48 protein-coding genes and 1 pseudogene (1 of these 49 only partly in view) are annotated in these 57,671 nt (G+C 65.3%); 19 read left to right on the forward strand and 30 right to left on the reverse strand.

The genetic code is table 11. The annotated features are described in order from the left end of the window. From N5C91_RS17765 to mreB, 6 genes are all read right to left on the reverse strand, one after another. On the reverse strand, positions 1-245 hold the 5' portion of the coding sequence (locus N5C91_RS17765; RefSeq protein WP_279830908.1) for a YhdP family protein. The gene continues 3,574 nt to the left of window position 1, outside the view; 245 of the gene's 3,819 nt are visible here — the first part of the coding sequence; it begins with the start codon at positions 243-245; the stop codon falls past the left edge of the window. Positions 246-403: 158 nt separating this feature from the next. Continuing rightward, positions 404-1,861, reverse strand: a complete 1,458-nt coding sequence (rng, locus tag N5C91_RS17770; RefSeq protein ID WP_236174399.1) for a ribonuclease G — start codon at positions 1,859-1,861, stop codon at positions 404-406. 47 nt (positions 1,862-1,908) lie between these two features. Further along, complete coding sequence (locus N5C91_RS17775; RefSeq protein ID WP_279830911.1) at positions 1,909-2,493, reverse strand: Maf family protein; 585 nt, start codon at positions 2,491-2,493, stop codon at positions 1,909-1,911. A gap of 60 nt (positions 2,494-2,553) precedes the next feature. After that, on the reverse strand, positions 2,554-3,042 hold the full coding sequence (gene mreD, locus N5C91_RS17780; RefSeq protein WP_024766558.1) for a rod shape-determining protein MreD: 489 nt from the start codon (positions 3,040-3,042) through the stop codon (positions 2,554-2,556). Further along, positions 3,042-4,103: a rod shape-determining protein MreC gene (mreC, locus tag N5C91_RS17785; RefSeq protein ID WP_279831045.1), complete on the reverse strand. Its 1,062-nt coding sequence runs from the start codon at positions 4,101-4,103 to the stop codon at positions 3,042-3,044. Before mreC ends, mreD begins: the two co-directional genes overlap by 1 nt. Positions 4,104-4,196: 93 nt before the next feature. Continuing rightward, positions 4,197-5,234, reverse strand: a complete 1,038-nt coding sequence (gene mreB, locus N5C91_RS17790) for a rod shape-determining protein MreB (RefSeq protein ID WP_017518164.1) — start codon at positions 5,232-5,234, stop codon at positions 4,197-4,199. Positions 5,235-5,472: 238 nt separating this feature from the next. Here mreB and gatC point away from each other — a divergent pair, with 238 nt between their 5' ends. From gatC to N5C91_RS17815, 5 genes are read left to right on the forward strand one after another with little or no spacing between them, the layout of a single operon-like run. Continuing rightward, a complete protein-coding gene (gatC, locus tag N5C91_RS17795) occupies positions 5,473-5,760 on the forward strand; it encodes an Asp-tRNA(Asn)/Glu-tRNA(Gln) amidotransferase subunit GatC (protein ID WP_015475813.1) in 288 nt (95 codons plus the stop codon). Positions 5,761-5,779: 19 nt separating this feature from the next. After that, the gene (gatA, locus tag N5C91_RS17800; protein ID WP_279830914.1) at positions 5,780-7,234 is read left to right on the forward strand and encodes an Asp-tRNA(Asn)/Glu-tRNA(Gln) amidotransferase subunit GatA; all 1,455 of its coding nucleotides are present in this window, start codon (positions 5,780-5,782) and stop codon (positions 7,232-7,234) included. Between the two features lie 11 nt (positions 7,235-7,245). Further along, positions 7,246-8,691 (forward strand): Asp-tRNA(Asn)/Glu-tRNA(Gln) amidotransferase subunit GatB, encoded by a 1,446-nt coding sequence (gatB, locus tag N5C91_RS17805; RefSeq protein ID WP_236200831.1) that lies wholly within the window; start codon positions 7,246-7,248, stop codon positions 8,689-8,691. Between the two features lie 54 nt (positions 8,692-8,745). Beyond that, entirely contained in the window at positions 8,746-9,129 is a 384-nt protein-coding gene (locus tag N5C91_RS17810; protein WP_279830917.1) for a septal ring lytic transglycosylase RlpA family protein, read from the forward strand. A gap of 59 nt (positions 9,130-9,188) precedes the next feature. After that, complete coding sequence (locus tag N5C91_RS17815; protein ID WP_054906694.1) at positions 9,189-9,530, forward strand: carboxymuconolactone decarboxylase family protein; 342 nt, start codon at positions 9,189-9,191, stop codon at positions 9,528-9,530. Positions 9,531-9,630: 100 nt separating this feature from the next. Here the strand turns inward: N5C91_RS17815 and N5C91_RS17820 are convergent, their stop codons facing one another. From N5C91_RS17820 to N5C91_RS17880, 13 genes and pseudogenes are all read right to left on the reverse strand, one after another. Then, positions 9,631-10,431 (reverse strand): DUF2135 domain-containing protein, encoded by an 801-nt coding sequence (locus tag N5C91_RS17820; RefSeq protein WP_279831047.1) that lies wholly within the window; start codon positions 10,429-10,431, stop codon positions 9,631-9,633. Positions 10,432-10,451: 20 nt separating this feature from the next. Next, positions 10,452-12,095 (reverse strand): DUF2300 domain-containing protein, encoded by a 1,644-nt coding sequence (locus tag N5C91_RS17825; protein ID WP_279830920.1) that lies wholly within the window; start codon positions 12,093-12,095, stop codon positions 10,452-10,454. Positions 12,096-12,098: 3 nt separating this feature from the next. Beyond that, positions 12,099-16,652: an alpha-2-macroglobulin gene (locus tag N5C91_RS17830; RefSeq protein ID WP_279830923.1), complete on the reverse strand. Its 4,554-nt coding sequence runs from the start codon at positions 16,650-16,652 to the stop codon at positions 12,099-12,101. Next, positions 16,649-17,314 (reverse strand): DUF1175 domain-containing protein, encoded by a 666-nt coding sequence (locus tag N5C91_RS17835; RefSeq protein ID WP_236200834.1) that lies wholly within the window; start codon positions 17,312-17,314, stop codon positions 16,649-16,651. The genes N5C91_RS17830 and N5C91_RS17835 overlap by 4 nt, the downstream gene beginning before the upstream one ends. Continuing rightward, a complete protein-coding gene (locus N5C91_RS17840; RefSeq protein ID WP_279830928.1) occupies positions 17,278-19,029 on the reverse strand; it encodes a DUF2138 family protein in 1,752 nt (583 codons plus the stop codon). Before N5C91_RS17840 ends, N5C91_RS17835 begins: the two co-directional genes overlap by 37 nt. A 38-nt stretch (positions 19,030-19,067) precedes the next feature. Next, the gene (locus N5C91_RS17845) at positions 19,068-19,862 is read right to left on the reverse strand and encodes a DUF2135 domain-containing protein (protein ID WP_279831049.1); all 795 of its coding nucleotides are present in this window, start codon (positions 19,860-19,862) and stop codon (positions 19,068-19,070) included. A 189-nt stretch (positions 19,863-20,051) separates the two neighbouring features. Then, entirely contained in the window at positions 20,052-20,993 is a 942-nt protein-coding gene (locus tag N5C91_RS17850; protein ID WP_236174389.1) for an AEC family transporter, read from the reverse strand. Positions 20,994-21,486: 493 nt separating this feature from the next. Next, positions 21,487-21,867 (reverse strand): annotated as a pseudogene (locus tag N5C91_RS17855) (polymer-forming cytoskeletal protein); the annotation flags it as partial. A gap of 18 nt (positions 21,868-21,885) precedes the next feature. After that, a complete protein-coding gene (locus N5C91_RS17860) occupies positions 21,886-22,251 on the reverse strand; it encodes a hypothetical protein (protein WP_236174388.1) in 366 nt (121 codons plus the stop codon). Further along, a complete protein-coding gene (locus N5C91_RS17865) occupies positions 22,232-23,200 on the reverse strand; it encodes a M23 family metallopeptidase (RefSeq protein ID WP_279830932.1) in 969 nt (322 codons plus the stop codon). Before N5C91_RS17865 ends, N5C91_RS17860 begins: the two co-directional genes overlap by 20 nt. Before the next feature lie 190 nt (positions 23,201-23,390). Then, a complete protein-coding gene (locus N5C91_RS17870; protein WP_279830934.1) occupies positions 23,391-25,124 on the reverse strand; it encodes an ABC transporter ATP-binding protein/permease in 1,734 nt (577 codons plus the stop codon). Positions 25,125-25,190: 66 nt separating this feature from the next. Next, positions 25,191-25,751, reverse strand: a complete 561-nt coding sequence (locus N5C91_RS17875; protein ID WP_081517431.1) for a response regulator transcription factor — start codon at positions 25,749-25,751, stop codon at positions 25,191-25,193. Positions 25,752-25,775: 24 nt separating this feature from the next. After that, complete coding sequence (locus N5C91_RS17880) at positions 25,776-27,032, reverse strand: ATP-binding protein (RefSeq protein WP_236174385.1); 1,257 nt, start codon at positions 27,030-27,032, stop codon at positions 25,776-25,778. A gap of 230 nt (positions 27,033-27,262) precedes the next feature. Here N5C91_RS17880 and N5C91_RS17885 point away from each other — a divergent pair, with 230 nt between their 5' ends. The 8 genes from N5C91_RS17885 (at position 27,263) to N5C91_RS17920 (ending at position 36,402) form a co-directional block, all read left to right on the forward strand. Beyond that, positions 27,263-27,979 (forward strand): SIMPL domain-containing protein, encoded by a 717-nt coding sequence (locus N5C91_RS17885; protein WP_236174384.1) that lies wholly within the window; start codon positions 27,263-27,265, stop codon positions 27,977-27,979. Between the two features lie 223 nt (positions 27,980-28,202). After that, a complete protein-coding gene (locus N5C91_RS17890) occupies positions 28,203-29,804 on the forward strand; it encodes an ABC transporter substrate-binding protein (RefSeq protein ID WP_279830939.1) in 1,602 nt (533 codons plus the stop codon). A gap of 51 nt (positions 29,805-29,855) precedes the next feature. Next, positions 29,856-31,460: an ABC transporter substrate-binding protein gene (locus N5C91_RS17895; RefSeq protein ID WP_279830941.1), complete on the forward strand. Its 1,605-nt coding sequence runs from the start codon at positions 29,856-29,858 to the stop codon at positions 31,458-31,460. Positions 31,461-31,557: 97 nt separating this feature from the next. Further along, positions 31,558-32,568 carry an ABC transporter permease subunit gene (locus tag N5C91_RS17900; protein WP_236174381.1) on the forward strand — a complete coding sequence of 337 codons (1,011 nt, stop codon included), beginning with the start codon at positions 31,558-31,560 and terminating at the stop codon, positions 32,566-32,568. Positions 32,569-32,578: 10 nt separating this feature from the next. Continuing rightward, a complete protein-coding gene (locus N5C91_RS17905) occupies positions 32,579-33,490 on the forward strand; it encodes an ABC transporter permease subunit (protein WP_236174380.1) in 912 nt (303 codons plus the stop codon). A gap of 148 nt (positions 33,491-33,638) precedes the next feature. Beyond that, positions 33,639-34,616 (forward strand): oligopeptide/dipeptide ABC transporter ATP-binding protein, encoded by a 978-nt coding sequence (locus N5C91_RS17910; RefSeq protein ID WP_279830945.1) that lies wholly within the window; start codon positions 33,639-33,641, stop codon positions 34,614-34,616. After that, complete coding sequence (locus N5C91_RS17915) at positions 34,613-35,584, forward strand: peptide ABC transporter ATP-binding protein (RefSeq protein WP_236174378.1); 972 nt, start codon at positions 34,613-34,615, stop codon at positions 35,582-35,584. Before N5C91_RS17910 ends, N5C91_RS17915 begins: the two co-directional genes overlap by 4 nt. Positions 35,585-35,745: 161 nt before the next feature. Next, complete coding sequence (locus N5C91_RS17920; RefSeq protein ID WP_279830952.1) at positions 35,746-36,402, forward strand: hypothetical protein; 657 nt, start codon at positions 35,746-35,748, stop codon at positions 36,400-36,402. 117 nt (positions 36,403-36,519) lie between these two features. On the opposite strand, the gene N5C91_RS17925 is transcribed toward N5C91_RS17920, so the two are convergent. Further along, positions 36,520-37,146, reverse strand: a complete 627-nt coding sequence (locus tag N5C91_RS17925) for a LysE family translocator (RefSeq protein ID WP_279830954.1) — start codon at positions 37,144-37,146, stop codon at positions 36,520-36,522. Positions 37,147-37,281: 135 nt separating this feature from the next. Here N5C91_RS17925 and N5C91_RS17930 point away from each other — a divergent pair, with 135 nt between their 5' ends. After that, positions 37,282-37,764 carry an Lrp/AsnC family transcriptional regulator gene (locus N5C91_RS17930; protein WP_279830957.1) on the forward strand — a complete coding sequence of 161 codons (483 nt, stop codon included), beginning with the start codon at positions 37,282-37,284 and terminating at the stop codon, positions 37,762-37,764. Here the strand turns inward: N5C91_RS17930 and N5C91_RS17935 are convergent. From N5C91_RS17935 to N5C91_RS17945, 3 genes are read right to left on the reverse strand one after another with little or no spacing between them, the layout of a single operon-like run. Continuing rightward, a complete protein-coding gene (locus N5C91_RS17935; protein WP_279830960.1) occupies positions 37,757-38,674 on the reverse strand; it encodes a biotin-dependent carboxyltransferase family protein in 918 nt (305 codons plus the stop codon). The genes N5C91_RS17930 and N5C91_RS17935 overlap by 8 nt on opposite strands. Next, positions 38,671-39,348: a 5-oxoprolinase subunit PxpB gene (gene pxpB, locus N5C91_RS17940; RefSeq protein ID WP_279830962.1), complete on the reverse strand. Its 678-nt coding sequence runs from the start codon at positions 39,346-39,348 to the stop codon at positions 38,671-38,673. Before pxpB ends, N5C91_RS17935 begins: the two co-directional genes overlap by 4 nt. Next, positions 39,345-40,100 carry a LamB/YcsF family protein gene (locus N5C91_RS17945; RefSeq protein WP_279830963.1) on the reverse strand — a complete coding sequence of 252 codons (756 nt, stop codon included), beginning with the start codon at positions 40,098-40,100 and terminating at the stop codon, positions 39,345-39,347. The genes pxpB and N5C91_RS17945 overlap by 4 nt, the downstream gene beginning before the upstream one ends. A gap of 130 nt (positions 40,101-40,230) precedes the next feature. On the opposite strand from N5C91_RS17945, the gene lpxO reads away from it, so the two are divergent. Then, positions 40,231-41,130: a lipid A hydroxylase LpxO gene (gene lpxO, locus N5C91_RS17950; RefSeq protein WP_236175627.1), complete on the forward strand. Its 900-nt coding sequence runs from the start codon at positions 40,231-40,233 to the stop codon at positions 41,128-41,130. A gap of 479 nt (positions 41,131-41,609) precedes the next feature. Here lpxO and N5C91_RS17955 read toward each other — a convergent pair whose 3' ends face one another. Together N5C91_RS17955 and N5C91_RS17960 are read right to left on the reverse strand one after the other, a co-directional pair. Further along, on the reverse strand, positions 41,610-44,159 hold the full coding sequence (locus tag N5C91_RS17955) for a sulfite reductase flavoprotein subunit alpha (protein ID WP_279830966.1): 2,550 nt from the start codon (positions 44,157-44,159) through the stop codon (positions 41,610-41,612). Between the two features lie 181 nt (positions 44,160-44,340). Further along, complete coding sequence (locus N5C91_RS17960; RefSeq protein ID WP_279830969.1) at positions 44,341-46,647, reverse strand: TonB-dependent siderophore receptor; 2,307 nt, start codon at positions 46,645-46,647, stop codon at positions 44,341-44,343. Between the two features lie 201 nt (positions 46,648-46,848). Between N5C91_RS17960 and N5C91_RS17965 the strand changes: the two genes are divergently transcribed. The 3 genes from N5C91_RS17965 (at position 46,849) to N5C91_RS17975 (ending at position 50,230) form a co-directional block, all read left to right on the forward strand. Continuing rightward, entirely contained in the window at positions 46,849-47,529 is a 681-nt protein-coding gene (locus tag N5C91_RS17965) for a Fe2+-dependent dioxygenase (RefSeq protein ID WP_236175613.1), read from the forward strand. Positions 47,530-47,535: 6 nt separating this feature from the next. Continuing rightward, entirely contained in the window at positions 47,536-48,330 is a 795-nt protein-coding gene (locus N5C91_RS17970; protein WP_236175612.1) for a tetratricopeptide repeat protein, read from the forward strand. A gap of 97 nt (positions 48,331-48,427) precedes the next feature. Then, positions 48,428-50,230, forward strand: a complete 1,803-nt coding sequence (locus N5C91_RS17975) for a phosphoethanolamine transferase CptA (RefSeq protein ID WP_279830973.1) — start codon at positions 48,428-48,430, stop codon at positions 50,228-50,230. Between the two features lie 474 nt (positions 50,231-50,704). Here the strand turns inward: N5C91_RS17975 and N5C91_RS17980 are convergent, their stop codons facing one another. The 5 genes from N5C91_RS17980 to N5C91_RS18000 form a co-directional block, all read right to left on the reverse strand. Next, positions 50,705-51,868 (reverse strand): type III PLP-dependent enzyme, encoded by a 1,164-nt coding sequence (locus N5C91_RS17980; protein WP_045209531.1) that lies wholly within the window; start codon positions 51,866-51,868, stop codon positions 50,705-50,707. Between the two features lie 522 nt (positions 51,869-52,390). Beyond that, positions 52,391-53,557, reverse strand: a complete 1,167-nt coding sequence (locus tag N5C91_RS17985) for an ABC transporter ATP-binding protein (RefSeq protein WP_045209530.1) — start codon at positions 53,555-53,557, stop codon at positions 52,391-52,393. Positions 53,558-53,559: 2 nt separating this feature from the next. Then, entirely contained in the window at positions 53,560-54,225 is a 666-nt protein-coding gene (locus N5C91_RS17990; RefSeq protein WP_236175610.1) for an ABC transporter permease, read from the reverse strand. Position 54,226: 1 nt separating this feature from the next. Beyond that, positions 54,227-55,168: a glycine betaine ABC transporter substrate-binding protein gene (locus N5C91_RS17995; protein WP_279830980.1), complete on the reverse strand. Its 942-nt coding sequence runs from the start codon at positions 55,166-55,168 to the stop codon at positions 54,227-54,229. 26 nt (positions 55,169-55,194) lie between these two features. Further along, entirely contained in the window at positions 55,195-55,911 is a 717-nt protein-coding gene (locus N5C91_RS18000) for an ABC transporter permease (RefSeq protein WP_279830982.1), read from the reverse strand. Positions 55,912-56,359: 448 nt separating this feature from the next. Here N5C91_RS18000 and N5C91_RS18005 point away from each other — a divergent pair, with 448 nt between their 5' ends. After that, positions 56,360-57,631: a sodium:proton antiporter gene (locus tag N5C91_RS18005; protein WP_279830983.1), complete on the forward strand. Its 1,272-nt coding sequence runs from the start codon at positions 56,360-56,362 to the stop codon at positions 57,629-57,631. The last annotated feature ends 40 nt before the right edge of the window (positions 57,632-57,671 follow it).

A 57,671-nucleotide genomic window follows, 5' to 3' on the forward strand; every position in this document is an offset into this window, starting at 1 on the left:
AACTGGATGTCGCGCACCACGATGATCGGGCTGAAGGCATGCCAATGCCCCTCCAGCGCACCGATGGCTACCGGCAGGCCCAGTTGCTCGCTGGCCTTCTGCGCCAGGTCGTCGCGATACTCCGCCACCAGCGGCACCAGTTGCCGACCGAGGCTGACGTACAGTGCGAGCAGCACCAGCCCCAGCGCCAGAAGGCCGAGGACGATGCGCAGGGAGGTGGCGAACAGGCGCCCGGCGCGTTCCATGTCAGCCGGCTGCCTGTGAAGTGAAGCGAAGAGTCATCGAGCGGCCTCCCAGCCATGCAAGGTCGAACCTGGTCTGACAGTGTGCGTCAGGCAAAGCTCCAAAAAACCCCATTGCACGGCGGCCTCCTGCCGGAATCCCAGGTTGTGCGATCCGCCGCTCAAAGCAGGACCACGTCGTACTGCTCCTGGGAATACATGGCCTCGACCTGGAACTTGATGGGGCGACCGATGAACAGCTCCAGGTCCGCCACGTTACCCGACTCCTCGTCGAGCAGTCGATCCACCACCTTCTGGTTGGCCAGCACCAGGTAGGAGTCGGCCTGATAGGCGCGCGCTTCCCGGAGTATCTCGCGGAAAATCTCGTAGCAGATGGTCTCGGCAGTCTTCAGCATGCCGCGCCCCTGGCAGCTCGGGCAGGGCTCGCAGAGCACCTGCACCAGGCTTTCGCGGGTGCGCTTGCGGGTCATCTGCACCAGGCCCAGCTCGGTTATGCCGATGATGTTGGTCTTGGCATGGTCACGTTCGAGCTGCTTCTCCAGGGTCCGCAGGACCTGGCGGCGGTGCTCCTCGTCTTCCATGTCGATGAAGTCGATGATGATGATCCCGCCCAGGTTGCGCAGGCGCAGCTGGCGGGCGATGGCCGTGGCCGCCTCGAGATTGGTCTTGAAGATGGTCTCTTCGAGGTTGCGGTGGCCGACGAAGGCGCCGGTGTTGACGTCGATGGTGGTCATCGCCTCGGTGGGGTCGATGATCAGGTAGCCACCGGACTTGAGCAGCACCTTGCGCTCCAGCGCCTTCTGTACTTCGTCCTCGACCCCGTAGAGGTCGAAGATCGGCCGCTCGCCCGGGTAGTGTTCCAGGCGGTCGGCGATTTCCGGCATCAGCTCTTCGACGAACTGTGTGATCTTCTGGAAGTTCTCCCGGGAGTCGACGCGGATCTTCTCGATGCGCGGGTTCACCAGGTCGCGCAGGGTGCGCAGGGCCAGGGAAAGGTCTTCGTAGATCATCGTCGGCGCGCCGACGGTCTGGATCTGCGCGTCGATCTGGTCCCAGAGGCGGCGCAGGTAGCGGATATCGGCGAGGATCTCATCCTCGCCGGCGCCTTCGGCGGCGGTGCGCAGGATGAACCCGCCGCGCTCGACGATACCCTCGGCCTCGACGCACTTGGCGACCACCTGCTTGAGGCGCTCGCGCTCGTGTTCGTCCTCGATCTTCAGAGAGATGCCGACATGGCTGGTGCGCGGCATGTAGACCAGGTAGCGGGAGGGAATCGACAGGTGCGTGGTCAGCCGTGCGCCCTTGGTGCCGATGGGATCCTTGGTGACCTGCACCACCAGGCTCTGCCCTTCGTGGACCAGCGCCCCGATGCTCTCCACCGCACTGCCCTCGCGGGTGGAAATCTCCGCGGCGTGGATGAAGGCTGCGCGCTCCAGGCCGACGTCGACGAAGGCCGCCTGCATGCCTGGCAGCACGCGTACGACCTTGCCCTTGTAGATATTGCCGACAATCCCGCGGCGCAGCGTGCGCTCGACGTGGACCTCCTGCAGGACGCCGTTCTCCACCACCGCCACGCGCGATTCCATCGGCGTGATATTGATCAGGATTTCTTCGCTCATGCGCCCTTCCTTATCGCGCCCGGAGTGATGCCAGCGCTACTTCGTGATCAAGACTGCCAGCTGGGGATGGAGAAGTCAGCCAGCAATGCCGAGGTTTCGCACAGGGGCAGGCCGACCACGGCGCTGTAGCTGCCCTCGACGCGACTGACGAAGACCGCGGCGAGCCCCTGGATAGCATAGCCACCTGCCTTGTCCTGCGGCTCGCCGGTTTCCCAGTAGCGCTCGGCTTCCTCGGCGGATACCGCGCGGAAGGTCACACGGCTGCTGACTACGCGCGCTTCGCAGCGATCCCGGTCAGCTACCGCCACGGCGGTCAGTACCTCGTGCTCGCGGCCGGAAAGGGCCTGCAGCATGGCCAGGGCGTCGTCGCGATCGACCGGCTTGCCAAGGATGCGCCCGTCGAGCACCACGGCAGTATCGGCGCCGAGCACGCAGACATCGGCGCGCTGGGCGAGAAAGTTCAGCCCGGCCAGCGCCTTGCTGCGCGCGAGGCGCTCGACATAGGCGTACGCCAACTCGCCGGCCTCCGGCGTTTCATCGATGGATGCGGGCACTATGTGGAATGGCAGGCCGATCTGGGTGAGCAGCTCGCGGCGACGCGGCGAGCTGGAGGCGAGGTACAGCTGGGCCATCAGGGACTCCGAAGCGGGCCTGCGCAACGCGGGCCCGGCGATTCCCCCGCAAGGGGGCGATCAGTTGATGTTCAGGCGCAGCCGCAGGGCCCGCAGCAATGTGTAGACCCAGGGCCAGAGCAAGGCGCTGACCAGTGCCGGCAGGAGGAACACCAGGGTCGGCGGGCGGTTGCCGGTCAGCGCACTGATCCACAGCTGGACCAGTTGGGCGAGACCGAAGACCACCAGCAACACCAGGCATTGCTGCCAGATGGGGAACATGCGCAAGCGCTGGTGCAGCGACAGCACCAGACAGATAATCAGGCTCAGGATCAGGGCGTTCTGCCCCAGCAGGCTGCCGTAGAGCACGTCTTCGGCGACACCCAGCACCCAGGCAGTCAGCATGCCGACCTTGTGCGGCAGGTAGAGCACCCAGTAGGTGAGGAACATCGCCAGCCACAGCGGGCGGCCGATCTCCATGAAGCTGGGCATGGGCGCCACCGACAGCAGCAGCGCCAGGAGCAGGGTGAGCCAGATGGCCCAGCCATTGTTCGAGCCCTGACCCGCCATCAGTGACGGATCCTTGCATCCGGGTGCGATGCCGGGGCACCGGCAGGCGCGGCTGGCGTCGCACCATTGGTAGCGGCCGGATGAGCTGGCTGCGCAGCGGGAGCTGCCGGGGCTGCGGGCTGCGCGCCATCATGCGGCTGGGCGGCCGCAGCGCCGGGTGCAGGCTGCGCCGGCACACCGGCCTCGGCGGCCTTGCGATCGGCCTCGGCCTGAGCTTCGGCGGCATCGGTGGCGCGCTGCTCGGGGGTGCGACTGTCGCTGAACACCAGCAGCACGTAACGGCTGCGGTTCATCTTGGCGGTCGGCACGGCGCGAATGGTGGCGAATGGCCCGCCCGTGTCATGCAGCACTTCCTTCACCACCGCCACCGGGTAGCCTGCCGGGAAGCGCTGGCCCAGGCCGGAGCTGACCAGCAGGTCGCCTTCCTTGATGTCGGCGGTATCGGCGACGTAGCGCAGTTCCAGGCGTTCCGGGTTGCCGGTGCCCACGGCAATGGCGCGCAGGCCATTGCGGTTCACCTGCACCGGAATGCTATGGGTGGTATCGGTCAGCAGCAGCACGCGTGCGGTGTAGGGCATGACCTCGACCACCTGGCCCATCAGGCCGCTGGCGTCGAGCACTGGCTGCCCCTGGAACACGCCATCCTTCTCGCCCTTGTCGATCAGGATGCGCTGGGTGAAGGGGTTCGGGTCGACGCCGATCAACTCGCCGACCAGCACCTTGTCGTCGACCAGGGCGGAGGAATTGAGCAGCTCGCGCAGGCGTACGTTCTGTTCGGTCAGGGTGGCCAGTTTCTGCAGACGGCGCTGCATCAGCAGCTGCTCGGCCTTCAGGCGCTCGTTCTCGGCCAGCAGCTCGCTGCGGCTGGTGAACTGGTCTCGCACACCTTCCCAGGCACGTACGGGGATATCGGCGATGCCATAGAAGGGGCTCAGCACGAGGCCCATCTGGCTGCGTACCGGTTTCAGGTAATCAAAGCGGGCGTCGACCACCATCAAGGCGACCGACAGGACGGCGAGCACCAGCAGGCGCGCGCCCAGCGAGGGCCCTTTGGAGAATATCGGTTTGATGACCGGCTCCTAGCTGTGCGAAGTCGGTTGAAGTTTCACCAGCATGGGCGAAACGTCAACCGACCTTTACAGAGCTTTCCTACCTTATTCGGTGGAAAGCAGGTCCATCGAATGACGGTCCATCATTTCCAGCGCCTTGCCGCCGCCACGAGCCACGCAGGTCAGCGGGTCCTCGGCGACGATTACCGGCAGGCCGGTTTCCTGGGCCAGCAGCTTGTCCAGGTCGCGCAGCAGTGCGCCACCACCGGTCAGCACCAGGCCGCGCTCGGCGATGTCCGAAGCCAGTTCCGGCGGGGACTGTTCCAGGGCGCTCTTGACCGCCTGGACGATGGTCGCCAGGGACTCCTGCAGCGCCTCGAGGACTTCGTTGGAGTTCAGCGTGAAGCTGCGCGGTACGCCCTCGGCCAGGTTGCGGCCACGAACGTCCACCTCGCGGACTTCGCCGCCCGGGAAGGCGGTGCCGATTTCCTGCTTGATGCGCTCGGCGGTGGATTCGCCGATCAGGCTGCCGTAGTTGCGGCGCACGTAGGTAACGATGGCTTCGTCGAAGCGGTCGCCGCCGACGCGGACGGATTCGGCGTAGACCACGCCATTGAGGGAGATCAGGGCGATCTCGGTGGTGCCGCCGCCGATATCGACGACCATGGAACCACGAGCCTCTTCCACCGGCAGGCCGGCGCCGATGGCCGCGGCCATCGGTTCTTCGATCAGGTACACCTCGCGGGCGCCAGCGCCCAGGGCCGACTCACGAATGGCGCGGCGTTCCACCTGGGTGGACTTGCACGGCACGCAGATCAGCACGCGAGGGCTGGGCTGCAGGAAGCTGTTCTCGTGAACCTTGTTGATGAAGTACTGCAGCATCTTCTCGCAGACGCTGAAGTCGGCGATCACGCCGTCCTTCATCGGACGAATGGCGGCAATGTTGCCCGGAGTACGACCGAGCATGCGTTTGGCTTCGGTACCAACGGCGACCACGCTTTTCTGGCTGCCATGGCTACGGATGGCGACCACGGACGGTTCGTTCAGGACGATGCCGCGTTCGCGCACATAAATAAGGGTATTGGCAGTGCCCAGGTCGATCGACAGATCACTGGAGAACATGCCACGCAGTTTTTTGAACATTGGAAAGAAACCCATTGGTGGCGCGTGGGTGAAAAGTGCGCGGGTAAAAAAGTGCGGCAAACTCTAACAATGACGGGGGTTTTGGGCAAGGCGGCAATTTATGCTAGATTCCTCGTTTTTCGGGCCTGCAGGCCCTTCCCAGCGGCCTTCGACCGTCTGCCGCGGGTTCTGTTCCCCGCCCCCTCATTCCTTCCGGCCAGGTCCAGTTCGAACCGGGCCGCTCTAGCTGGAGATCCCGATGGCGCTTGAACGCTCCGACGTGGAAAAGATCGCCCACCTCGCCCGCCTGGGCCTGGAGGAAGCCGACATTTCGCGTACCACCGACACCCTGAACAATATCCTCGGCCTGATCGACGCCATGCAGGCAGTCGACACCGACGGCGTGGAGCCCCTGGCCCACCCGCTGGAAGCCACGCAGCGCCTGCGTGCCGACGCAGTCACCGAGGAGAACCGCCGCGAAGCCTACCAGGCCATCGCGCCGGCCGTGGAAGACGGCCTCTACCTCGTCCCGAAAGTCATCGAGTAAGCGAGAAGGACACGGACATATGCTGCATCAATTGACCCTCGCCGAAGTCGCCCGCGGACTCGCCGACAAGCAATTCTCCGCCCAGGAACTGGCCACTGCCCTGCTCGCGCGCATCCAGCAGCTCGACCCGCAGCTGAACAGTTTCATCACCGTCACCGAAGAAAGCGCCCTGGCCCAGGCCAAGGCCGCCGACGAGCGGCGCGCCAAAGGTGAGAACAGTGCCCTGCTCGGCGCGCCGATCGCCCACAAGGACCTGTTCTGCACCCAGGGCGTGCGCACCAGCTGCGGCTCGAAGATCCTCGACGCCTTCGTCTCGCCGTACGACGCCACCGTCGTCGAGCGCCTGGCCGACGCCGGCGCCGTGAGCCTGGGCAAGCTGAACATGGACGAGTTCGCCATGGGCTCGGCCAACGAATCCAGCCACTACGGCGCGGTGAAGAACCCCTGGGACACCACCCGTGTACCGGGCGGCTCTTCCGGCGGTTCCGCCGCCGCCGTGGCCGCACGCCTGATTCCGGCCGCCACCGGCACCGACACCGGCGGTTCGATCCGCCAGCCGGCCGCGCTGACCAACCTCACCGGCATCAAGCCGACCTACGGCCGCGTCTCGCGCTGGGGCATGATTGCCTACGCCTCCAGCCTCGATCAGGGCGGCCCGCTGGCCCGCACCGCCGAGGACTGCGCACTGATGCTCGGCGCCATGGCCGGCTTCGATCCGAAGGACTCCACCTGCGTCGACCAGCCGGTCGATGACTACCTGGCTGCCCTGGCCAAGCCGCTGACCGGCCTGCGCATCGGCCTGCCAAAAGAGTACTTTGGCGCCGGCCTCGACAGCCGCATCGCCGACGCGGTGATGAAGGTAGTCGAGCAGCTCAAGCAGCTCGGCGCAGTGGTCAAGGAGATTTCCCTGCCGAACATGCAGCACGCGATCCCTGCCTATTATGTGATCGCGCCCGCAGAAGCCAGCTCCAACCTGTCGCGCTTCGACGGCGTGCGCTACGGCTACCGCTGCGAGGACCCGAAGGACCTGCAGGACCTGTACAAGCGCTCTCGCGCCGAAGGCTTCGGCGCTGAAGTGAAGAACCGCATCATGGTCGGCACCTACGCGCTTTCCGCTGGTTACTACGACGCGTATTACCTGAAAGCTCAGAAAATTCGCCGCCTGATCAAGAACGATTTCACCAGCGCCTTCGCCGAAGTCGACGTCATCCTCGGCCCGACCACGCCCAACCCGGCCTGGAAACTGGGCGAGAAGAACAACGACCCGGTCGCCCAGTACCTGGAAGACATCTACACCATCACCGCCAACCTCGCTGGCATTCCGGGCCTGTCCATGCCCGCCGGCTTCGTCGACGGCCTGCCGGTGGGTGTCCAACTGCTCGCGCCGTACTTCCAGGAAGGCCGCCTGCTCAACGTCGCGCACCAGTACCAACTGGCGACCGACTGGCACAAACAAGCACCGGCTGGATTCTGAGGACGACACACATGCAATGGGAAACCGTGATCGGGCTGGAAATCCACGCACAGCTCTCCACCCAATCGAAGATCTTCTCCGGTAGCGCCACCACCTTCGGCGCCGCCCCGAACACCCAGGCCAGCCTGATCGACCTGGCGATGCCCGGCACCCTGCCGGTGCTGAACCAGGAGGCCGTGCGCATGGCCTGTCAGTTCGGCCTGGCGATCAACGCCGAGATCGCCGAACGCAACGTCTTCGCCCGGAAGAACTACTTCTACCCGGACCTGCCCAAGGGCTACCAGACCAGCCAGATGGATCATCCCATCGTCGGCAAGGGCCACCTGGACATCACCCTGGAAGACGGCACCGTCAAGCGCGTCGGCATCACCCGCGCACACCTGGAAGAGGACGCCGGCAAGAGCCTGCACGAAGACTTCCACGGCATGAGCGGCATCGACCTGAACCGCGCCGGTACGCCGCTGCTGGAGATCGTCTCCGAGCCGGACATCCGCAGTGCCAAGGAGGCCGTGGCTTACGTCAAGGCGATCCACGCGCTGGTGCGCTACCTGGGCATCTGCGACGGCAACATGGCCGAAGGCTCGCTGCGTTGCGACTGCAACGTCTCGGTACGGCCGAAGGGCCAGGCCGAGTTCGGCACCCGTGCCGAGATCAAGAACGTGAACTCCTTCCGCTTCATCGAGAAGGCGATCAACCACGAAGTGCAGCGCCAGATCGAGCTGATCGAGGACGGCGGCAAGGTCGTGCAGGAAACCCGCCTGTACGACCCGAACAAGGACGAAACGCGCTCCATGCGCAGCAAGGAAGAAGCCAACGACTACCGTTACTTCCCCTGCCCGGACCTGCTGCCGGTAGTGATCGAGCGCGCCTTCCTCGACGACCTGCGCGGCCAGTTGCCTGAATTGCCGGACCAGAAGCGCGAGCGTTTCGAAAGCCAGTACGGCCTGTCCGCCTATGACGCCAGCGTGCTGTCCGCCAGCCGCGAGATGGCCGACTACTTCGAACAGGTCCAGACCATCTGCGGCGACGCCAAGCTGGCCGCCAACTGGGTGATGGGCGAACTCTCCAGCCTGCTCAACAAGGACGGCCTGGAGATCGAGCAGTCGCCGGTTTCCGCCGAGCACCTGGGCCAGATGATCCTGCGCCTGAAGGACGGCACCATCAACGGCAAGGCCGCGAAGACCGTATTCGCCGCCATGGCCGAGGGCGAAGGCTCGCCGGACGAGATCATCAAGGCCAAGGACCTGGTGCAGAACACCGACAGCGGTGCCGTCGAGAAGCTGCTGGACGATGTGCTGGCGGCCAACGCCGAGCAGGTCGAACAGTACCGCGCCAGCGACGAAGCCAAGCGCGGCAAGATGTTCGGCTTCTTCGTCGGCCAGGCCATGAAAGCGGCCAAGGGCAAGGCCAACCCGGCGCAAGTGAACGAACTGCTGAAGAAGAAGCTCGAAGCCTGAGCCCACACTTCAACGACGCCGGGCTTGCCCGGCGTTTTTTCGTCCGGAGGTTCGATGCTGCGACCCATGGCCCTCGTCGGCTGCCTGGCCCTGCTGGCCGGCTGTAGCACCACGACTTATGACAGCGACGCGGAAGTCTCCGGCCGCGGCTACCGCGCCGAAGGCACCGCGTCCTATTACGGCAAGGCCCACCATGGCAAGCGCACCGCCAGTGGCGAACGCTTCAACCAGAACGCCCTGACCGCCGCACACCGCACCCTCGCCTTCGGTACGCGGGTGAAAGTCACCAACCTCGACAACGGCCGCAGCGTCGTGGTGCGCATCAACGACCGCGGGCCATTCGGCCGCGGGCGCATCATCGATGTGTCGAAAGCGGCCGCCGAGCAACTCAACATGCTGCGCTCCGGCACCGCCCGGGTGCGCCTGGAAGGTCTCTGAAGGAGTCAGAAGTGAGCAACGACAAGCGCAAGGCCGGCGAGCAGGTTCGCCGCGAAGTGATGGGTGACGTCTTCGTCGACCGCGCCCTGGGCAATGCCACCGAGTTCACCCAGCCGCTGCAGGACTTCGTCAACGAGCACGCCTGGGGCGGCGTCTGGAACCGCGAAGGCCTGCCGCGCAAGACCCGCAGCCTGATCACCCTGGCCGCGCTGACCGCGCTGAAATGCCCACAGGAACTCAAAGGCCACGTGCGTGGCGCGTTGAACAACGGTTGCACGGTGGAAGAGATTCGCGAAGCGCTGCTGCATTGCGCGGTGTATGCCGGCGTACCGGCAGCCATTGACGCCTTCCGCGCGGCGCAGGAAGTGATCGACGCCTGGCAGGCAGACCAGAAGGCCTGACTCGACCTCTAGGTAGGAGCGGACTTCGTCCGCGTTAGGTACGCATCGCGCCGGATGCCATCGCGGACAAAGTCCGCTCCTACGAGGTATTCAGCTTCCGTTACGGATAACTGAACCGCTTCACCAGGGTCAGCTCGCCCGGCTGGCGCATCGGGATCAGGAAGGACTCCTGCTTCTCGTTCACCGTGCCCTCCTCCGTGACAATGGTCACCTGCGCCGTGGTCAGCGGCTTGGCCGCATTCACGTCGCCGGAGCTCTCGTCCGAGCTCCAGCCACCACCGTAGTAGTTCACGTAGACCAGATATTGCCCCTTGAGCGGCGTCGGGCTGGCGATGATTTCCGGGCCGTAGCCGGTGGTCACGTCGACGTCCTGGGCCGCGCCGTTGGGCAGCGAGCGGTTGCCGTACCAGACATGCCCGCCATCGGGCGTCACCAGGTGCAGGTCGAGGTCGGTGTTGTCCGAGTCCCAGGACAGCAAGACCCGCAGCTTGGCCGCCACTTCACCGCCGCCACCACCGTGGTAGAACTGCACGCGCTTGTGCTGCTGGCCGTTCGGGCTGATCACCTCGACGCTGTTGGAACCTGCCGGAAAGGCGAATGGACGGTCGAAGCGGCCGTCGCCTTCGACCCGCATCGGCATCGCCACGCCATTGACCACCAGGCGCGCCGGCTCCTTGCTGTCCTTGGGCAGGCCACGGATTTCACCGCGGATGCGTGCAGTGTCGGACTGGTCGTCCCGCGAGTTCACCGACGCCGCCGGGTAGTTCACCGTCTGGCGGAAGTCGGCCTTGTCGCCGTCTCCCGCGCGCCAGCCGCCCAGCGGGGTATCCAGGCTGATCGGCGATTCGGCGGCCTGCGCGCCCAGCGCAATCAGGCTGGCGAGCAGGGACAGGCGGAGCACGTGGGCGAGTTTCATGCTGATCATTCCAGTATCAGGCGACGGGCCAGGCTTTCCACGTAGCCCTCGTCTTGTCCATTGGGGTGCGCCTGGAAAGCCAGGTGCAGGTATTCATGAGCGAGGTCGAGGCGGTCCTGCTGGGAATACAGGCCACGCACGAAAATACGCTGGCGTTCGCGGTCGACGTAAGGCCGGCCACTGCTCAGCCGGCAAACGGCGAAGGACTGCAATTCTTCATAACCCGCCTCACCCTCCAGCCGCTGCCGCCAGTTGCGCCGCTGCGCCTGCAACCAGCGCTCGGCTTCCGGCAGGGGTTGGCAGGCGGCGCTCGGGTTGCTCCAGCGGCTCAGGCTGGTGCGCGGAAAAACGCGAGCGAGGATGGCGTCGTAGCGCAGGCCCTTGGCGGCCTGGTCCTGGGCGTCGCGCCAGGAGAGCCTCGACTGCCCCGCCTCGTCCGAGTGATAAGTGACAGTACCGCCGGCCAATACCAGATCGGCGGTCCAGGCGGCGATACCTCGCGCCGCCTCGCTGGCCGGTCGCGGTGCCACGCGTTGGCGCTGACTGCTGTCGTCGATGCTCAGGCAGTCGCCGCGCGGTGCGCCGTTCTGCAAAAGATAGGTGCGAATGGTCACCGCCAGCGCCTTGGCTGCTTCTGCCGGCGTAGTCGACGCTTCGCGGTCCAGCACGCGGGCGACGTACTCCTCGCGGGAAAGACGGGCCGTCAGACGCGGGCCCTTGGCACCACGCTCGAGAAAGAGATCACCACTGCTATTCACGTCGAGGCGCACGCCATTGGCGAACAACACATTCTGCCGACCGGCCAGCAAGCCTTCGGCGGCAGGTTGATTGTGCGCATCGTAGACCTCTTTCAGCGGATAGCGGCTGAACAGGCCGACCTCAACGCAGCGCCCCGGGTCACGCGGCCAGGGCGCCGGCAGTGCCGCGCCGATGGCATTGCCGTACGTCGCCAGCACCGTCTTGCTGGTGCCTGGTCCGCGCGCCCAGAGCGGCGTACCGTCCACCAGCCAACCGGCGAAACCGCCTTCGCGCTTGCCGTGCTCATCCCAGCTCCAGGTCTTCACCCGCAGGCGCCCACCCAACGCAGCCGGAGCGCGGCCTTCATCGGCGGCGAGGCTGACGTCCAGCAGCACTTTCTGCGCCTGCTCCTGAGCGGGCAGGTGTTGCAGTTGATCGAGCAGTTCGCCTACCGGCACTTCGGTTTGCGGCGCCAACTGGTCCAACTGGGTGATCCAGCCCGGTGCGTGGCGCGCCTGCCAATACTGCCGCCAGTCCGCGCCGTCGATCCCCAGGCGCTGCGGCTGGAAGTACAGGCCGCAGGACTTCACCAGCGCGGCGTCGCGCTCGATGCTCTGCCCGGCCGCGCAGCAATAGACTTCTTCCTTGCTCTCGCCTCGGCACTGATAGGCCGGCTCCTGCTGATGGGTGTCGTTCAGCCAGGCATAGACGAACAGTTTCCACAGGCTGCCCAGCGGCGCCTGCAGATCGACCGGTAGCGGCTGGCGATCGAGTACCTGCTGCTGTCCGAGGCGCAGCAGTTCATCCCCCTGCGCGGTGCGCCAGGCCAGCTGCGCCTGCTCTTGCGAGCCGGGCGCCGCGAGGGCGCTCAGCGGCAACAGCAGGATCAGCCCGGCAAGGCGCGCGCGCATGGGTTACCGGACCTTGATCTTCGCCAGGGCCGGCTGCTGCTCCAGCGCCTGCTCCTGCGGCGCATAGAGGCGCTGGTAGCGCGCCGGCGGCAGGACGAACTCGCCCTTCTGCGAGAAACGCACCAGATGACGGAAGCGCAGCTCGCCGCCGAGGGTATCCACCGGCACGCCGTAGAACAGGTCGCCCGGTTCGTTGCGCGCGCGCTCCAGACTGGTCGCCTCGACGCCACCCAGGCCGCTGATCTGCAGGCCCCAGGTGGTGCGCTCAACGTCCGCGCCCGGCGGCAGCGGCACTTCCAGCATGCCGTAGCGCAAGGCTTGCGCCTGCTCGGTGGTGAGGGTCACTTCGTCCAGATACAGCTCGTCGCTGGACAGCGGCTTGTCACCCAGCGGTTCCGCACTGAAAGCGAAAGCGTCTTCCCCCGGCACCAGGCGCAACAGACGGCGCTTGATGGTCACTGGTAGCTGGCTGGTCGGCGCCTCGGCGCTGCGGAAGGTCACGGAGGCGTTGAGCGGGCGCGACGGCGCGGCGCTCAAGTCCAGCTGCGCTGGCACTTCCTTGCCCTGCCATTGCCAGAAGGCATCACCGGTGGTGCTGCGGCCTTCTTTCCAGTCCGCTACCGGCTTGGGCAGGTCAGCTGCCGGCGCATCCGCCACTGCGCGCTGCATCCAGGTCAGCGCCAGCGCGCGTTCGACGGTGGACTGCTGCGGCGCCAGGCTCTGCAGCAACGCGCGAGCTCGGTTGGCATCGACGGTTCCGCTATAGAGCTGTACGGCGCGAGCGAATGGCTGGTCGCTGGTGTTCAGCTTCAGGCGTGCGCCATCCAGTTGCCTGGCGAAGCCTGGCGGCAGCGCGACCTTGTTCTGCTCGGCCAGGCTGGCGGTCAGCACGCGAGCCACCGCCAGACCCAGCTCGGAGTCCGGCTGGCCCATGACCAGGCTGTCGTCGCTGTCGAAGTCGTTCACCGACTTCGCTGCCTCGCCATTGCCGGAGTTTTCCAGGTCGGTGAGCAGGCCGCTGACCAGGGTCTGCACCGGCAGTTGCATGTCGCGGGCGAAGGCCAGGATCAGCGCACGCTGTAGCAGCGGCGTTGCGCTGGCACGCGCGGAATAGAGCTCCAGCACGCGCTGCCAGTGGTCAGGCGGCAGCTGGATTTCCAGCGCACGGCTGGCATACCAGTCGGCGTAATAGGCATACGCAGTGAGGAAGGCGTCGTTGTCTTCGCCGCCCCACCAGGTGAAGTAGGCATCCGGGCCAGCCATCTGCACCAGGCGCAGGCGACTGGTCTGCATGATCAGGCGCAGGCGGTCACGTACTCGTGGCTCGCCGTTGGCCAGCATCGGGTAGGCGACGCTCAGCGGCAGCAGTTGGCTGGCGGTTTGCTCGACACCACCCCACGGATAGTCCAGCAGCGAATCCAGGTTGCCGCGCAGCAGGGCCTGGGCGCTGTCATCCAGGCGCAGGCTGACGTCGCGGGCATCCGCCGGCAGCTGCAGCGGGGTGTTCTGCGCGTTGACCTGCAACGGCTTGGACTGCAGCACCTGCCAGCTATCGGCCACCAGGCTGAAGTGCACGCCAAGGCTGTCACGCACCTGGCCATCCTGGCGCAGTTCCACGCTCCAGTCGCCATCGCTGAGCGGCTGTTGCGGCAGAGCGATGTAGTTGACGCCACGCTTGAGGTCCAGCGCCTGGGTCTTTTCCGCACCGTTGGCGCGGATCAGCAGTTCAGCCTTGGTGTCCTGCTCGCCCTGGTTGAAGACGAACAGACCAAGGTCCGGCGCATCGCCGCTGCGGAAGCGTTTCGGCCCGCTCCACTTCAGGTACAGCGGTTTCTCCGAGCGGATGAACTGCTTCTTCTGGCCGACCTGGCCTTGGTCATCCATGGCGCGGGCGGTGATGCGCCAGCGGGTCAGGGAATCCGGCATGCGGAACTTGAACTGCGCCTTGCCGTTGGCATCGGTGACCAGTTCAGGCTCCCAGGCGGCAGTGTCCACTTCCTCGCGGCGCGGGCGCTCCAGCACCTTCACGCCACGCTCGCTGCGGTTGGCGCGGCCGGGTGCGCTGGGCGTGCCCGGCAAGGCGACGTCGTAGCTAATGAACGACAGACTGGCGCTGGTGCGCACGTTATTGCGGCGCGGGTGGTAGAAGAACTGGTCGATGCCCGGCGCGATCTCCGGCTGCAGCGCATAGATCATCTCGTCCACCACGCTCACGGTGAGGTGGCTGGAAACAGGCTTGCCGGCATAGGCGGTGTCGAGATTGACGGTGACCGTCTCACCCGGCTCGTAGCGTTCCTTGTCGGTGCTGACGGCGATTTCCACCTGTGGCACCGCGACCTTGATACCGGCGTTCTGGAAGCTGTAGTCGCCGCTGCGGGTGTAGAGCACGGAGAAAGTCAGGTTCGGCGAGAACTCGGCCTTCACCGGAATGCGCGCGCGGTACTGGGTGGGGTTGAGCTTCTCCAGCTTCAACCAGTCGCCGCCCTTGGACAGCAGCGCGGTGGCCTCGACCTTGTCGCGCTCCAGCGACAGCAGCGCATCGTCCACCGGCTCGGGGAAGGTGATCAGCGCCAGCGCTTCTTCACCGGCCTGGTACTCGGCCTTGTCGAGAACGATTTCCACGGTGCCCGGCACGGCCTTCACGCCGTCGCCGCTGACCGAGTGGCCAGTACCGCCGAGCAGTTGGCCGGCCTTGTCGCGCAACTCGACACTGTAGGTGCCGGGCTTGTCGAAGGTGATGGCGAACTTGCCGTCGGCCACTGCGCCGTCGCCGCTGCTGCGGTCTTCCAGGCGCAACCAGCGGTAGGCGGTCGGCTGGATCGGCGTCTGCTGTTCGGCGGCGTAGCTGAACTCGACCTTGTCGCCGGCGGCGCTGAAGCGCTGCGGCGCACTCACGCGGTAGCGCGCGGCGCCGCGCTCGATGAGGATTTCCTTGCTGGTCTTCACGCGGTACGCGGCGCCATCGCTGGCGAACACGGTGAGCATGTAGCGGCTGGGCTTCTCCGCCGCCGGCAGGTCCAGCGCGGCGCGGCCCTGGGCGTCGGTGGTGATCTGCGCACTGGACAGCTCCACCGGGAACTGGCCGAGGTACTGCAGTTCGTTATCCACCATGGACAGCTGCTGGGCGCGCAGGCTCAGCTCCAGGCGCGCATTGGCCACCGGCTTGCCGTCCGGGTAGAGCAGGATCAGGTTGCCCTTCACCGGCTCGCCGGTCTTGAAGTCCGGCTTGGCCAGGTCGAGGGAAATCTCGAAATGCGGCTTGATGTACTCGGCAACGCGGAAGGCGCTGCTGTAGGTCTGGTCGCGGTAATCGAAGCGCAGCTCATAGCCGCCGGCCACGGCGTTGGCCGGCAGCTGGAAGCGGCCGCTGGTACCGCTCTTGGCGTCGTATTTGAGATCCAGCGTCTGCAGCGTGGTCCCGGCGGCGTCGATCACCGACAGGCGCAGCGGGGCAGCTTGCGGCGCCTGCGATTCGCGGGAGTTCTTGAACTCGCGGCCGACAATCTTCAGCGATACCCAGTCACCCGGACGGTACAGCGGCCGGTCGGTGAAGGCGTAGAGCTTGGTGTCGTAGATTTCGCTGTCGTAATAGAAGTTCTCGGAGACGAAGACACCGCCCTCCGCGTCTTCGCCGATCACGAAGGAGCGCTCCGGGCTGACGTGCTGCAGGCGCAGCAGGCCATCGGCGTCGCTGCTGCCGCTGCTCATCACGCCCAGGCCGTCGGTCCACAGCACCTTGGCGCCGCCCACCGGGGTGCCTTCATGCTTGCGCGCGGTCCACACCAGCAGCTCGTTGCCGGCGATCTTGCTCACCGCGACGCTGTTGGAAACGAACACCACGGTGGTCGCGCGGTATTTGCCGACTAGCGCCTCGACCAGATACAGGCCGGGTTTCAACTTGCCCAGCGGCACGTAGACGTTGCCCGGCGCGACGTTGATGAACTCGCTGGAAGAACCGGCCAGGGTCACTTCCTTCGGCGGCTGGATCGGCTTGGCGTCCCACAGCGGGTAGCGGAACTGGCTGACCATCGGCAGGCCGGGAATCGGCGCGTACTGCGGCTGCGCGTCATACGGCGTCGGAGCGCGCATGGCATTGCCCATCTTCAGCTCGGGCACCACTTCGGTGACCTGCTGGCGCGACTCGTAGGAGAAGGTCCGCTGCATCACCCGACGCGACTTGCGGTACCAGTTGTCCCACAGGTAAGCCAGGGTGTTGGACAGGCCCTCGCCCTTGAACTGCCCTTCGGACAGCACGCGGTGCAGGTTCTTCTGGCGCTTGAGGAAATCCAGCGGCTGGTCGATGCGGTAGACGCGGATGTCCGCTCCGCCGTAAGGCTCCATGCGGTAGCGACGGTAATCGCGGCCCGGCGCTTCCAGGCGCACCTTGGCCACTTCGTCGGAAGCGAAGCTCGAGTCGGCCAGCAGGAAGAACGACTCCCCCGCCATGGGCGTGTAGTTGCTCGCCGGGACGTCGTCGTCCGCCTGCACGATTGCGGGCGCGGCGGCGAACAGGCCGGCGCACGCCAGGGCAGCGGCAATGCCGCGCAGCGCGCTCATCGGGTCAGGAAGGACAAGCGATAGACGCCGATAAAGTTGGGATTGGATTCGTCGGGTATCCATCGGGTGTCCTTCCATGTCATGAGTTGTTGCAGGCTGACCGAGCGCATGCCGTTGTCGGTCGCCGTACGAGTGCCGGTGTGATAAGCGATGTCGCGGCCCATCCAGATCATCAGATGCTGGTCATCGCCCTGGTCGAAGAACATCAGGTCGCCCGGGCGCGCCTGGTTGAGGTCACGGCCAACGAGCTGGCTGTTGTATTGAATGAGTTTGATCGCGTTGACGTAGGGCCCGGTCTTGCCGCCGCCCTGCTGCCAGCTTTGCGCAAGGTTGCGCTGCGCGTCGGACAGCTCCAGCTCCGGCGGCAGGTAGCGGTTGGACATGCCATTGGCACGCAGCCACTTGGCGTCATGCACCTTCAGCGCCTCATTGGCGGCGAAGCGCACCAGCCCCGCGCAATCCTGCTGGTACCAGCGCGGGTTCGGCCCGCGACGCAGCTGCTCCTCGGCGATACGCACGAACCAGGCGCGGAACACCTGGGTCTGCTGCGCATCCAGCGCCGGCTCGGCCGCGTGCGCCAGCGTGGCGACAAGCCAGCCTGCGAGCAGCGTCAGAGGCTTGCGGATCACAGCGCCTTCCAGTCCAGCGGCAGCCACTCCCATTCGCCGCTCGGTTCGCTGCCGGCCGGCAGCGTCAGGGCGTAGGAACCATTACCGGCGAGGGTCTTCAGGCGCGGCAGGAGCAGCGTGTCGGCGGCATTGCGGAACACCGGTTCGAGGTCCTGCGGCAGGCTGTCGAGGGTTTCGCGCTTGAGCAGTTCGGACAGCGTCTTGGGCGCCAGGTAGGCCGGCACCAGGGCATCCTTGGGCAGCACATCGGCCAGCGGCGGGTAGCGCTTGGCCAGGGTATTGCGCGCCTTGTCGAGCAGCTTGTCGTCGATGGAGAACAGCAGGGTGTTGCCATCGCGCAACAGGCTGACACGGAAGAAGCCATTGCCGCTGACCTGGTCGGGATTCTCCGCCGCGCTGGCCGGGTACTGCCCGAAGCGCGAGCTGACCTGGCGCTGCCACAGGCGACCTTCACCCTCGGCACGACTTTCCACCTCGAAGGCACCCGCCTCCACGTTGGCCTCGTAGGCACCGATCATGCTGCCGAACAGCTTGCCCAGTTGCTCGTCCAGCTCGGGGCTGGCGGGTGCGTCGAGCTTCACCGCCAGCAGCGGCGAGTGCAGGCGCGAGTCCGGGTACCAGCACAGGCCGGCGGCGCCGGAGAGGTGCTCGGAGAAGGCCGCGGCCATCTTCTGCTCGGCGCCCAGCTTTACCAGCATGCTGTCGTACAGGCCCGGCGTGACCGGTAGCGCGACGCAGGCACTGGCGCCCATGGGCATGGCCTGCCAGACCGGCGCGAAGTCCAGGTCCGGCTGGCGGGCGACTTCATTGAGCGCCAGATAGCTGTGCCAACCGTCCTTGCCCTGTTCGAAGCGCACGCCGGCGAAGGTCGGGATCAGCCGCTGGTAACCCATGGCAAGCACACCGGCACCCAGGGTAATGCGCTGTTTCAGTTCGCCGCGTGGCTCCAGGGCGAAGTCCTTGGCGAACAGCGGCTCGCCTTCCAGCGCGCTGCCCAGGTCCTTGACGACCGCGGCATCGGGCTCGCCCAGATTGTCATAGTCGGGATTGGGGAAGAGCATCTTCGGGTTCGACAGCACCAGCATCTGATCGCCACGGGAGACGAACAGCAGGGTTTTCTCGGCGCCGTAGCGCAGGCTGTAGACCGGCGTGGCGCTGCCCTTCACCTGGATTTCCGCGACCTTCTTCAGTTGGGTGTCATCCGCCACGACCTTGGCCAACGGTTCCAGGACCTTGGCCAGACCGCCGCGCTTGAGCACTACCATGAAGTCGCGCAGGCGGCCGTCGGCGCCACGCCACAGGGCAACCTGGGCCGGCTGGTCGAGCAGTTCCTCGATCACGCTGTCCTTCAGGCTCAGGTCGTGTTCGTAGACGATGCGGCGCAGGGTGCCGGTCAGGCCCAGGCGGTCGGCATTGTTCTCGTAATAGAAGACGAAGTCCTCGGTGAGCACGTCGCGCAGCAGCGGCACTTCCAGCACGGCCTTGGGCAACTGGCTGAGGGAGGCACTTTCGATCAGCGCGTCCGGGCGCTTGAGGTCACGCACCAGGTCCGGACTTTCCGGCGCCTCCAGGGTACCCACCGGCGCCGAGTGAAAGGCGGGAATCAGGCCGAAGGCCAGGGCCAGGCCGCCGGCGACCAGCGCGGCGGCAAGCGCCCCGATGGCGATCAACGGACCACGGCGCGAAGGCTGCGCGGCCGGCGGCGTGGAGGAGCTGTCTTGGCTGCTGGAGGGCGTAATGTCGCTCATGGATCGCTTGTCCCGTGTCATCCCTGCGAGGGGCGAATTCAGTAGTTGAAGGTCTTCACCAGCACCAGATCGCCGATGGTGCGCATGGGCACCACGAAGGTCTCGCGCTTCTCGTTGACGGTATTTTCGTTGAACACCAGGTTGATCTCGGCGGTGATCACGTCCTGCTCGTGATTGCCTTCCTGGAAGTTGTAACCCTGGCTGGCGTTGTAGTTGCCCCAGTAGTTCACGTAGACCAGGTAGGTACCGTGCAGCGGTGCGGCCATGGTGAACATTTCCGGCCCGGGGCCATCCACGCCATCCGGGTCGAGGCCGCCGCCATTGCTCAGGCGTGGCTGCGCCCAGAAGGCATGCTGGCCGTCAGGCGTGACGATATGCAGGTCGAGCTCGGCCTTGGGATCGTTCCAGCCGAGCACCAGGCGAATGCGCGGCGGGATGCGACCATTGTTGGCTTCGTAGAACTGTACGCGCTTGAGAGATTTGCCCTGGTCGCTGCTGACTGCAACGCTGTTGCTACCCGCACCGAAGTTGTAGGGGCGAACGAATTTTCCTTCGGCATCAGTGTAGAGCGGGAGGGGATTGCCGTTGACCACCAGGCGCTGGGCACGGTCAACGCCGGACACTTCACGCAGGTGCCCTTCGATCAGGCTGCGGCCACGAACACCACCACGGTCGATGGGCGGCGTGGGATAGGCCACGCGCGGAACGCTGGGATCATCGGTCAGCCCGGAATAGCGCCAGCCGGCAGTCGGGCTGGACAGGTCCGCACCCGGTTCGGCAGCCACCGTCGCAGCCAGGAGACTGGCTGACAGATAAAAGACGGCACGAACCATCCGACGCGAGAGCTGCATGAACATTCCTTGATCGTGCATGGCGGGGGGAGCCAAATGTAACCGGTCTTGTCGGTGCGCGGAACGAGCCATCGCTCGGCGTTGCGACGCAGCGCGATCTTTCAGAAATTTCCTACAAGCCAAGTAGCTTTTGGCGCAACACCGATTGGAAGAATCTCGACTCTGCGCGAGTCACATCCAGCCGCCCCATTGCAGGACGAAGATGCCGACGTTGGTGGTCAGCGCCGCCACCAGCGTGGTGATCACGATGATCGACGCCGCCAGCTCGTGATTGCCATTCGCGGCACGAGCCATGACGTAGCTGGCCGCCGCCGTAGGGCTGGCGAAATAGAGGAAGAGCACGCCCAGTTCCGCACCACGGAAACCCAGCAACCAGGCGGCCGTGGTGCAGATCAGCGGCAGCCAGATCATCTTCATCAGGCTCGCGCTGATCGCCAGTCCGCCACTCTCGCGCAGCGAAGCCAGCGACAGAGTGCCACCGATGCACACCAGCGCCAGCGGCAGGGTCATCTGGGCAAAGTAGTCAGCGGAGGTCAGCAGCCACGCCGGCAAGCCAATTCCGAACCAGGAGAACGGCAGCGCCGCCAGCACACTGATGATCAACGGATTGCAGATAACGTTGCGGGCAATGCTCAGCGGGTCGGATTTCATGCTCGGGCTGTAGATCGCCAGCACCACCGAGGACAGCGTGTTGTAGCAGAGGATCACCAGCGCGGCGAGCACCGAGCCCAGCGCCAGGCCGTGCTCACCATAGAGGCTGGTGGCCAAAGCCAGACCGATGATGCCGTTGTTGCCCCGGAACGAGCCCTGCACGTAGACGCCGCGCTCCTCCCGCGGCACCCGCCAGACGGCCCAGCCCCAGGCCAGCAGGAAGCCTGCCAGTGTCGCTGCGCAGAAGTACAGCAGCACTTGCGGGCGCGCTGCGCTGTGCAGGTCGGAGTGGTAGATGCCGAGGAACAGCATCGCCGGCATGGTGGCGTTGAACACCAGTGCAGAGGCGGTCTGGATGAACTCCGGGTTGATCGCTCCTACGCGGCGCAGCAGCACTCCGAGGAACAGCATGGCGAAGACCGGGGCGGTGATGGCGAAGGTCTGGAGCAACAGAGCGAGCATGGGCGCAACAGCGAAAACAGTGGGGCCGGCGATGATAGCAAGGGTTATCGCGCACTGGGGCGACGGGTTGGCACAGGACGACGCTGCAGCGGGTTGCACCATGCTGCTGGCGCTGGCATGGCGCCCCTGCCAGAGCCTTGCTCATCCGTCCCTCCTGGCAGCGGCCGCCACGGGCTTCACAACGGCTCTACCGGCTCACCGAATACAACATGGTGGCCCCGTATGCGCTGCAGAACAGCGGCCGCTGGCGCCTGCCAGAGATGGGCAATTGCCGCCGGAGGTGCTCGGTGAGCCCGAGCACAGAGGCAAACGACAGGGCAAGGTGGCGTTTCCACCTTGATCCCCCGCGAAGGGATCAGGCTTTGTTCTTGCGCGGGGCACCCGGCACGTAGCCCTGCTCCGTGACCGGTTCGGCTTCCAGCAAAAGCGTCGCTGGCGGCGCTGCCACCGGTGTCGCCTCGATCTTCGAGACCTTCGCTTCCAGTGGCTTGGGCTCCTCGCCCTCGGCCAGGCGAGTCAGCTTGCCATCCACCGTGGCGCCGTTTTCCATGCTCAGCTGGCGGTACTGAATGTTGCCGGTCACGCGTGCATTGGAATGCAACTCCAGCAGGTGCTCGACGTAGAGGTCGCCAATGATGGTGCCGTCGATCAGCGCGTCGTAGCAGCTGACGTTACCCTCGATCCGGCCTTCCGCACTGAGTGCCAGCAGGCTGGCCGCACCAGGCTTGTGGCGGACGTTGCCTTTCACCGTGCCGAGGATTTTCAGGCCATCCTGGAACTGCATATCGCCGACCAGATCGACATTACCCGAGAGCAGGCTGGAGAACTTGTCCACCGAGACCTGCGGGCTCTTTTTCTTGCTGCTGCTGAACATCACAATTCCTCGCGCGTACTACTTGCCAGGTTTCTGCTGGCGGAAGAAGGCCAGCTCGGTCTTGAGTTTCTTGATTTCGGCGGACATCGCGTCGATCCGTAGCATCAACTGCTCGCGGTTGGCGCGATCCTCTTCGGCTTGCAGGCTTTTTTCCTCCACCTCCTGCGTCAGCTCGGCGTTCTGCGCCTCGAGCGCATCGATGCGCTCACGCAGTTGGCCATCGTCGCGGGCGCGCAGCTGCCAGGCGCCCAACGCGAGCGCCGCCAGCACGAGAAGTACCAGCGCCGCCCAGCCCAGCCAGGCAAAGCCACGGGGCACGTGGGGGCGGTGCTCGGCGCGCAGCAACTGGCGGGTGGAGGGCCGTTTAGTCCGTGGCCAGGCCATCGCTATCGATCTCCATGCCGCCCAGGGAAAGGAAGTTCTGCGGGTCGACGAATTCCCCGTGGTAGAGCACTTCGAAATGCAGGTGCGGGCCGGTGGAGCGTCCGGTGGAACCCACCTTGGCGATTTCCTGCCCCGGCAGCACCACGTCGCCCACTTTCACCAACAACTTGGAGGCGTGGGCGTAGCGCGTGACCAGGCCATTACCGTGGTCGATTTCCACGCGATTACCATAGGAAGGGTTCGGCCCGGCAACGATGACCCGGCCGCCGGCCGCCGCGTGGATCGGACTGCCGGTCGGCGCCGAGAAGTCCTGGCCGGAATGGAACGCCAGATGGTGATTGAACGGATCGAAGCGGTTGCCGAACGGTGAACCCAGGCGCGCCTGCTCCAACGGACGGCGTGCGGGAATCGCCATGAAGTCGGCATTACGCCGGGCCACCTGGTCCATCAGCAGGTCGAAGACCCGGCGCAGGCACGCAGCCGATTGCTCGTTGCGCTCAAGGTCAGCGGCCGATGCAGGCAACGGATCGACGCAGGCCCTGGGCGGCAGCAGGATGCCGCCTTCGTTGCGGGTGGACGTGGACTTGCCCTTGGGCGCGGGCACCAGTTCGGGATCGACCTTGGACAGCTTGCGGGCGATTTCCTGATGGCTGTCGACGGCCTTGAGCAGGTAATCCGCGTCCTTTTCCAGGACCTGCAGACGGCCGGTCAGCTCGCCGATGCGCTCGGCGGCAAAGCGCTCGCCGGACTCATCCGGCGCTTCTTCGGCCTGCGCCACTGGCACCATCACCGTCTGGGTCTGGCCTCGACCCAGCCACAGCCCACCAGCGAAGGCGGCCGTGGCAAGCACCAGCGTTACGCAGGCAGCACCCAGCACATACCGGCGCGTGTCGACCAGGCGCAGGTCCGAGCGAGTCAGGGCTTGCCGTGACGGAGAAAGGGAGTTCATGGCGGTACCGTTGGAATGCATTCAGCCCGGCGGGTGGCCGCCGGGGTGCACAGGGTACCTTTTATTGAAAACTTCGCAGCGGCTAAACACTGAAAAATGTAAATAAATAAGAAGAAATCATCATGTCTGAGAATACTTTCAGATGTTTCCCACTAACGCGATCACATTATCCCAGTGAATCAAACTGCCACTACGCCGGCAAAACAGACTCGATCTCCTGCAAACGATGCTCCTCCAGGCGCAGTTGGCGCGGGTGGAATCGCTTCAGGCTGGCCCGGTGGCCAATACTGACCAGGGTCACGCCCGGCAGTTGATCGATCAGCACCTGATACAGCGCGGCTTCGTCGGTTTCATCCAGCGCGGAGGTGGCTTCGTCGAGGAACAGCCACCGTGGTGCATAGAGCAGCGCGCGAGCGATGGCCAGGCGCTGCTGCTCGCCCGGTGAGAGCACGCGTTGCCAGTGATCGGCCTCATCCAGGCGCGGCACCAGCGAATCCAGGCGACACAGGTGCAGCACCTGCTTCATCTGTTCGGGATCATGAGCGTCGCCCGCATCCGGATAGCAGAGCGCTTCGGCCAGGGTGCCGATGGGTAGGTACGGTTTCTGCGGAACGAACAGGCTGCGCGCCTCGGGCATCTGCACCACACCGCCGCCATAGCGCCACAGTCCGCTCATGGCGCGCAACAATGTGCTCTTGCCGCCGCCGGACGGACCGCCGATCAGCACGTGCTCACCAGGGTTGAACGCAAGACTGGTGGGTTGCAGCAGCTCGCGGCCGTTACCGAGTTTCAGGGTCAGGTTGTGCAGTTGCAGGTTCTCGCCGGTCTTGCGCACGTCAATGTTGGCGGACTCGTGGGCAGTCTCGTCCATGGTCTGGCGGAAGCTCAGCAGACGGTCGCAGGTAGCGCGCCAACTGGCGAGGCTGGCATAGGCATCGATGAACCAGCTCAGGCCGTCCTGCACGTTGCCGAAGGCGGAGTTGATCTGCATGAGCTCGCCCAGCTGGATCTGCCCGGAGAAGTAGCGCGGCGCAGCGACGATGAAGGGAAACACGGTGGCGATCTGGGCATAGCCGGAGCTGAAGAAGGTCAGGCGCTTCTGCACCTTCATCAGTTCCCAGAAGTTGCTCCAGACATTGCGGAAGCGCCCCATCAGGCGGTTGCTCTCGTTCGCCTCGCCGTTGTACAGGGCGATGCTTTCGGCATTCTCGCGCACCCGCACCAGGCCGAAACGCAGGTCCGCCTCGTAGCGTTGCTGGCGGTTGTTCAGGCCGATCAGGCGGCGTGCGATGAGGTGGGTCAGGCAGCTGCCGACCGCGGCATAGAGCAGCGCCGCCCAGAACATGTAGCCGGGAATGCTGATGCCGAAGAGTTCGATGCTGCCGGACACGCCCCAGAGGATCACCGAGAAGGACACCAGGCTGACAATGTTGCGGATCAGGCCAAGCCCCAGGGTCAGGGTGGTGTCGGTGAAGCTGTTGAGGTCTTCGGAGAGACGCTGGTCGGGGTTGTCGGTGTGCCCGCGCTGCTCCAGTCGGTAGTAGTTCTTGTCGCCCAGCCAGGCGGCGAAGTGCTTCTCCGTCAACCAGCGGCGCCAGCGGATGGTGAGCATCTGCGTCAGATAGAGCCGGTAGACCGCCGTGAGGATGAACACGGCAGCGATGCCGCAGAACATCAGCATCAAATGGATGAAGCTCTTCAGGTCCTTGTTCTGCAGGGCGTTGTAGAAGTCGCGGTACCAGCTGTTGAGCCAGACGCTGAGTGCCACGCCCACCAGCGACAGGGCGATCACCACGATCAGCAGCAGCCAGGCCATGCCCTTCTCTTCGCTGCGCCAGTAGGGCGCGGTGAGTTGCCAGACTCGGTGGAAGAAGCGGCTGCGAACGGCGTCGTTCGCGGCCCGGTACTCGGCGCTGTCGGTCATGGGTCGGCTCGCACGGCTGGAAATAAAAAGGAGCGCTCATTGGCGCTCCTTTGTGTTATCGATCGCTTAACGCCTCACCGGGCGTTTCTGCAGCTTACGTTGCAAGGTGCGCCGGTGCATACCCAGCGCTCGGGCGGTCGCGGAGATGTTGCCGTCATGTTCGGCAAGTACACGCTGGATATGTTCCCACTGCAGGCGGTCCACCGACATGGGGTTTTCCGGCACCAGGGACTCAAGGTCCGCATGCTGCGACAGCAGGGCGGTCAGCACGTCATCGGCGTCGGCCGGCTTGCACAGGTAGTTGGTGGCGCCGCGCTTGATGGCTTCGACCGCGGTGGCGATGCTGGAATAGCCGGTGAGGATCACCACGCGCATCTCGGCGTCGAGTTCGAGCAGCTTGGGCAGCAGCACCAGGCCGGAATCGCCGTCCATCTTCAGGTCCAGCACGGCGTAGTCGGGCAGATCTTCCTTGGCCATGGCCAGGCCTTCTTCGGCGGAGCCGGCGACCGACACCCGCAACCCGCGACGGGTCATGGCGCGAGCCATGACGCGGGTAAAGGTGGCATCGTCATCCACCAGCAGCAGGTGGGGCTGCTCTTCGCCTTCGAACAGGATCTCTTCGCTCATGGTACTTCCTCGCGGGCGCGGCGATCAGGCCACGCCATAGCTTCTGGGCAGACGCAACTCAGTCAGAGTGCCGCCATCTTCATGGTTATACAACTTCACCGTTCCACCTGCGCGGGTCACGCTGGCCTGGCTGAGGAACAACCCCAGGCCAAAGCCCTTGCCCTTGGTGGTGAAGAACGGCTTGCCGAGCTGCTCGGCAATGGCCAGCGGCACGCCGGGGCCCTGGTCGCGGATGCTCAGGCAGATTTCCCCGGCATCCCAGTCCAGGCGGATGTCCAGATCGTCCGGGCAGGCGTCCGTCGCATTATTCAGCAGGTTCAGCAGCGCCTGGCTCAGGTCGGTCGGCGGCGTCATCCGCGGCGCCTTGCCCTTGCCCAGCGTCTGGTAGCGATAGCTTGCCTCGGGGCGCATCAGGTGCCAGCGCCGCAGCACCGACTCGACCCATTCGTTGGCGCCCTGCTCTTCCACCGCCTGGCGACGATCCGCTTCGGCGGCGCGCACCAGGTGCTGCAGGGTGGTCTTGCAGAGCTTGACCTGCTCCTGCAGCAGGGCGAGATCTTCCTGCAACAGCGGCTGATCCGCATTGGTCTGGCGCAATTCCTTGAGCAGTACGCTCATGGTCGCCAGCGGCGTACCCAGCTCATGGGCGGCACCCGCGGCCTGGGTGGCAACGGCCAGCAGTTGCTGGTCACGCATGCCTTCCTCGCGGCGCTGGGCCTGCAGTTGCTCCTGCCGACGCAGCGACTCGGACATGCGGGCGACGAAGAAGGTGATCAGCGCAGCAGCCAGGGCGAAGCTCAGCCACATGCCATAGACAAGGAGGTTGTCACGCTGCCCTGCGGCCATCTCCAGCGGGTGGAACCAGACCAGCAGCACCGTGTAGCTGGCCAGCGCCAGGCCGGCCAGGGCAATGGTGTAGAGCCATGGCAGGGTCGCCGCGGCGATGGTCAGCGGCACCAGGTAATAGGAAACGAAGGGATTGCTCGAGCCGCCCGAGTAATAGAGCAGCACACTGTGGATGACCAGGTCGCAGGCCAACTGGACGGCGTATTCCAGTTCGGTCACCGGCCACGGGCCGCGCAGGCGCAGCGCAGTTCCCAGGCACAGCACGAGGGAGACGCCGAGGGTCACACCGAGCGCGAGCCAGGGCAGCTGGATCAACTGGGCCTTGTAGGCGAGCCCGACCGAACCGGCCTGGGCGGCAAGCACGAGAATACGGATGAGTGTCAGATGCAGAAGGTTCTGACGACTGGCGGACAGCTGGAAAACCGGTGGGCGCATGGTGAATTCCGGAATTTGCGCGAGTATAGCCAAGAGCCCCCTCTCCTTTATGCGGCATAGCGCCACAGCATACTCCAGCGCAGCCTGTGACCGCCGCCTCAGTCCGAAACAATTAGTGACATCGACCCTTAACCCGTTTGCGAACCAATCCTCGTCAAAGGGTCTGACAGTCCTCGCCACTGCCTCTACTAAGCTGTGGCCCGGACATTTTCTGGAGCAAGGAGTCATCCATGTCTGTACTGAAGAAACCCTTCACCGCCATCGCCGCCGCCATCGCCCTGTGCGCCACCAGCCTCGGAGCCATGGCAGACGAACCTCGCTACAACCAGGTTTCGCTGCGCGCCGAGGTCAGCCAGGAAGTCGCCCACGACCTGATGCACGTAACCCTGTTCAGCGAGGGCCAGGCCACCGATCCGGCGAAGCTGGCCAGCGAGACCACCACCACACTGAATGCGGCCGTGGAGCAGGCACGCAAGGTCAAGGGCGTGACCGTCAGCCTGGGCAGCCGCAACAGCTACCCGGTGTATGACGACAAGGGCCAGAAGATCACGGCCTGGCGCGAGCGCGCGGAAATCCGCCTGGAAAGCACCGACTTCGCCGCCCTTTCCCAGCTCACCGCCGACCTGCTGGGCAAGTTGAAGATGGGCAGCATGGACTTCAGCATCGCCGACGCCACCCGCGCGAAGAATGAGGACGCGATGATGAAAGGCGCCGTGGATGCCTTCAAGGCCCGCGCCCAGGTCCTCACCGAGGCGCTCGGCGGCAAGGGCTACAAGCTGGTCAGCCTGAACCTGAACACCTCCGGCGCGCCACGGCCGATGCCGGTGATGCGCATGGCCGCCGCCAAGTTCGCCTCCATGGATTCGGCACCGGCGCAGGAAATCGAAGCCGGCACCAGCCAGGTCACCGTCAGTGCCGACGGCACGATCGAGGTGCAGATGCCGTAACACCCGCGGGGGGCTTCCAGCGCGGCGCCTCGGGGGACCGGGGCGCCGTCGCTCGACCGCACGGTTCCCATTGTCGAAATTGCGACATTCCCTTGCACCCGCGTCACAACTTCTACACTCACCCCGGTCAGCCGCTTGCACCCGGCATGTGCCGTGCATAGCTTCACGCAACGCAGCTCACGAGGCTGCCCCTCGATGACAACCAGAATAAACAGAGGTCCCAATGCGTAAGAACGCCGTCATCCGCTCCATGATTGCCGCTGGGCTGATCGCCAGCGCCCCGCTCGCCCACGCCGCCAACAACCTGGTCTACTGCTCCGAAGGCAGCCCTGCGGGTTTCGACCCGGGCCAGTACACCACCGGCACCGACTTCGATGCCTCGGCGGAAACCGTGTTCAACCGCCTCACCCAGTTCGAGCGCGGCGGCACCCAGGTCATCCCGGGCCTGGCGGAGAAGTGGGACGTATCCGATGACGGCAAGACCTACACCTTCCACCTGCGTTCCGGCGTGAAGTTCCACACCACCGACTACTTCAAGCCGACCCGCGAGTTCAACGCCGACGACGTGCTGTTCACCTTCAACCGCATGCTCGACAAGAACCACCCGTTCCGTAAGGCGTACCAGACCGAATTCCCCTACTTCACCGACATGGGCATGGACGCGAACATCGCCAAGGTGGAGAAGGTCGACGACAAGACCGTCAAGTTCAGCCTCAACGAAGTCGACGCCGCGTTCATCCAGAACCTGGCGATGAGCTTCGCCTCGATCCAGTCCGCCGAATACGCCGACCAGTTGCTCAAGCAGGGCAAGGCCAGCGAGATCAACCAGAAGCCCATCGGCACCGGCCCATTCGTGTTCAGTCGCTACCAGAAGGACGCGATGATCCGCTTCAAGGCCAACCCGGACTACTGGAACAAGGGCGAGGTGAAGATCGACAACCTGATCTTCGCCATCAACACCGACGCCTCGGTGCGCATGCAGAAACTCAAGGCAAACGAGTGCCAGATCACCCTCTTCCCGCGCCCGGCCGACTTGGAAGCGCTGAAGAAGGACCCGAACCTGAACATGCCGTCGCAGCCGGGCTTCAACCTCGGCTACATCGCCTATAACGTCCTGCACAAGCCATTCGACAAGCTCGAAGTGCGCGAGGCGCTGGACATGGCGGTGAACAAGAAGGCGATCATCGACGCCGTCTACCAGGGCGCCGGCCAGCTTGCCGTGAACGGCATGCCGCCGACCCAGTGGTCCTACGACGACAGCATCAAGGATGCCGGCTACAACCCGGAGAAGGCCAAGGAGCTGCTGAAGAAGGCCGGCGTCGCCGAAGGCACCGAGATCACCCTGTGGGCCATGCCGGTGCAGCGCCCGTACAACCCCAACGCCAAGCTGATGGCCGAGATGCTGCAGTCCGACTGGGCCAAGGTCGGCATCAAGGCGAAGATCGTCACCTACGAATGGGGCGAGTACATCAAGCGCGCCAAGGGCGGCGAGCACGACGCCATGCTGATCGGCTGGAGCGGCGACAACGGTGACCCGGACAACTGGCTGGGCACCCTCTATGGCTGCGATGCCGTGGACGGCAACAACTTCTCCAAATGGTGCGACCCGGCCTACGACAAGCTGATCAAGGATGCCAAGCGCACCCCGGACCAGGCCAAGCGTACCGAGCTGTACAAGCAGGCCCAGCACATTCTCAAGGAGCAGGTGCCGATCACCCCGATCGCCCACTCCACCGTATACCAGCCAATGCGCAAGACGGTGCAGGACTTCAAGATCAGCCCGTTCGCGCTGAACTCGTTCTACGGCGTCAGCGTAGGCAAGTAAGGCCAGCGGCCGCCGGGCTTCCCGGCGGCCTTCTCCCCCGGCGCAGCCGCCATGCACAGAGCGCTTATCCGCCTGACCCTCGTCAGCCTGCTTGGCTGCGCGCAGGCTTTTGGCCAATCCCTGGTGGTCTGCACCGAGGCCAGCCCGGAAGGCTTCGACATCACCCAGTACACCGCTGCCACCACTGCCGACGCTTCTGCCGAAACGGTCTTCGAGCGCCTGGTGCAGTTTGCCCCCGGCAGTACACGCGTGGTGCCCGCGCTGGCACAGAGCTGGGAAATCAGCGACGACGGCCTGCAGTACACCTTCGCCCTGCGCCAGGGCGTGAAGTTCCACAGCACCGACTACTTCACCCCGACCCGTGACTTCGACGCCGACGACGTGCTCTGGAGCTTCCAGCGCCAGCTTGACCCGCAGCACCCGTGGAACAAACTGGCACCGCGCGGTTTCCCCTACGCCGAGGCGATGGGCCTGCCGGCGCTGATCAGCTCGGTGGAAAAGCTCGATGCCGAGCACGTGCGCTTTACCCTCAGGCACCCCGAGGCGCCCTTCCTCGCCGACCTGGCGATGGGCTTCGCCTCCATCTATTCCGCCGAGTACGGCGACCTGCTGCTGTCTGCCAACAAGGCCGAGCAGTTGAACAACCTGCCCATCGGCACCGGGCCCTTCATCTTCCAGCGCTACCAGAAGGACGCCCAGGTTCGCTTCACCGCCAATCCGGACTACTGGGGCGGCAAGCCGAAGATCGAGCGCCTGCTGCTGGCGATCACCCCCGATCCGAATGTGCGCATCCAGAAGGTCAAGGCCGGCGACTGCCAGATAGCCGTCTACCCCAAGCCCACCGACATCCCCGCATTGCGCCAGGAGCCGAAACTGACCATCGAGGAACTGGACTCGCTGCTGGTCGCCTACGTCGGCATCAATACCCGGCACAAGCCGCTGGACGATGTGCGCGTGCGCCAGGCGATCAACCTCGCCTTCGACCGCAACGCCTACCTGCGCGCGCAATTCGGCGAAGGCGCCGCGACCCTCGCCGTGGCGCCTTACCCGCCAACGCTGTGGGGTTCCGATCCGCAACTCAAGGTCTGGCCCCACGACCCCGCGCGCGCCAGGCAACTACTGGAAGAAGCCGGCATCAAGCCCGGCCTGAAACTGTCGATCTGGACCCGCCCCGGCGGCGGCCCGACCAACCCCAACCCCGGCATCGGCGCACAGATGCTGCAGAACGACCTGGGGCAGATCGGCATTCAGGCGGACATCCGCGTGTTCGAATGGGGCGAACTGATCAAGCGTGCCAAACAGGGCGAGCACGACCTGATCTTCATGGGCTGGGCCGGCGACAATGGCGACCCGGACAACTTCCTCACGCCGAACCTGTCCTGTGCGGCGGCGAAAAGCGGCGAGAACCAGGCCGGCTGGTGCAACGCGGAGTTCGACGAGCTGCTGCGCAAGGCCCGCGCCATTACCGACCAGGCCGCCCGCGCGAACCTCTATCGCCAGGCGCTGGCCATCTATCAGCGCGAAGCGCCGTGGATCGCCCTGGCCTACCCGAAGCAGTTCGCCGTGGTGCGTCCGGGCGTTAGTGGCTTTACCCTGAGCCCATTGGGCTCGAACAATTTTTCCCGCGTGCAGCTACAGGGCTCACCGGGACCATAACGACAAGGACCAGGCCCCAAAAGGGTCGATGTCGACAAGAACGGGCCGCCCATGACGCGGCCCAACCGTGACCATCCCATGTGGAGAACTCCCCACAATGCTGTCCTTCATTGCCCGGCGCTTCGGGCTACTGATACCGACCTTCTTCGGCGTCACCCTGCTCACCTTCGCGCTGATCCGCCTGATCCCGGGCGACCCGGTGGAAGTGATGATGGGCGAGCGCCGCGTCGACCCGCAGATGCACGCCGAAGCCATGCACCGCCTGGGCCTCGACAAACCGCTCTACCAGCAGTACCTCGACTACATCGGCAACCTCGCCCAGGGCAACCTCGGCGAATCGCTGACCACCCGCGACAGCGTCTGGCACGAATTCCTCACGCTGTTCCCGGCGACCCTGGAGCTGTCCCTGGCCGCCCTGCTGTTCGCCGGTACCTTCGGCCTGCTCGCCGGGGTGATCGCGGCCTTGAAGCGCGGCTCGCTGTTCGACCACGGGGTGATGACCATTTCCCTGGCCGGCTATTCGATGCCGATCTTCTGGTGGGGCCTGATCCTCATCATGCTGTTCTCCGTTTCCCTGGGCTGGACGCCGGTATCCGGGCGCCTGGACCTGCTCTACGACATCGAGCCGAAGACCGGCTTCATGCTCATCGACACGCTGCTGTCGGATGAAGAAGGCGCCTTCATGGACGCCGTGCGCCACCTGATCCTGCCGGCCATCGTGCTGGGCACCATCCCGCTGGCGGTGATCGCGCGGATGACCCGTTCGTCGATGCTCGAAGTGCTGCGTGAAGACTACGTGCGCACCGCCCGCGCCAAGGGCCTGTCGCCGGCGCGCGTGGTGTTCGTGCACGCCCTGCGCAACGCCATGATCCCGGTGCTCACCGTGTTCGGCCTGCAGGTCGGCACGCTGCTGGCCGGTGCGGTCCTGACCGAGACCATCTTTTCCTGGCCAGGCATCGGCAAATGGCTGATCGACGCCATCGGCCGCCGCGACTACCCGGTGGTGCAGAACGGCATCCTGCTGGTGGCGACCCTGGTGATCCTGGTGAACTTCATCGTGGACATCCTCTACGGCCTCGCGAACCCACGTATCCGTCACCAGCGCTAAGGAGCACGCCATGAGCAACGTTTCCCAAGCTCCCGCCAGCGACCCGAGCCTGGTCTACCCGTCCCCGCTGAAAGAATTCTGGCAAGCCTTCTCGCGCAACAAGGGCGCGGTCGGCGGCCTGCTGTTCATGCTGGTCATCGTGTTCTGCGCGCTGTTCGCGCCCTGGGTCGCGCCGCACGATCCGAGCGAGCAGTTCCGCGACTTCCTGCTCACCCCGCCACTCTGGCTCGAGGGCGGCAATGCGCAATTCCTGCTGGGCACCGACGAGCTGGGCCGCGACCTGCTCTCGCGCCTGATGCATGGCGCGCGGCTGTCGCTGATGATCGGCCTGACCTCGGTACTGATCTCGATGATCCCCGGCATCTTCCTCGGCCTGCTCGCCGGCTTCTCGCCGACCCGCCTGGGCCCGGTGATCATGCGCCTGATGGACATCATGCTGGCCCTGCCCTCGCTGCTGCTGGCGGTCGCCATCGTCGCCATCCTCGGCCCGGGCCTGATCAATACGGTGGTCGCCATTGCCATCGTCTCGCTGCCGGCCTACGTGCGCCTGACCCGCGCCGCGGTGATGGGCGAACTGAACCGCGACTACGTCACCGCCTCGCGCCTGGCCGGCGCCGGCACCCTGCGCCTGATGTTCGTCACCGTGCTGCCCAACTGCATGGCGCCGCTGATCGTGCAGGCCACCCTGAGCTTCTCCTCGGCGATCCTCGACGCCGCCGCGCTGGGCTTCCTCGGCCTCGGCGTACAACCGCCGACGCCCGAGTGGGGCACCATGCTGGCCTCCGCGCGCGATTACATCGAGCGCGCCTGGTGGGTCGTCTCGCTGCCCGGCCTGACCATCCTGCTCAGCGTGCTGGCGATCAACCTGATGGGCGACGGCCTGCGCGATGCGCTGGACCCGAAGCTGAAGAACGCGGCGTGAGGAGCAGACAGATGAATACCTTCCCGCTTTCTGTAGGAGCGAGCTTGCTCGCGAACCTGCACTCCTCCGCGTTCCCCGTTCGCGAGCAAGGACTAAGGCGTCCCCCTCGTTCCTGCAAAAAGAACACAAGCCTGATGGAGACCGCCGTATGAGCCTCCTCGACCTGCGCAATCTTTCGGTGCGCTTCGGCGACCGCAACGCCATCCCGGTGGTGGATGGCCTCGACCTCTCGGTGGACAAGGGTGAAGTCCTGGCCATCGTCGGCGAGTCCGGCTCCGGCAAGTCGGTGACCATGATGGCCCTGATGGGCCTGATCGACGCCCCCGGCATCATCACCGCCGACGCCATGCAGTTCGACGGCACCGACATGCTGCGCCTGAAGGGCCGTGAGCGTCGGCGCATCGTCGGCAAGGACATCGCCATGGTCTTCCAGGACCCGATGACCGCGCTCAACCCCAGCTTCACCGTCGGCTACCAGATCGAGGAAGTGCTCAAGCTGCACCTCGGCCTGCGCGGCAAGGCCCTGCGCCAGCGCGCCCTGGAGCTGCTCGAACGGGTGGAAATCCCCGGCGCTGCCCAGCGCCTGGACGCCTACCCGCACCAGCTCTCCGGCGGCATGAGCCAGCGCGTCGCGATCGCCATGGCGATCGCCGGCGAGCCCAAGCTGCTGATTGCCGATGAGCCCACCACTGCGCTCGACGTGACCATCCAGGCGCAGATCATGGAGCTGCTGCTGAACCTGCAGCGCGACCACGGCATGGCGCTGATCCTGATCACCCACGACCTCGCCGTGGTTGCCGAAACCGCCCAGCGCGTCTGCGTGATGTACGCAGGCCAGGCGGTAGAGATCGGCCAGGTGCCGGCGCTGTTCGACCTGCCGACCCATCCCTATACCGAAGCGCTGCTCAAGGCGATTCCCGAGCACAGCGCCGGCGAAGAACGCCTGGCTACCCTGCCCGGAATCGTCCCCGGCAAGTACGACCGCCCGCAGGGCTGCCTGCTGTCGCCGCGCTGCCCCTATGTGCAGGACAACTGCCGTAGCGTGCGCCCATCCCTGGAAGCCCATGAACGCGGCGCGGTGCGCTGCTTCTACCCGCTGAACCTGAATACCGAGGTGGCCCGATGAACGCTGTTCTGACCGCCCGCGACCTGACCCGTCACTATGAAATCTCCCAGGGCCTGTTCAAGCCTCACGCCCTGGTGCGTGCCCTGAACGGCGTATCCTTCGACCTGCAAGCCGGCAAGACCCTGGCCGTGGTCGGCGAGTCCGGCTGCGGCAAGTCCACCCTCGCCCGTGCGCTGACCCTGATCGAGGAGCCCACCTCCGGCTCGCTGCAGATCGCCGGCCAGGAGGTGAAAGGCGCCAGTCACGAGCAACGCAAGCAATTGCGCCGCGACGTGCAGATGGTCTTCCAGAACCCCTACGCCTCGCTCAACCCGCGGCAGAAGATCGGCGATCAGTTGGCCGAGCCACTGCTGATCAACACCAGCCTGTCCCGCGTCGAACGCCGTGAGCGCGTGCAGGCGATGATGAAGCAGGTCGGCCTGCGCCCCGAGCACTACCAGCGCTACCCGCACATGTTCTCCGGCGGCCAGCGCCAGCGCATCGCCCTGGCCCGCGCCATGATGCTACGGCCCAAGGTGCTGGTGGCGGACGAGCCGACCTCGGCGCTGGACGTGTCGATCCAGGCCCAGGTGCTCAACCTGTTCATGGACCTGCAGCAGGAGTTCGGCACCGCCTACGTGTTCATCTCCCACAACCTCGCGGTGGTTCGCCACGTGGCCGACGATGTGCTGGTGATGTACCTCGGTCGCCCGGCGGAAATGGGCCCGGCAAACAAGCTCTACGAGCGCCCGCTGCACCCCTACACCCAGGCGCTGTTGTCAGCCACCCCGGCCATCCACCCCGACCCGGACAAACCGAAGATCAAGATCCAGGGCGAACTGCCCAACCCGCTCAACCCGCCCACGGGCTGCGCCTTCCACAAGCGCTGCCCTTACGCCACCGAGCGCTGCAAGGCCGAAGTGCCGGAGCTGCGCGTGCTCGATGAGCGCCAGGTGGCCTGCCACCATGCGGAGCAGTTCCTGAACTGAAACGGGATGGGCCGGTCATAGGCCGGCCCACTCTTTCGGATACAGCTGCGTCCTACAACGCAGCGGGAACAGGCCTACCGCCTGATCCATCGCGTCCCGCTAGGGTGGCCTCCCGCCACTGCCCGCACGCCGTGGCAGTTATCCACAGGGCCACATACTGCATGCTGCTGTTCTTCCTCCTGCTGATTCTCGTTACCGCCGCCGTCGCCAATTTCCAGCTGCATCAGTGGAAGCGGCAGCGGCGAATGGACATGCGTGCGCAGAAGAAGTCCGCCAAGGCAGGTCCGAAGGCAAAGGCCAAAACTGGGTTCGACCTCGACGAGATCGATTGGGAAGGGCTGGCCCCGGATGAGCTGGATACCGCACCGCCACCGCCGCCCCCCACTCCGGTAGCACGCCCCAAACCCGCCCCCGTGAAGGCCGAGCTACCTGCGCCACTCACTGAGGTGAAGTCGAAAGTGGCGGCCAGGGACGAATTCCTGCCACTGGAGCGCGCCCTCCGGGAGCAGATGTCCGCCGCACATCGCAGAGAGGCCCTGGCACACCTGCTCAAGGCCAACCTGCACCTCCCCACTCCGGAACCCGGCGAACAGCATGTGGTGCTGGATATGGACGACGGCAGCTACATGCCGGTCGCCACCCATCCCGCCGCCGCGAGTATCGCCCTGGGATACCTCGCCGCAGGCATGCAGCAGCGCAGGGGCGAACAGCTGGTGCGAGAGCTGCGCGGTGGCGACGTCGGCCTGCTGGTGGTGGCACGCAATCCACAGAAGCCGTCCGTGGCACGCCTGTGGAAAATCCTCCCGGAAGACCTGTAGGAGCGAGCTTGCTCGCGAACAGGCCCAGCGGCAGAGTCAGTTCGCGAGCAAGCTCGCTCCAACGAAGATCCGTGTGCGCTGTTCTCCAACTGGCTCACCACCGCACCGAAACTGTCCCTACAGATCACGGATCAGCGCCAGGCGCGCGCCGAAACCCAGCAGGACGGCGCCGAAGCCCCACTGCTGCACGCGCTGCATCGTCCGGTGCCGCGCCAGCCAGCGGCCCATGCGATCGCCGCTGACGGCGTAGAAGCTGTCGAAGCCCAGCCCGACTACCACCAGTGCGCCGCCCAACAGTCCGAATTGCAGCGCCAGCGGGCCGTTCTGCGGATGGATGAATTGCGGCAGCAGCACCGAGCAGAACAGCAACGCCTTGGGGTTGAGCAGGTTGGTCAGCAGGCCCCGGCGAAATGCGCGCCGGTAGCTGACGGCGGATAACCCGGCCGCGCTCGGTGCCACCGGCAAACCCACCGGCGCACGCAGCAGTTGCAGGCCGATCAAGGCCAGGTAGCACCCGCCACCAATGCGTACCACATCGAACGTCCACGGCGCGCTGCGGAACAGCAGCGCCAGCCCGGTCGCGGCCAGGGCGACATGGCAGCCACGGGCCACGCCGAGACCCACGGCGGTTGCCAGAGCGACGCGGCAACCATAGCGGGCGCCGGTATGCAGCAGGAGAAGCATGTCCGGCCCGGGCAGCAGGTAGACCATCGCCAAGGCCAGCAGGAAGACACCGATATCCACAATCGCCACTCCGAAGAAGTCATTGCGGATAGGGATTCTATGCCTGAAGCCCAGGGCAGGTGCTTGCGTATTCGACCAGCATCAGACATCAATTTGGCATATCCTGCCAATCTTGAAGCAATCGACTAGCCACCCATGCCAACCCCGAAACTGGATGCCTACGACCACCGTATCCTCGCCGCTCTGCAGCGCGACGGCCGCCTGACCAACGTGCAGTTGGCCGAGGAAATCGGCCTGTCGCCCTCCCCTTGCCTGCGCCGGGTACGGATTCTCGAAGAAGCCGGGATGATCCGTGGCTACCACGCCGCGCTGGGCCGTGACGAAGTGGGGCTGGGCCTGACCGTGTTCGTCGGGGTGAAGGTCGAGCGCCACAGCGACAGCAGCGCCGCCGCCTTCCGCCAGGCGGTGATCGACCTGCCGGAAGTCATCTCGGTACACCTGGTCAGCGGCGAGGCAGACTTTCTCCTGCAAGTGGTGCTGCCCGATCTGCGCGCCTACGAACAGTTCCTCACCGGCACGCTGCTCAAGCTGCCGGGCGTCAGCGATATCCGCAGCAACTTCGCCATCCAGACGGTGAAGGAATCCGCGCCGCTGCCGCTGCGGCATCTGCCTAAGTAGCGAAAAACCTCAGGAACGCGCGCAGGTCCGCCTGCGCCTGTTCCACGCTGGCCGGGGCAAAGCGCACTTCGCTGTGCGCCGGGCATTGCCCCAGGCGGCCGATGTCCAGCGGGTGCAGCACGCCCAGCAACGGGTAGCCGCCCATGCTCTGGCGGTCGGCCAGCAGGATGATCGGCTGGCCGTCCGGCGGCACCTGGATGGCGCCTTCCACGATCCCCAACGACCATTGCCGGCGGGGCGCGCTGAGCGCCTCGCCGCGCAGCCGTACGCCCATGCGGTCGGATTGCGGGCTGACCTGCCAGCTCTGCTCGAAGAAGACCTGGCGCTGTTCCTCGCTGAAAACATCCGGGCCGGGCAACACACGCAGCGTCGGGGGCTCACGGTAGCCCGGCCGGTAGGGCCAGGGCACGCTGGCACCGCGCAGCAATTGTTCGCCGATAGCGGCACACGCCAGCACATCCCCTGCGGCCAGCGGCTCGCCATTACCGGCAAAGCCGCCGAGCCGTTCCCGCGTCTGGGTTGCAACGCTGCCCAACACGGGAGCCGCGCAAAAACCGCCAGCGACGGCCAGATAGGCACGCTGCCCGGCACGGGCGAAGCCCAGCTTCAGGCGTTGCCCGGCACGGACGCGAAAGCGCGACCAGCCCTGCCGGGGCTCACCATCGAGAGTCACCGGCAGCTCGGCGCCGGTCAGGGCCAGCCAGGTATCGTCCTGCGCCTCCAGCTCCAGGCCGCCCAGGGCAATCTCCAGCAACGCGCTGCCACAGGGATTGCCGAGCAGGCGGTTGGCCCAGGCCGCGGCCTGCTTATCCACAGGGCCGCCGGGGGATACGCCGAGCCGCTGCCAGCCCTGGCGCCCGCCATCCTGCAGCAGGCAAAGCGGGCCGCAAGCGCTGACCCTCAGGCTCATGCGACACCGCCCGCAGCTCGAAAAACTGCTTCGTCGATAGGTACGAAGCGCACCCGATCGCCCACGGCCAGCGGACAGGGTGGCTCCTCGCGCGGATCGAACAGGCGCTGCGCGGTACGCCCCAGCAGATGCCAACCGCCGGGCGAGGCCTGTGGATAAACCGCCGTCTGCCGCTCGGCAATCGCCAGGCTGCCAGCAGGCACGTGCGTGCGCGGTGTCGGCCGACGCGGCAGGGCGAGACGTTCGTCCAGCTCGCCGAGGTAGGCGAAGCCGGGAGAGAACCCGATGGCGCCGACGCGATAGTCGCGACCGGCGTGCAGATCGATCACCTGGGCGGAGGTAAGCCCGCACAGCCGGGCGACTTCCGCGAGATCCTCGCCGGCATACCACACGGCAATATCATGCAGGCGCCCGGCACGGTCGGCGTGGGAGTCATCGGGCCACTGCGCGAGCACGGCCTGCACGTGGCCTTGCAGTTGCGGCAGGTCGATACGCAGCAGGTCGTAGTGCAGCAGCAACGTGGTCCAGCCCGGCACGCAATCGGTCAGCGCCGCCCCCAACTCAATGCGCAGGCGCTCGGCCAGCCGGGCGATGCGCAGCGGCAGCGTATCGTCGGGCTGCTCCGCGAGGGTGATCAGCAGCGCCGTGGCGCCGAAAGCTTCGATACGGATCATGCCTGGTCCAGCAGGCCACGCAGGCGCCGCAGCACCGCCAGGGATTCGGGGTTGTCGCCATGCACGCAGAGACTGTCGGCGTGCAGACGCAGCGGGTTGCCGTCGATGTCCGGGAAGGCTTCTCCACGGGCGATAGCCAGGGCCTGGTCGAGGATGCGTTGCGGCTCGTGGTGCACGGCGTTGGCCAGCCGCCGCGGGGCCAGTTGGCCATCGGGCAGGTAGGCGCGGTCGGCAAAGGCTTCGAACATCAGCGGCACGTCGGCGGCATCCGCCAGTTGCAGCTCGCGGCTGTTGTCGGCCAGGGCCAGCACCATCAGCGGCAGGCGCTTGCGGTAGGCAGAGCAGGCATCGAGCACCGCTGCGAGCAGCGCATCGTCGCGCACCAGATCGTTGTACAGCGCGCCGTGGGGCTTCACGTAGGCCACCTGGGTGGCGGCGGCGCGGCAGAAAGCGTCCAGCGCGCCGATCTGGTAGAGCACCAGGGCGTGGACTTCCTCGGGTGAGCAGCTCATGTGGCGGCGACCGAAGCCGGCCAGGTCCGGGTACGCGGGGTGCGCACCGATGCTGACGCCCTGCTCCACCGCCAGACGGACGGTGCGCTGCATGGTCAGCGGGTCGCCCGCGTGATAGCCGCAGGCGAGATTGGCCTGGTCGATCAGCGGCATGGCGTGGGCGTCATCGCCCATGCGCCAGGCGCCGAAGCTTTCGCCCATGTCGCAGTTCAGCAGGATTCGCGTCGTGCGCTCGCTCATCGGTGTCGCCATCCTTCCAGATTTTCTACAGGTTAAAGCAGAGCATGGCCTTTGGCCTTCGGAGAATACTCAGTCACGTTCAGGAGGAGTACTATCCACGGTCTGTAGTAGCGGATACCTCCTCCGAATGATCAAAGCCGCCATCCTGGCCGCCTTCGGCCTGAGCATCGTCTATGTCCACCTGCGTGGGCGGGTGCGCCACAAGTTCACGCGCCAGCTGAGCGACCACTCCAGCTTCCTGGCGCCGATCAACTGCCTGATGTACCTGTTCTCCAGGGTACCCAGCCGCCCGTACCTGGCGACCGAGCAGTTCCCCGAGATGCGCCTGCTGACCGAGAACTGGGAAGCCATCCGCAGCGAAGCCCTGCACCTGCGCGACGCCGGCAGCATCAAGCGTTCCGACCAGCTCAACGACGTTGGCTTCAACTCCTTCTTCAAGACCGGCTGGAAGCGCTTTTACCTGAAGTGGTACGACGACAGCCATCCGTCCGCCGACGCCCTGTGCCCGAAGACCACCGAGCTGCTGCGGCAGATTCCGTCGGTGAAGGCGGCGATGTTCGCCGAGCTGCCGCCGGGCTCGCGCCTGGTGCGCCACCGCGACCCCTATGCCGGTTCGCTGCGCTACCACCTGGGCCTGCTGACGCCGAACGATCCGGGCTGCTTCATCGAAGTGGACGGCGAGCGCTACCACTGGCGCGACGGCGAGGCGGTGGTGTTCGACGAAACCTATATCCACTACGCCGAGAACACCACGGAGCATGACCGGGTGATCCTCTTCTGCGACATCGAGCGGCCGCTGAAGTACGGCTGGGTGACGGCCTTCAACCGCTGGTTCAGCCGCAATGTGATGGCCGCTGCCGCCTCGCCCAACGACGCGGGCGACAAGACCGGCGGCATCAACCGCGCCTTCGCCTCGCTGTACAAGATCCGCCTGCAGGGCAAGGCCCTGAAGAAGCGCAACCGCAAGCTGTATTACCTGCAGAAGTGGGGCTTCTTCGCGGCGGTGTTGGCGCTGTTCCTGTGGATCTGAGCGGCTGGATTCAAACGCCCCGATAACAAAAAGGCCTCCGCATTCGCGGGGGCCTTTTTGTTTGCGCCATGTGAGGAGCCCTGCGTAGGGTGAATAACCTGGAACAGGTTATCCGCCGGCTCGGCTGCCAATCGGCGGATAACGCTGACGCGTTATGCGCCCTACGAAATTCGCGAACCGGCCTGGCGCAGGAGCCGCCGGGGAGCCCGTTCGCGAGCAAGCTCGCTCCTACGCAAAGCCGGTCATGCTGAGCGTGGGAGTGGACTCGGTCCGCGATGGGCTACGCCCAACGCCCGCTCAATACACGTCGCGCCGATAGCGCCCGCTTTTGATCCTGTAGGAGCGAGCTTGCTCGCGAACCCGTCCAGCGCTGGAGTCGCCGGCAAATCCGTTCGCGAGCAAGCTCGCTCCTACGAAAAGCCGGTCATGCTGAGCGTGGGAGTGGACTCGGTCCGCGATGGGCTACGCCCAACGCCCGCTCAATACACGTCGCGCCGATAGCGCCCGCTCTCCAGCAGCGCCTCGACCTCGGCATCGCCGAGCATCTCGCGCAGGGCACGATCGACGCCCTCGGCCATGCCTTGCAGGCTACCGCAGACGTAGATCACCGCGCCCTCTTGCAGCCACTGGGCGAGCGCTTCGCCGCTGGCGCGCAGGCGGTCCTGCACGTAGACCTTCTCGGCCTGGTCGCGGGAGAAGGCGACGTCCAGGCGCTGCAGCTCGCCGCGCGCCAGCATGCCTTCGAGCTCGTCGCGGCAGTAGAAGTCGTGGGCGATGTTGCGCTCGCCGAACAGCAGCCAGTTGCGCGAGCGGCCTTCGGCAACGCTCGCCTGCAGCAACGCGCGCAGGCCGGCGATGCCGGTACCGTTGCCGATGAGGATCAGCGGACGGTCATCCTCGGTGAGATGGAAGCTGCGGTTGCGGCGCAAGCGCAGCAGCAGGCTGCCGCCCTCGGGCAGGTACTCGGTCAGCCAGCCGGAACAGATGCCCAGCGAACCGTCGGCGTGCTGCTCCTGGCGCACGATCAGCTCCAGGGCGCCTTCGCTGCGCAGCGAAGCGATGGAGTACTGGCGCACCGAGAGCTTGATCAGCGCATCAACCACTGCCTGACCGTGCTGGCCGACCAGGTGTTCGAGGTTGCCCGGCAGCAGGCAGCCGGCCAGGGCGTCCTTGAGTGGCATGGCCAGGCCATCCACCTGCACGCTGCCGGAGCCGTCGAGGCCGAGGCGTTCGAGCCATTGGCTGACGAGGAATTCCGGTTGGCGCGGAACGATTTCCACCAGGTCGCCGGCGGCCCAGTCGACCTGCGAATCGCTGGGCGCAGTCAGGCGCAGCAACCAGGTGGACTCGCCCTGGCTGCCAGGATTGAGGTGCTCACGACCACTCAGCGTCCACACCTCGAAGGCTGGTGAGCTGAAGGCCACTTGCGGCGCGGTGCCGGAGAGTTCGGCCAGGCGCACTTGCCAGTCATGCAGCGCGGCGGCGTCGCCGTTGTCCACTTCCACGCCATCGAACAGCGGGCGCGCGCCCTGCCCTTGCAACCAGCCCTGCATGCGCCGGGCGAAGCCGCAGAAGTGCTCATACTGGCGGTCGCCCAGGGCAAGTACGGCGAAGCGCAGGTCGTTGAGGCCGAGGGACTGGCCGAGCACCTGGCGCTCGAAACCACGGGCGCTGTCCGGAGCCTCGCCTTCGCCGAAAGTGCTGACCACGAACAGCGCATTGCGGGTCTGCTCCAGCTGCACGCGGTCCAGCTTGCCCAGCGGTTCGACGCGTACCGGCAGGCCAGCAGCCTGCAGCTGACCGGCGCTCTGCCAGGCCAGCTGCTCGGCGAAACCGCTCTGGCTGGCGTAGCCCACCAGCCAGGAGTCGGCGCCGCCAGCGTTATTGCCCAGCTCGCCACGGGCGGCAAGGGCCGCGCGCTTCTTGCGGCGACGATCGAGGTAGAGCAGCCAGCCGGTGATGAAGAACAGCGGCATGGCCAGACTGGCGAGCATCATCAGGATGCGTCCGGTGAGGCCGAAATAGCTGCCGACGTGCAGGGCATAGACGCTGGTGAGCAGTTGCTTGCCGGCGCTGCTGTCGTTGTAGCGGCGGTCCTTGAGCAGCTTGCCGCTGGCCGGGTCGATGGTCATCTCGTTGAAGGCGCGCTCGTGGGCAGCGTCATCGAGGAGGTAGAACACGGTGGCCGGCTGGCCCTTCACCGGCGGCAAGCGCAGGTTGTAGGCGGTCATGGCGGCGCCGCCGGTCTGCTGGATGGTGTTCCAGATGGCGGTGGCATCGACTACCGGCGGCGGGCCCTCGGGCGCCGGGCCACGCTTGCCGCCACCGCGCTGGCCGCCCTTGGCCTGGCCGGCAGGCGCGTCGTCGAGCAGCTTGAACAGGCCGTTGCGGTACCACTCGTAGGACCAGTACAGGCCGGTCAGCGAGGCCAGCAGATAGAACACCAGGCACCAGGTACCGGCCACGGCGTGCAGGTCCCAGTTGAAGGCGCGGCCTTTCTTGCGCCAGTCGAAGGTCAGCCAGGTGCGCCAGTTCAGCGCCTTGCGCGGCCAGCGCAGGTACAGGCCGGAGAGGCAGAAGAAGATCAGGATCAGGGTGCAGGCGCCGGTGATCCGCTGGCCGACTTCGCCGGCGGCGAGGAAGCGATGCAGCTGCATGATGAACATGAAGGCGCCCTCGCCCACTGGCGCGGGCAGGGCTTCTGCGGTGTAGGGATCGACATACAGGGATTCGCCACGGCGCTGGCCCGGTGGCGGAGTGAAGAAAATGCGCGCGGATTCCACGCCCTCGGTCTTGAGCCAGAAGAAGGCGACCTTCTTGCCTGGTTCGGCGCTTTCCACCCGGCGGATCAGTTCGTCCATCGGCAGCACGGACTCGGCGCGCTTCTCCACCACCAGGCTGTCGGGGTTGATGGCGCGCAGGATCTCGTCCTGGAACGACAGCATCGCCCCGGTGATGCCCATCAGCGCCAGCACAAGCCCTGCGCTGATACCGAACAGCCAATGCAACTGGAAAAGGACTTTCTTCAACACCGCGGCTTCACCTTCGGACACCCATCACGCAGGGCGGGCATTTTAATGAGAATGGCTCGCAAACGCAGCCGTTTTAACAATCTTTACCCTGGCCTTACCCTCAGCGGAAAAGGCCCGGACAAAGAAAAGCCCCGGCCGAGGAGCATCGGCCGGGGCGGGTCGCCAGGAGTGCGCGCCCTTAGAAGTGGAAGTTGGTGGACAGCAGCACGGTGCGGCCGGCCGCCTGCGACGCGTAGTGCGCGGCATAGGCCTTGTCGAAGTACTGCTTGTCGAAGACGTTCTGCACGTTGAGCTGGAAGTCGAGGTTCTTGCTCAGCTTGTAGGAAGCCATCGCGTCGTAGCGCCAGTAGTCCGGGACATACATGGTGTTGGCCACATCGCCGTACACCTTGTCGACGTAGAAGGTGCCGCCGCCGATGGTGGCGTTGGGCAGGACGTCGTAGGTGGTCCACAGGCTGAAGCTGTTTTCCGGGGTGTTGGGCATCTTGTTGCCGTCGTTGGACGGCGCGGTGGTGTTCACCGTGCCGGTACGACCCGCCTTGCCGGCCTTGACCAGCTCGCTGTCGAGGTAGCTGTAGCCGGCGAAGACTTTCCACTTGTCGGTGATCTTGCCGCTGGCGGACAGCTCGATGCCGTCGACGCGGGACTGGCCGGCGTTGTCGTAGGTCTGGTTGGCGACCAGTACGCGGGCGTTGTCCTTGTCGGTGCGGAAGATCGCTGCGGTCAGCTCCAGGCGCTCATCGAGGAAGTTCCACTTGGTGCCGATTTCGTAGTTGGTGGTTTCTTCCGGCTCCAGGTTGTTCTTCACCGCGAAGGTGTCCACGGCGTTGCCGGTGTCACCGTTGTCCAGCATCGAGCCCGGCGGGGTCGCGGAGGTGGCATAGGAGGCGTAGATGCTGCCGTTGGGCGCCGGCTTGTAGACCACGCCAGCCTGCCAGTTCCAGAAGCTGGAGCTGTCTTCGAACTTGGTGGTCGGCGACACGCCATGGTTCTTCGCGGTGGTCTCGAAGCTGTCGAAGCGCGCGCCGACGTTGACCTGCCACTGCTCGTTGAGGTCGATGGTATCGAAGCCGTAGATCGCCTTGGTGGTGGCCACGGTGTTCAGCGGCTTGTAGTTGCGGACGATGCTGCCGTTCCACGGGTCGTGCGGGTTCGGGTTTTCCAGGCTGGTGCAGTTGTAGCCGCTGGGCGCGCCGACGATGGCCGGGCGGCACTTGTTGGCGCCAGCGCTGGAACCGGTGTTGGTGTTCACCGTATAGCCGTCGCGCTTGCTGTCCTCGCGGGTGAATTCCAGGCCGGTGGTGAAGCTATTCTTGAAGCCGGCCAGGTAGAACTCGCCGAACAGGTCGGTCTGGTTGGTCGCCGTGGTGGTGGTGCTGACGCGGTTGTTGTTGCGGCGCCAGACCGTGCCGTTGTTGATGTTGCCCTGGCTGTCGTCGGGCTGGGTCCAGATGTAGTCCTGGTGCGCGGTGCCGTAGCGCAGGGTGTTGCGCAGGCCCAGGGCATCGTTGAAGTCGTGCTCGAAGGTGATGGTGCTGGTGTCGATGCGGCTCTTCTGGAAGTCGCGGTCCTCCAGACCGTAGTAGTTGTCGCGGTCGACATTCACCGGCTTGTCGGGGTTGTGCTTGCTGCGGTCGGCGCTCTTGGCGTAGGGGATGCCGGAGTCCGGGGTGTCGTCGCTTTCCAGGTGGTAGTGGCTGACCGTGACGCGGGTCGGGCCGTTGAGGCCGAAGGTCAGCGACGGCGCGATACCCCAGCGGCTGGCGTCCACCGCCTGGCGACCGGCGACGTTCTGGTCGTGGGTCATCAGGTTGAGGCGGAAGGCGGCGTTGCCGTCGAGGAATTCCTGGTTGGTGTCGAGGGTGTAGCGGCGGGTCTGGTCGGAGCCGTAGGTGAAGCTACCGTCGGTGAAGTTGCCGGCCTTGGCCTGCTTGCTGATCAGGTTCAGGCTGCCACCGGCCGAGCCGCGGCCACCGAAGGCCGAGTTCGGGCCTTTACTGACTTCGATCTGTTCGAGGTTGAAGACTTCGCGGGACTGCGCGCCGGTGTCGCGCACGCCGTCGACGTAGGTGTCGCTCTGTGCGTCGAAACCACGGATGAACGGACGGTCACCCGTCGGGTTGCCACCCTCGCCGGCACCGAAGGTGATGCCCGGCACGGTACGCAGGGCGTCCTGCAGGGTCAGCGCGCCGGTGTCCTTGATCACCTGCTGCGGCACCACGGTTACCGAGCGCGGCGTATCCAGCAGCGGTGCGGTGTATTTCTTCGACGCGGACTTCTCGACGTTGTAGGTGGTCGGGTCCTGCTGCTGGGTGCCAACGACGGTGTCGGCGTCCAGGGACAGCACGTCCTGGCCGGACTTCTTCGACGAAGCTTCGGCGGCGTGGGCCAGATGGGTACCGGACATGGCGGTGATCGCCACGCCGACAGCGCTGACTAGAAGGCGCGGCTTGCTGCCGGCGAACTCGGTGGATTGACGCGACATCGAAACTCCCTCCCCAGGGGCTCATGAAGGCCGCGCAATCTATTGCAAATAAGAATTTGTATCAATTCACATTCATTACCATACGCAGATGATTTACAACTTTTACACTTTCTCCCTGTCGGAAGTAGGGGTATGGCGGTTGTACCGATCTGTTGCAAATCATTATCATTGGCAAATTATCGAACCTGATGGAACCGGCCCATGCTGCTGCACATTCCTGGCGTCTTCACCCGCGATGAGGTGGCGCGCATCCGCGCCGCCCTGGAGCAGGCCGAGTGGGCCGACGGCAAGGTCACCGCCGGCTACCAGTCGTCCCGCGCCAAGCACAACCTGCAACTGCCGCAGGACCATCCGCTGGCCCGCGAGATCGGCGAGGCCATGCTGCAGCGCCTGTGGAGCAACCCGCTGTTCCAGTCCGCCGCACTGCCGAGCAAGGTCTTCCCGCCGCTGTTCAACTGCTACACCGGCGGTGGTTCGTTCGACTTCCACATCGACAACGCCGTGCGAGACACCCAGGGCGGCCGCGAGCGCGTGCGCACCGACGTGTCCTCGACGCTGTTCTTCAGCGACCCCGATGACTACGACGGCGGCGAACTGGTGATCCAGGACACCTACGGCACCCAGCAGGTGAAGCTGCCGGCCGGCGACCTGGTGCTCTACCCCGCCACCAGCCTGCACAAGGTCAACCCGGTGACCCGCGGCGCGCGCATCGCCTCGTTCTTCTGGACCCAGAGCCTGGTGCGCGAAGACAGCCAGCGCGCCCTGCTGTTCCAGATGGACCAGTCGATCCAGGCGCTGACCCGCGATGTGCCGGAGCATCCGGCGCTGATCGAGCTGACCGGCACCTACCACAACCTGCTGCGCCGCTGGGTGGACGTCTGACCCGCCATGAGCTTTGTCCTGCGCCGCACTGAAGAAATCAACGCCGAAGACCTCACCGGTCAACTCGCCGACAACCCACGACAGGCTGCCCGGCTGATCCTTGCCGGCGCCCGCGATGGCGACCTCGAAGCCCAGGCACTGCTCGGCCAGATCCTCCTCGACGGCCACGGCATCGAGCAGGATGCCGGCCTCGCCCTGACCTGGTTCGGCATCGCCGCCGAGCGTGGCCACGCCATGGCGCGCAACATGCTCGGACGCTGCCTGGAGCACGGCTGGGGCTGCCCGCAGGATGAGGCCGCAGCCGCCCGTCACTACGCGATAGCGGCGCAGCGCAAGCTCGACTGGGCGATGTACAACCTGGCCAACCTGCTCTCCACCGGACGCGGCGTAGAGCGCGACGACGCCCGCGCGCTGGCGCTGTACCAGAGCGCAGCGGCGCTGGGCCATGCCAAGTCGATGAACCTGGTCGGGCGCTTCCACGAGGAAGGCCTGGTCGTGCCGCGCGACCTGGATGCTGCCCACCGGTGGTACCGTCGGTCGGCCGAAGCCGGTGATTTCCGCGGCCAGTTCAGCCACGCCTCGGTGCTTGCCGAGCGTGGCGACCTGCCAGCCGCGCGTATCTGGCTGGAACGCGCGCTGGAGGGCGGCAACCTCAACTTCCTCCGCGTGGCCCGCGAGCAGCTCGCCGCCTCCATGCCGCCCAGCCTGCGGGAGCTGACCCTGGCCTACTTCCAGCGCGCCGCCGAACTGGGCGATGAGTCGGACCTGCATCACCTTGCCAAACAGATGGGTGTCGCCTGACACCCTTTGACGTAATTTTCACGCCCGTCTTGCTAGCTTCGCCGGCTAACCTGGCTGCCGGAACGTTCGGCAGCCGCCTGGCAACGACGAGGCGCAAGTGTCGAACACATCATCTCCCGCAGCGCGCAAACGCGTGGACTGGGCCGCCCTGGGCTGGCTCCTGCTGTTCTTCTGGTACTTCTCCGGCGTTACCCAGGCGCTGATCCTGTTCAGCGGCACTACCGGCTTCGCCGGCTTCCGCGACGCGTTCTTCCTCAGCAGCCTGTGGCTCGCACCGCCGCTGCTGCTGCCGCGCTTCACCAAGGGCATCGCCGCGATCATCGGCCTGGTGCTCTGGGGCGCCTCGCTGGTGGGGCTGAGCTACTTCGGCATCTACAAGCAGGAGTTCTCGCAGAGCGTCATCTTCGTGATGTTCGAATCGAACACCGCCGAGGCCGGCGAGTATTTCAGCCAGTACTTCAGCCTCTGGCTGTGCCTGGCCCTGCTGGCCTACAGCGTGGTCGCCGTACTGCTGTGGAGGCGCATCCGCCCGGTCAGCATGCCGGCCTATGCCCGCGTACCGCTGGCCATCCTGTTGGTGGCGCTGAACCTGGTCTATCCGTTCTACAAGCAGATGGTCACCCAGGAGCGCACCTTCGCCCAGGCCGTGGAGAAGGTACAGTCGCGCATGGAGCCGGCGGTACCCTGGCAGTTGGTGGTCGGCTATGTCCAGTACCGCCAGCAGCTGGAAAACATGCAGAAGCTGCTGCAGCAGAACGCCTCCCTGCCGCCCCTGCAGGACCTCAAGGACAGCAGCGGCGACGCGCCGCGCACCCTGGTACTGGTGCTGGGCGAATCCACCACTCGCCAGCACATGCACCTGTACGGCTACGGCCGCGACACCACGCCGAACCTCGACGCCCTCGCCGCCAGCGGCCAGGGCCTGACGGTGTTCCAGAACGTGGTCGCACCGCGCCCCTATACCATCGAGGTGATGCAGCAGATCCTCACCTTCGGTGATGAGCAGAACCCGGACAAATTCCTCACTGATCCGTCGCTGATCAACCTGATGAAACAGGCAGGCTACAAGACCTTCTGGATCACCAACCAGCAGACGATGACCAAGCGCAACACCATGCTCACCACCTTCTCCCAGCAGACGGACGAGCAGGCGTACCTGAACAACCAGCGCAACCAGAACGCCAGCCAGTACGACGGCGTGGTGCTGGACCCGTTCGAGAAGGCCCTCAAGGACCCGGCGCAGAAGAAGTTCATCGTCGTCCACCTGCTGGGCACGCACATGGACTACCGCTATCGCTATCCGGACGAGTTCGCCTACTTCAAGGACCGCCAGGGCGCGCCCTCGGCACTCTCGGATGACCAGGTGGAGACCTACAACTTCTACGACAACGCGGTGCGCTACAACGACTTCGTGGTGTCGAGCCTGATCAAGCGCTACTCGGCCGCCAACGCCAATGGCTTCATGCTCTACCTCTCCGACCACGGCGAAGAGGTCTACAGCTCGGGCAACCATGATCGCCTGGGCCGCAACGAGATGGACCCGACCCGGCCGATGTACACCATTCCGTTCATGGTCTGGACCTCGCCGAGCTGGCAGGCGGAGCACCCCCGCGACCTGCAGGCGGTGGCCAACCGCTCCTACAGCAGCTCGCACCTGATCCACACCCTGTCGGACCTCGCCGGCCTGAGCTATGACCGTTTCGAGCCGGCCAAGAGCCTGGTGAACCAGCAGTTCGCCGCTGCGCCGCGCTGGATCGGCGACCCGTACAAGAAGGACGGCCTGCACGAGTTCGACAAGCTGCCGCTGGACAAGGCCGCACAACAGCAGGAAATCGCCACCGGCACCAAGGCGCCAGCCACCGCACAGGCACCGGTGAAGGCGCAGCCCAACGAGGGTTGAGTCTTTGCTGATGTCATGAAAAACGCCCCGCAACGCGGGGCGTTTTTCATTCTGCCTGGCATGATCACAGGGTCCTCTGTAGGAGCGAGCTTGCTCGCGAACCGCCCTCCGCAGCGGGATCAAGGTGTTCGCGAGCATGCTCACTCCTACAGGGGCATCGTGCTCCCTGGATGTCCTCGGCGGTCTTGAATCGATCGCGGACGCAGTCCGCTCCTACGAGATACTTCTGCGCTTGGGCCACCCCTCACCCTAGCCCTCTCCCAGGGGGAGAGGGGACCGTTCGGTGCAGGATGAAACGTCGGCAACAGCCGGCACGGAAGGCTCCCTCTCCCCTTGGGAGAGGGCTGGGGTGAGGGGGAAGACGCAGCGACGGACTATCCAGAGAAGACAGTTGCGCCTACGACTGAGCACCAACTCACCGCACACGCAATGAAAAAGCCCCGCATCGGCGGGGCTTTTTCAATCAAGCAGGGCTTACAGGTAGAACGCCTTCAGCGGCGGGAAGCCGTTGAATTCCACCGCGCTGTAGCTGGTGGTATAGGCACCGGTGGACAACCAGTACAGGCGGTCGCCAGCGGCCAGGTTCAGCGGCAGGCCGTACTTGTAGTGCTCGTACATGATGTCCGCGCTGTCGCAGGTCGGGCCGGCGATCACCACTTCTTCCAGCTCGCCCGCCTTCTCCACGTGGATCGGGAACTTGATGGACTCGTCCATGGTTTCGATCAGGCCGGAGAACTTGCCCACGTCGGTGAACACCCAGCGCTCCACCGCGGTACGCGACTTGCGCGCCACCAGCACGACTTCGCTGACCAGGATGCCGGCGTTGGCGATCAGCGAGCGGCCCGGCTCGAGGATGATTTCCGGCAGCTCATCGCCGAAGTCTTCCTTGAGGAAGCGGATGATCTCTTCGGCGTAGGTTTCCAGACTGTTGGTCTTGGCGATGTAGTTGGCCGGGAAGCCGCCGCCCATGTTGATCAGCTTCAGTTCGATGCCGTCTTCTTCCTTCAGGCGCTCGAAGATGACCTTGACCTTGGCGATGGCCGCGTCCCACACGCCGATGTCACGCTGCTGCGAGCCAACGTGGAAGGACACGCCGTAGGGCACCAGGCCCAGGTCGCGGGCCAGCACCAGCAGATCCATGGCCATGTCGGACTGGCAGCCGAACTTGCGCGACAGCGGCCAGTCGGCGGAAGTGGAGCCCTCGGTGAGGATGCGCACGTAGACCTTGGAGCCCGGCGCGGCCTTGGCGATGTTGCGCAGGTCGGCTTCGGAGTCGGTGGCGAACAGGCGCACGCCCTTCTCGTAGAAGTAGCGAATGTCGCGGGCTTTCTTGATGGTGTTGCCGTAGCTGATCTGCTCGGCGCGCACGCCGGTCTTCATCACCTTGTCCAGCTCATAGATGGAAGCGATGTCGAAGTTCGAGCCCTTGTCGCGCAGCAACTCGGTGATCTCGGTGGCGGGGTTGGCCTTCACCGCGTAGTAGATCTTGGCGAACGGGAAGCAGCCGGTCAGCTGGTCGTAGGCATCGGCGATGGTCTGCTTGTCGATGACGACGAAGGGGGTTTCCTGCTTGTCGGCGAATGCCTTCATGCGCTGGAAGGTTTCGGGGGCGAAGTAATCCTCGACCTTGATGGACATGGTTGGGACTCCAAATGGCAGAACAGGTTATTCGTAGGGGTGAAGCTGAACGTCGAATCCGTTTCCCCACTTTGGTTCGCCTACTTCCCAAGGCATGTCGCCGAGCATTACCGATACCGGGGCAAGGCACCGGCTATCTCTCGTCGTCAGTACTTGAGCCGGATGGATCGTTTCCAGCATGGACGTTCGGGCGCGAACTTTAGGACCTGAAGTTCATGAGTTCAACCCTGAATTGCCGCTTTTTTACATCCCTTTGTCGCACTGCCGGTTGACTGTTTTGGATACTCAACAAAATGCACGGAATACCGCACAGAACGGGGCTTTCGACGGGTTTCAGCATCATCGGCCTACTGAGTTAACGACCGGTGACAGAGGGGGGAGTTCAGCTGTTCGGGATGGGTGGTGCGGGAGAACGTTTACGAGTGGGATAAAGAAGCTTTTGTAGGAGCGAGCTTGCTCGCGAACCTGGCCCCGCAGCAGGGAATCGGGTTCGCGAGCAAGCTCGCTCCTACAGGTAGTCCCCTACGATGCCTGGGCGACTTCAGCTGGCGAGACGATGTTGGTCTTGCGCCCACGCGAGCGCCCCGAGCTCAGGTAATCGGCAATCGACTCCTGCGTCACCTCGCCAAGGAACTGCCCGTCCGCATCCAGCACCGGCAGCCACGAGCTGTTGAACTCGTACATGCGCGACAACAGGATGCGCAGGTGCTCGTCGTGGCTGGCGGTGACACGGAACTCGTTGAGGAAGTCGCTGCACACGCCATCCTTGCGGCGCATGTCCTTGCGCCGCACGTAGCCCAGGCCCTTGCCGTTGGCGTCGACTACCACCAGGTAGCGGCGGTCGTCCTCCTCCATCTTCTCCAGCGCCTCGGCGACCGTGGTCTGCGGGTTGGCGGTGACGATGCTGCTGTCCGCGGCATCCTCGGCGCGCACCAGCAGCAGGCGCTTGAGCGTGCTGTCCTGGCCGGTGAAGGCGCTGACGAACTCATCCGCCGGGTGCGCCAGTAGCGTGTCCGGATGATCGAACTGGAGCAGGCGGCCGCTCTTGAACACCGCCACCTTGTCGCCCAGCTTGATCGCCTCGTCTATGTCGTGGCTGACCATGATCACGGTCATGCCCAGCTTGCGCTGCAGCTCGAAGAACTCGTTCTGGATCGACTCGCGGTTGATCGGATCCACCGCACCGAACGGCTCGTCCATCAGCAGCAGTGGCGCATCCGCCGCCAACGCGCGGATCACCCCGATGCGCTGTTGCTGTCCACCGGACAGCTCGCGCGGATAGCGCGACAGGTACTGCTTGGGTTCGAGCTTGACCATGGCCATCAGCTCGCGCGCCTTGTCCTTGCACTTCTGCTTGTCCCAGCCGAGCAGGCGCGGCACGACCATGATGTTTTCCTCGATGGTCATGTTGGGGAACAGGCCGATCTGCTGGATCACGTAGCCGATGTGGCGGCGCAGGGTCACTTCGTCCAGCTCGCGGGTGTCCTGGCCGTCGATCAGCACACGCCCGGAGGTAGGCTGGATGATGCGGTTGATCATCTTCAGCGTGGTGGTCTTGCCACAGCCGGAGGGGCCGAGGAATACGCAGATCTCACCCTTCTCCACGGTCAGGCTGACCTTGTCCACGGCACGGAATTCCTTGCCGTCCTTGAGGGTGAAGGTCTTGGTCAGTTGGTCGAGTTCGATCATGTTCAGTCTCCTGTCTGCGGGCGCAGGCCCTTCGGGGTGAGCGCACGCTGCAGCCACTGCAGCAGCAGGTCGGCGGCGATGGCGAGGAGGCTCACCAGGACCGCGCCGACCACCAGCATGGGCATGTTGGATTGGCTGATGGAATTGAGGATGAGCACGCCCAGGCCGCCGGCGCCGATCACCGCGGCGATGGTCATCACGCCGATGTTCATCACCACGGCGGTACGCACGCCGGCGAGAATCACCGGCACGGCGATGGGGATGTCGACCATCCGCAGGCGCTGCCAGAAGGTCATGCCGATACCCTTGCCGGCTTCGCGGATACCGGGCTCGACGTTGGTCAGCGCCAGGTAGGTGTTGCGCAGGATCGGCAGCAGCGAATAGAGGAACACCGCGGTGATCGCCGGCAGCGGGCCGAGGCCCTGGCCGATCTTCGAGTAGAGCGGCAGCATCAGGCCGAACAGCGCGATGGAGGGGATGGTCAGCACCACGGTAGCGGCGCCCTGCAACGGCCCGGCGAGCCACTTGAAGCGCGTCATCAGCACGCCCAGCGGCACGCCGACGACAATCGCCAGGCCTACGGCAACGGACACCAGCATCAGGTGCTGCAGCGTCAGTTGGCCGACCTGCACCCAGTCGAGGCGGGAAATCACGGTCATGAAGTCCATGTCAGTTCTCCTCCCCGGCAGGCTGCTTCTGCGTGGTCTGCGCGTTGTCGCCGATCAGCTGGTGCTCGCGCAGGAACTGCTGCGCCACACGCTGCACCGGCTCCTGCTGGATATCGACCTGGGCGTTGAGCGCCTGCATGGTCTCGTCGTCGAGCAGCCTGGCGATGGGGTCGAACAGCGTCTTCAGCTCGGGATGCTTCTGCAGCAGGTCGGCACGCATCACCGGCGCGGCGTTGTAGAACGGGAAGAACTGCTTGTCGTCTTCCAGCACGCGCAGCTTGAAGTCCTTCAGGCGGCCATCGGTGGTGTAGACGAGGCCGACGAACACCTGGCGGTTCTTCAGCGCGGTGTACACCAGCCCGGCATCCATCTGCCGCACGTCGTCGCGGGTGAAGTGGAAGCCGTACAGCTCGCTCATCGGCGCAAGGCCATCCGGGCGGCCGGCAAACTCCGGGTCCATGGCGAACAGGTGGGTCTGCTTGTCGCCCTGCTCTTTCATTACCCGGGCGAGGTCACTGAGGGTACGCACCCCAAGCTGTTCGGCCTGCTCCTCGGGCATCGCCAGCGCATAGGTGTTGTTGAACGGCGCAGGCGTGGGCCAGACCAGGCCCTTCTTACCGTCCAGTTCGCGGACCCTGGCCAGCGACTGCTTGGCGTCGAGCTTGTCCTTGACCTTGTTGTAGACGATCAGCGATGAGCCGGTGTACTCCCAGACCAGGTCCAGCTGGCCGCTCTGCTGCGCGCTGCGCGCCAGGGTGCTGCCCAGGCCATTGGTGACCTTCACCTCGTAGCCCTTGCTCTGCAGGTACTGCGCGGTGATGGCGGTGAGCAGGCGCTGCTCGGTGAACGGCTTGCCGCCGATGCGGATCACATCGGCCGCCTGCGCGAGACCGGTTGAAGCGGCGAGCACGAGGCCCAGCGCACCGAGCAGACGTCGTGTCATGCGGGCTCCTTTCAGATAGGCCATGGTCATTTCGCCAACCCCCGCTCCAGGAAGCCGCGGCTGAACAGCACCACCAAGCCGTCGAGTGCCAGCGCCAGCAGCGCAGTGCACACGGCGCCGAGCAGCAGCTTGGACTGGTCGTCCAGGGCGATGCCGGGGAAGATCAGGCTGCCCAGGCTGTTGGCGCCGATCAGGAAGGCCAGCGGCGCGGAGCCGACATTCAGCGCCAGGGCGATGCGCACGCCGCCCATGATCAACGGCACCGCATTGGGCAACTCGACCCGCAGCAGCACCTGCCGCGGCGTCATGCCGATGCCGGTGGCCGCTTCCTTGAGCGACGCCGGCACGGCGCGCAGGCCCTCGTAGGTATTGCGCACGATGGGCAGCAGCGAAGCGAGGAACAGCGCGAGGATCGCCGGGCCGTTGCCGATCCCGACTATCGCCAGGGCGATGGCCAGTACGGCCAGTGGCGGGATGGTGTTACCGACGTTGAATACCTGCATCAGGCGCTCGGCCTGTCCTTGCAGCGCGGGCCGGCTGAGCAGCATGCCGGCGGGGATGCCGACCACGATGGCGGCAAACATGGACGCGAACACCAGGATCAGGTGCGCCTGCAGGTAGAACAGCAGGTCTTCGCGGTACTGCCACAGAGTGGCGGGGGTGATCCAGTGGATCAGCAAAGCCAGCACAACGACTGCGAAGCAGACGCCGAACAGGGCCTTGCCCGTGGTGGACTTCACCATGGTTGGGGGACTCCCTTCGGGTGCGCGGCGACTGGCATCGCCGCGCTCAAGTGACGCTCGATCCCGTCCTGAGACTTACCTGGGACCTCGATTAAACGCGACGAGAATCAAGTACTTGCGAAAGCGCCTGCGGATTGTCGTCGCGAAGGGGTGGACCTTCGTGCGTGCCGTTACGTTCAATAAAATTGCCATCCTTGTGCCATCGCGCGGCCGCGCATTCGGCTTCAGCCCCCATGGTCCGGGGGCTGTGGCGGACAAACTTTTTTTCGAAAAAAGTCGCGATCAGGCTGAACCATCACCCTGCGCCACTTGCCCAACGGCGGATGCGCCCGGCGAAAACGCACGCAGATTCGCTCAGCGGTTATCATCGGGATCCTTTCGCGTGCCCCCGACCCATGGATAGGTCACTCGGGGCCGGCGTTCTTGCCTACCACGGAGATTCATCGCCATGCTTGATCTGGCTGCGGCGTTCATCGCGCTGACCACCCTGCTCACCTACGTCAACTACCGCTTCATCCGCCTGCCGCCAACCATCGGCGTCATGGCCACCGCGCTGATCTTTTCCTTCATCGCCCAGGGCATGTCGCTGATCGGCTACCCGGTGCTCGAGGTCGAGATGCAGCAGATCATCAGCCGCATCGACTTCTCCGATGTGCTGATGACCTGGTTCCTCCCCGCGCTGCTGTTCGCCGGCGCCCTGCACGTGAACCTCGCCGACCTGCGCAACTACAAGTGGCCGATTGGCCTGCTGGCAACCTTCGGCGTGCTGATCGCCACCACGGTGATCGGCTACCTGGCCTACTACACCTTCGCCCTCTTCGGCTGGCACGTGGATTTCATCTACTGCCTGCTGTTCGGCGCGCTGATCTCGCCCACCGACCCCATCGCGGTGCTCGGCATCCTCAGGTCCGCCGGCGCGCCCAAGCCGCTGGCCACCACCATCGTCGGCGAGTCGCTGTTCAACGACGGCACTGCCGTGGTGGTGTTCACCATCCTGCTGGGCATCCTGCTGGCCGGCGAAACGCCCACTGCCGCAAGCATCGCCTGGCTGTTCGTGCAGGAAGCCATCGGCGGCATCCTGTTCGGCGCGGCGCTGGGCTACGGGGTGTTCCTGATGATGCGCGGCATCGACCAGTACCAGGTGGAAGTCATGCTCACCCTGGCCCTGGTGATCGGCGGCGCGGCGCTGGCCGCGCGGCTGCACGTATCGGCACCGATCGCCATGGTGGTGGCCGGCCTGATCATCGGCAACCAGGCGCGGCAGTACGCGATGTCCGACGAAACGCGGCGCTACATCGACAAGTTCTGGGAGCTGATCGACGAGATCCTCAACGCCCTGCTGTTCGCCCTGATCGGCCTGGAACTGCTCCTGCTGCCATTCAACTGGCTGCACGTGGTCGCCGCCTTCGTCCTCGGCGGCGCGGTACTGATCTCGCGCCTGCTCACCGTGGCCCCGGCCATCGTCGTGCTGCGGCAGACCGACAATGGTCGCCGCCAGGTGCCCGCCGGGACCATCCGCATCCTCGTCTGGGGTGGCCTGCGCGGCGGCGTCTCGGTAGCCCTGGCGCTGTCCCTGCCGCTGGGCGAGCAACGCGACCTGATCCTCAGCCTGACCTACGTGGTGGTACTGGTGTCGATCCTGCTCCAGGGCCTGTCCATCGGCCCGCTGGTACGGCGCATCTACAAGGGCGCCGAGCCCGCCGCCGACAACCAGCACTGAAGGCTTGGAGCCTTGCGTCGCCGGGTCTGCCGGCGGCGCC

This window comes from Pseudomonas sp. GD03903 (assembly GCF_029840045.1).
Lineage (GTDB): Bacteria > Pseudomonadota > Gammaproteobacteria > Pseudomonadales > Pseudomonadaceae > Pseudomonas > Pseudomonas pseudonitroreducens.

What these genes read in the sequence shown, in the direction of transcription:
- rng (WP_236174399.1), bottom strand. Translation starts at nt 1,861, where the DNA reads ATGAGCGAAGAAATCCTGATCAATATCACGCCGATGGAATCGCGCGTG.
- N5C91_RS17775 (WP_279830911.1), bottom strand. Translation starts at nt 2,493, where the DNA reads ATGGCCCAGCTGTACCTCGCCTCCAGCTCGCCGCGTCGCCGCGAGCTG.
- mreD (WP_024766558.1), bottom strand. Translation starts at nt 3,042, where the DNA reads ATGGCGGGTCAGGGCTCGAACAATGGCTGGGCCATCTGGCTCACCCTG.
- mreB (WP_017518164.1), bottom strand. Translation starts at nt 5,234, where the DNA reads ATGTTCAAAAAACTGCGTGGCATGTTCTCCAGTGATCTGTCGATCGAC.
- gatC (WP_015475813.1), top strand. Translation starts at nt 5,473, where the DNA reads ATGGCGCTTGAACGCTCCGACGTGGAAAAGATCGCCCACCTCGCCCGC.
- gatA (WP_279830914.1), top strand. Translation starts at nt 5,780, where the DNA reads ATGCTGCATCAATTGACCCTCGCCGAAGTCGCCCGCGGACTCGCCGAC.
- gatB (WP_236200831.1), top strand. Translation starts at nt 7,246, where the DNA reads ATGCAATGGGAAACCGTGATCGGGCTGGAAATCCACGCACAGCTCTCC.
- N5C91_RS17810 (WP_279830917.1), top strand. Translation starts at nt 8,746, where the DNA reads ATGCTGCGACCCATGGCCCTCGTCGGCTGCCTGGCCCTGCTGGCCGGC.
- N5C91_RS17815 (WP_054906694.1), top strand. Translation starts at nt 9,189, where the DNA reads ATGGGTGACGTCTTCGTCGACCGCGCCCTGGGCAATGCCACCGAGTTC.
- N5C91_RS17825 (WP_279830920.1), bottom strand. Translation starts at nt 12,095, where the DNA reads ATGCGCGCGCGCCTTGCCGGGCTGATCCTGCTGTTGCCGCTGAGCGCC.
- N5C91_RS17830 (WP_279830923.1), bottom strand. Translation starts at nt 16,652, where the DNA reads ATGAGCGCGCTGCGCGGCATTGCCGCTGCCCTGGCGTGCGCCGGCCTG.
- N5C91_RS17835 (WP_236200834.1), bottom strand. Translation starts at nt 17,314, where the DNA reads ATGGGAGTGGCTGCCGCTGGACTGGAAGGCGCTGTGATCCGCAAGCCT.
- N5C91_RS17840 (WP_279830928.1), bottom strand. Translation starts at nt 19,029, where the DNA reads ATGAGCGACATTACGCCCTCCAGCAGCCAAGACAGCTCCTCCACGCCG.
- N5C91_RS17845 (WP_279831049.1), bottom strand. Translation starts at nt 19,862, where the DNA reads ATGGTTCGTGCCGTCTTTTATCTGTCAGCCAGTCTCCTGGCTGCGACG.
- N5C91_RS17850 (WP_236174389.1), bottom strand. Translation starts at nt 20,993, where the DNA reads ATGCTCGCTCTGTTGCTCCAGACCTTCGCCATCACCGCCCCGGTCTTC.
- N5C91_RS17860 (WP_236174388.1), bottom strand. Translation starts at nt 22,251, where the DNA reads ATGGCCTGGCCACGGACTAAACGGCCCTCCACCCGCCAGTTGCTGCGC.
- N5C91_RS17865 (WP_279830932.1), bottom strand. Translation starts at nt 23,200, where the DNA reads ATGAACTCCCTTTCTCCGTCACGGCAAGCCCTGACTCGCTCGGACCTG.
- N5C91_RS17870 (WP_279830934.1), bottom strand. Translation starts at nt 25,124, where the DNA reads ATGACCGACAGCGCCGAGTACCGGGCCGCGAACGACGCCGTTCGCAGC.
- N5C91_RS17875 (WP_081517431.1), bottom strand. Translation starts at nt 25,751, where the DNA reads ATGAGCGAAGAGATCCTGTTCGAAGGCGAAGAGCAGCCCCACCTGCTG.
- N5C91_RS17880 (WP_236174385.1), bottom strand. Translation starts at nt 27,032, where the DNA reads ATGCGCCCACCGGTTTTCCAGCTGTCCGCCAGTCGTCAGAACCTTCTG.
- N5C91_RS17885 (WP_236174384.1), top strand. Translation starts at nt 27,263, where the DNA reads ATGTCTGTACTGAAGAAACCCTTCACCGCCATCGCCGCCGCCATCGCC.
- N5C91_RS17890 (WP_279830939.1), top strand. Translation starts at nt 28,203, where the DNA reads ATGCGTAAGAACGCCGTCATCCGCTCCATGATTGCCGCTGGGCTGATC.
- N5C91_RS17895 (WP_279830941.1), top strand. Translation starts at nt 29,856, where the DNA reads ATGCACAGAGCGCTTATCCGCCTGACCCTCGTCAGCCTGCTTGGCTGC.
- N5C91_RS17900 (WP_236174381.1), top strand. Translation starts at nt 31,558, where the DNA reads ATGCTGTCCTTCATTGCCCGGCGCTTCGGGCTACTGATACCGACCTTC.
- N5C91_RS17905 (WP_236174380.1), top strand. Translation starts at nt 32,579, where the DNA reads ATGAGCAACGTTTCCCAAGCTCCCGCCAGCGACCCGAGCCTGGTCTAC.
- N5C91_RS17910 (WP_279830945.1), top strand. Translation starts at nt 33,639, where the DNA reads ATGAGCCTCCTCGACCTGCGCAATCTTTCGGTGCGCTTCGGCGACCGC.
- N5C91_RS17915 (WP_236174378.1), top strand. Translation starts at nt 34,613, where the DNA reads ATGAACGCTGTTCTGACCGCCCGCGACCTGACCCGTCACTATGAAATC.
- N5C91_RS17920 (WP_279830952.1), top strand. Translation starts at nt 35,746, where the DNA reads ATGCTGCTGTTCTTCCTCCTGCTGATTCTCGTTACCGCCGCCGTCGCC.
- N5C91_RS17930 (WP_279830957.1), top strand. Translation starts at nt 37,282, where the DNA reads ATGCCAACCCCGAAACTGGATGCCTACGACCACCGTATCCTCGCCGCT.
- N5C91_RS17935 (WP_279830960.1), bottom strand. Translation starts at nt 38,674, where the DNA reads ATGAGCCTGAGGGTCAGCGCTTGCGGCCCGCTTTGCCTGCTGCAGGAT.
- pxpB (WP_279830962.1), bottom strand. Translation starts at nt 39,348, where the DNA reads ATGATCCGTATCGAAGCTTTCGGCGCCACGGCGCTGCTGATCACCCTC.
- N5C91_RS17945 (WP_279830963.1), bottom strand. Translation starts at nt 40,100, where the DNA reads ATGAGCGAGCGCACGACGCGAATCCTGCTGAACTGCGACATGGGCGAA.
- N5C91_RS17960 (WP_279830969.1), bottom strand. Translation starts at nt 46,647, where the DNA reads ATGTCGCGTCAATCCACCGAGTTCGCCGGCAGCAAGCCGCGCCTTCTA.
- N5C91_RS17965 (WP_236175613.1), top strand. Translation starts at nt 46,849, where the DNA reads ATGCTGCTGCACATTCCTGGCGTCTTCACCCGCGATGAGGTGGCGCGC.
- N5C91_RS17970 (WP_236175612.1), top strand. Translation starts at nt 47,536, where the DNA reads ATGAGCTTTGTCCTGCGCCGCACTGAAGAAATCAACGCCGAAGACCTC.
- N5C91_RS17980 (WP_045209531.1), bottom strand. Translation starts at nt 51,868, where the DNA reads ATGTCCATCAAGGTCGAGGATTACTTCGCCCCCGAAACCTTCCAGCGC.
- N5C91_RS17985 (WP_045209530.1), bottom strand. Translation starts at nt 53,557, where the DNA reads ATGATCGAACTCGACCAACTGACCAAGACCTTCACCCTCAAGGACGGC.
- N5C91_RS17990 (WP_236175610.1), bottom strand. Translation starts at nt 54,225, where the DNA reads ATGGACTTCATGACCGTGATTTCCCGCCTCGACTGGGTGCAGGTCGGC.
- N5C91_RS17995 (WP_279830980.1), bottom strand. Translation starts at nt 55,168, where the DNA reads ATGACACGACGTCTGCTCGGTGCGCTGGGCCTCGTGCTCGCCGCTTCA.
- N5C91_RS18000 (WP_279830982.1), bottom strand. Translation starts at nt 55,911, where the DNA reads ATGGTGAAGTCCACCACGGGCAAGGCCCTGTTCGGCGTCTGCTTCGCA.
- N5C91_RS18005 (WP_279830983.1), top strand. Translation starts at nt 56,360, where the DNA reads ATGCTTGATCTGGCTGCGGCGTTCATCGCGCTGACCACCCTGCTCACC.